This window comes from Parafrankia colletiae (assembly GCF_001854655.1).
Classification (GTDB): domain Bacteria; phylum Actinomycetota; class Actinomycetes; order Frankiales; family Frankiaceae; genus Parafrankia; species Parafrankia colletiae.
Genome location: NZ_MBLM01000002.1, coordinates 288358 through 346028 on the forward strand (window position 1 = coordinate 288358; position 57671 = coordinate 346028).

The following is a 57671-nucleotide window of genomic DNA, read 5'->3' on the forward strand; positions in this document are numbered from 1 at the left end:
TCTCACCGTCACCTACCGGTGAGCCTGACTCATACCCGTATCCGGGCACTGTGCGCTTCGACCCCATCACCTTCCGCGGGYGAGTCCGCGCGCGGGCACGGATACGCTGCGGTCATTCCCTCGTGAGCACGCCGTCACCCACCGAGTTGATCCCGGTTGCGGCATAGGTGTAGGCGAGCCGGCTGTCGGAACGCAGCGCGAGCACCAGCCGGTCCGCGCCCTTGCAGAGGACACCGGGCAGAACCAGCCGTTCCTGCACCGTGATGCTGTCCGGGCCGACCTCCCGCAGGCGCAGCTCCATGCGGCACCCGTCCGTCGGATAGGCACTCCGGCCGACGATCTCGTCGATCCCACCACCGCTGAGCACAAGCTCCACGGGGAACTCGACCGGCCCCTGGGTCACCGAACCGCCCCACGAACCGGCCATGCCGGCCGGCAGCAGGTCCCGAGAACCGGACGACGGACCACCGCCGGATGACGGGCCGCCACCGGGTGTCGGGTCACGATCGGATCCCGGTTCACCGCCCCGCGCCATCCACAGCAGGCCAGTGGTGACCAGGACCAGCACCAGGCTGGTGAGGACTCCGACGATCRGTGGTCGGGGCGGACGCGGGAGGTGAGGGGGCCACGACCCCGGCCCTCCCGGCAGGGATCGGTCGACGCGGTCGACGGGCCGCGTCCGATCCCCTGCCGGCGCCGGCCCCAGCGACGCCACCGGATCCACCGGATCCACCGGGCCGCCCGGGTCCGCGGACGGCACCGGACGTTCCGGCGACGCGGATCCTCTCGTGGCCAGCCGATCGGCGAGAGCGGTCCCGCCGGCTCCGGCACCGGCGAGGCGCAGGGCCCGGCCGAGCAGCGCCTTCGCGGCCTCCGAGCTCAGCCGGGTCTCGGGATTCTTGATCAGGAGGCCGCCGATCACCGGCCACAGCGCGTCCGCCCGCACCAGCGGCGGCGGATCCGCGTGCAGGACCGCGCCGAGAGTCAGCGGCACGGTGTCCCGGGCGAACGGCGGGTTCCCGTCGACGGCGAAGTACAGCGTGGCCCCGAGCGAGAAGAGGTCCGCGGCCAGCGAGGCGGGCCGCTGAGTGATGCGTTCCGGTGCCAGGTAGGCGGGTGTRCCGGCGCTGCCGTCGCTGCCCGGCGCCGTCGTGTCCGCCACGTGGGTCGCGATGCCGAAGTCGGTGAGCAGAACCCGCCCGTCGACGGCAAGCAGGATGTTCGACGGTTTGACGTCCCGGTGCAACAGCCCGATCCGCTGGCCGGCCATGAGGGCGTCGAGCACGGCGAGCCCCACCTCCGCCGCCCGGACGACCGGGAGCGGCCCGGTCTCGCGCACGGCGGTGTCCAGCGAGGTGGCGGCGACCAGCTCCATGACGATCCAGGGCAGGCCGCCGTCCTCGACGACGTCGGTCACCGAGACGACGTGTGGGTTGGAGCGGAGCTGGGCGGCGCTGCGCGCCTCCCGCACCGCGGCGGCGACCCGCGCTCGATCCGCACCGGTCAGGCTCGCGCCGGCGAGCCCGGCCGCGGCCGGGCGGCCGCCGAGCCAGATCGCCTTGACCGCCACCTCGACCCGCAGCAGCAGGTCAACGGCCCGCCACACGACACCCATCGAACCGGCGCCGATGCACTCCACCAGCCGGTACCGGCCGGCCACCACATGGCCGGCCTCGATGGTCCGCACAGCGGGCAGCCGAACGCGGGGTGGTCAGGTCACCGGCGCGCCCCGCAGCTTCGCCAGGGCCTCGGCGAGGATCGCCTCGCCGTCCTTCTCGTTGCGCCGCTCCCGCACATAGGCGAGGTGCGTCTTGTACGGCTCGGTCTTCGGCGGAGCGGGGGTGTTGTCACGGTCCCGCCCGGCCGGAAAGCCGCAACTCGGGCAGTCCCACGTGTCCGGTATGGACGCGTCGGCTGCGAAGGCCGGCTTCGTCTCGTGCTCGTTGGCGCACCAGAAGGAGATGCGCTGCCGGGGGGCGGTGTCGCCCCGCTCGGCCTCCCCCATCGGTCCTGCCCCGACCCGGCTCCCCCGGATGGCGTTGCCACCTGCCACGGCCCGCGTGCTCCTTTGTCTCGTCCCATGGGTGGTAGCTCGGCGGTCGGCCCCCCGCGGCCGGACCACCCACGCCCGAACCGCCACCGTAGATGTGCCGGTGCCRCTCACGGCGGTGCCCAGCATGTCTGTCCGGAGTGTAGGCCGGCAGGCCCACCACGGGTTGCACCGACCACCCTCACCGGGGCTTCCCTACGCGAATGAGGGCCCGTAATGGCCCTCTCACGGGTGTGGGCATCCTCGCCCGGCCGCCGCCACCCGCCGGGCGCACCCCGCGGGTAGTGCGGATCCGGTCAGGACGACAGCGAAACCGCGGTGGGGTCGGCGGTTCCGAGTGAGGGAATGATCGTGAACGCCTGCACCGTCGCGCTGTGCAGGCGGGCGGGGTAGCTGACCGCGAGCGGCAGGACGGCGGCGTCGGCGAGGACGGTCCGCTCCAGCGCCGCCCAGGTCTCGCCGGCCATCGCCGCCGGGCTGGCCTCGGACGCCGCCTCGAAGCGGGCCTGGAGGTCCGGGCGCCGGTAGCCGCCGTCGGCGGGCCGCGGCCCCATCCACATCCCGTCGAGCAGAGGCTGGTAGACGGTGCGCGCGGCGTCCCCGAACCAGCCGGGAGAGATCCTGGTCAGCGCCAGGTCCCAGAACTGCTGCTGCGGGTCGCTCACCGCCTGCCGGTACTGCTCCCTGCTGCGCACGCGGACGTCCAGCCGGATGTCGGCGCGGGCGAACGCGACGCGCAGCGCCTCGGCCACCTGCGCGTCGGCGGCGCTGTCCGTGGTCAGCAGCGACAGCGCCGTCACCCGCCCACCGGGGTTGTTCGCCAGGCCTTCGGCGCAGCGCTGCGGGGCGCCGGTGCCCTCCTCGGCCGGGTAGGGGTCGTACTCCTCGTAGCCGGTCATCGGCTCCTGCAGCAGCTGCGCCGTCGGGGCGGCGAGCGGCGGGCCGCCGAGCGCTCCGGTGACCGCCACCCGGTCGACGCAGTACGCCAGCGCCGTGCGGACCTGCTGCTCGCGCAGCGCCGCCGCAGACGGTCCGTTGAGCCCGACGACGAGCGTGACCACCGTGCCGGTCGGGCCGACCACGAGGCGTTCGTCCGCGTCGCCGGTGAGTGTGTCCAGCTGGTCGCGGGGGACCTCTCCGTCCAGGGCCATGTCGCCCTCGCCGGCCTCGATCCGCTCGGCGATCGTCTCGGCGTCGAGGCCGTCCGTCACCGTGATGTGGTCCGGAAGCGCCCGCCTGATGCCGTCCGAGGAACCGCTCCAGGACGGGTTGCGGGACAGCCGGTAGTCGCCGTCCGGCTCGGACACGAACCGGTAGGGGCCGGCGGAGATCAGGTTGTCCAGGTACTCCGGGGAGTCCGGCGGGTACGCCAGGGCCTCCAACGGCACCGGGGAGCTGGCCGGCAGCGCGAGGACGTCGACGAAGTCGTTGACCGGGCGGACCAGGTGGAACTCGATCGTGTCGTCCCCGACAACCTCGACGCCGGAGATCGAACCGCCCTCGATCAGGGCCGACACGTCCGCGACCGGCGACACGGCGAGCTGCGCGCAGTACTCGGCGAACCCGCGGATGGTCGCGGCGTAGTACCCGCGTAGCGGCGAGGGCACCGGCGGTGCGCACATACGCTTGAAGCCGCGGGCGACGTCGGTCGCGGTGATCCGCCGCTGGCTCGGGGTGTTCCAGCGGGCCGCCGAGCGCAGCCGCACGGTGTAGACGGTGCCGCCCATGGTCACCACCGGCTCGCCGACGGCCAGGTCCGGCCGCGGGATCGTCGCCCGCGTCACGTCGGTGTCGGTCGGGTAGCTGTAGAGCTGCCGGGTGACCAGGCGGGCGAAGGCCTGCTCCCCCGGTTCGTCGGCCCAGCCGGGGTCGCCGCTGGGCATCTGCCCGGTGAGCAGGCGCAGCGTGCCGCCGGGCTTGCCGTCAGGCGGTGCCGTGGTCGGCGCGGTGGACGGGGTCGCCGCCATCGGCCCAGGTGCCGGATCGGGGTCCGGACTGCACCCCGCCGCTGCGAGCAGGGCGGCGGCGAGGGCGCAGATCACCCGGGCGACGCGCGGACGCCGCCCCGAAGCGGTGGCGCTCAATTCTTCAGAAGCAGACCGAGACCGATGATGCAGGTGATCCACAGGAGGGCCACCGCGACAGTGAGGCGGTCGAGGTTCTTCTCGACGACCGAGGACCCGCCCAGAGAGGAGGAGACCCCACCGCCGAACAGGGTCGACAGACCGCCGCCCTTGGCCCGGTGCAACAGCACCAGCAACACGAGCAGCACGCTCGTGGCGATCAGTGCGATCGACAGACCGACCGTCATCCAGACCAGCTCCCGCCGTCGTGTAGGCCTGAGACGCCGTACCCGATCAGGCCCGACGATCGTGTCAACGTACATGACACCGCCCCGGTGCCCGAGCAGGAGCTTCTCAGGCTGACGGCGCAGCGCGGACGATCCCGACGAACTCCTCCRCGACGAGGCTCGCACCGCCGACGAGGCCACCGTCGACGTCCGGCCGGGTGAACAGCTCCGCGGCGTTCGCGGCCTTGACCGAGCCCCCGTAGAGCACACGGATCCCGGCCGCGACCGGCTCGCCGAACAGCTTCCCGAGCTGGCCACGGATCGCGGCGCACATGTCCTGGGCATCCTGGGCGGAGGCGGTCTTCCCGGTGCCGATGGCCCAGACCGGCTCGTAGGCGACGACGAGCGTCGCGGCCTGCTCCGCCGTGACTCCGGCGAGCGAGCCCTCCAGCTGGGCGAGTACGTGCTCGACGTGGGTGCCGGCGGTCCGGATCGCCTCGTGTTCACCCACGCAGACGATGGGCGTGATCCCGTGGGTATAGGCCGCGCGGGCCTTCGAGGCGACCAGCGCATCGTCCTCGTGGTGGTAGGTGCGCCGCTCGGAGTGCCCGACCACCGCGTACGAACAGCCGAGCCGGGCCAGCATCGGCCCACTGATGTCACCCGTGTACGCCCCGGAGCCGTGCGGCGAGAGGTCCTGGCCCCCGTAGCTGACGGCGAGCCTGTCCCCGTCGATCAGGGTCTGGACGCTGCGCAGATCGGTGAACGGCGGCAGGAAGACGACCTCGGCCTTCTCCAGCTCGGCCGGCTTCAGGTCGAAGGCGACCTTCTGCACCAGCGCGATGGCCTCGAGGTGGTTGAGGTTCATCTTCCAGTTGCCGGCGACCAGTGTCCGCCGGCCGGACCCGCCCGATGTACGGGCGGGTGCCCCCTTCGCCACGTTCCTGCATCCCTTCGTCCGGTGCCTGATGGTGTTCCGGGTGTTGTCTCTGGTGCTGTTCTGGTGCTGTTCAGACGTCGAGTGCGGCGAGCCCGGGCAGGGTCTTGCCCTCCAGGTACTCGAGGCTGGCCCCGCCGCCGGTGGAGATGTGGGTGAAGCTCGCCTCGGGAATGCCCAGGGTGCGCACGGCGGCCGCGGAGTCCCCGCCGCCCACGACCGAGAAACCCGGGCCGGCGGCGACGGCCTCGGCGACACCGCGGGTACCGGCGGCGAACGCCGGGAACTCGAACACGCCCATCGGGCCGTTCCAGAAGATCGTCGCGGCACCGCCGGCCACGCCCGCGAACGCCGCGGTCGCCTCCGGGCCGATGTCCAGGCCGAGCCAGCCGTCCGGGATCGCGTCGGCGGCGACCACACGGTGCGCGGCGTCGGCGGCGAACCTGTCGGCGACCACCACGTCGGTGGGCAGCACGAGCCGGTCACCGGCCTCCGCCAGCAGGCTCTTACAGGTGTCGATCATCTCGCTCTCCAGGAGCGAGGCGCCGACCGGGTGGCCCAGCGCGGCCAGGAAGGTGAAGCACATGCCGCCGCCGACCAGGAGCGAGTCGACCCTCGGCAGCAGTGCGCGGATGACTCCCAGCTTGTCCGACACCTTCGACCCGCCGAGCACCACCGCGTACGGCCGGGCCGGCTCGGAGGTGAGCGCGCGCAGCACCTCCAGCTCCGCCAGCACCAGCTGCCCGACGGCGTGCGGCAGGCGCTTGGGCACCTCCGCCACGCTCGCGTGGGCACGGTGCACCGCACCGAACGCGTCGCCGACGTAGAACTCGGCCAGCGCCGAGAGCTCGTCGGCGAAGGCGGCGCGGTCGACGGCGTCCTTGCTGGTCTCCCCCGGGTGGAAACGGAGGTTCTCCAGCAGGGCCACCTGGCCCTCGGCGAGCCCGCCGACGACCTCCCGGGCCCGGTCGCCGGCGATGTCGCCGCCGCCGTCACCGGCGAAGGCGACCGGGACGCCGAGCAGCTCGGACAGCCGCTCGGCGACCGGAGCCAGCGAGTACTTCGCCTCCGGAGCTCCCTTCGGGCGCCCCAGGTGCGAGCAGACGACCACCTTCGCGTTCCGCTCGAGAAGCGCCTGGATGGTCGGCAGGCTGGCCCGCACCCGTCCGTCGTCGGTGATGCGCGGCGCGGACCCGGAATGGTCCAGCGGCACGTTGAGGTCACTGCGGACGAGTACGCGGTGGCCGGTGACCTGCAGGTCGTCGATCGTCCTCACGCTGGGCTGCTCCGGGGTCGGCGAAGGTCAGGTGGACGGGGCGTCTCGCGGGGCCGGGACCGGGCTCAGAGCCGGCCGGCCACCAGGCCGGTCAGGTCGACCAGGCGGTTGGAGTAGCCCCACTCGTTGTCGTACCAGCCGACGACCTTGACCTGGGAGCCGAAGGACATGGTCAGCTGCGAGTCGAAGGTGCAGGACGCCGGGGTGCCCACGATGTCGGAGGAGACAATCGGGTCTTCCGTGTAGACGAGGTAGCCCTTCAGGGGGCCTTCCGCCGCGGCCTTGTAGGCGGCGTTGATCTCGTCCTTCGACGCCTCGCGAGCGAGGTTCACGACGAGGTCGGTAACAGAACCGTCCAGGACCGGAACGCGCATCGCAAGACCGTCCAGCTTGCCCTTCAGGTGGGGCAGAACAAGAGCGGTCGCCTTCGCCGCGCCGGTGGTCGTCGGAATGATGTTCTGCGCGGCGGCCCGGGCCCGACGCAGGTCGGAATGCGGGAAGTCCAGGATGACCTGGTCATTGGTGTAGGCGTGGATCGTCGTCATCAGACCGCGCTCGATACCGAACGCCTCGTCGAGAACCTTGGCCAATGGCGCGACACAGTTCGTCGTGCAGGAGGCGTTCGAGAGGATGTGGTGCTTCGCCGGGTCGTAGACGTCGTCGTTCACGCCCATGACGACCGTCAGGTCCTCACCCTTGGCCGGCGCCGAGATGATCACCTTCTTCGCGCCCGCGGTCAGGTGCTTGCCAGCGGTCTCCGCCGTGGTGAAACGACCGGTCGACTCGATGACGACGTCGACGCCCAGGTCAGACCAGGGCAGTGCCGCCGGGTCACGCTCGGCCAGCACCTTGATCGTGGTGTCGCCGACCCGGATCCCGTCCTCGGCGACCGAGACCGGGGCGGCCAGCGTGCCCAGGGTCGTGTCGTACTTCAGCAGGTGCGCGAGGGTCTTGTTGTCCGTCAGGTCGTTGACGGCGACGATCTCCAGATCGCTGCGGCGGCTCGCCGCAAGCGCCCGCCAGAAGTTACGGCCGATTCGCCCGAAGCCGTTGACACCCACCCGCGTAGCCACGTCCAGGACTCCCTATGCTCGTGTGCCGTCGTGTGTCAGGAGCCTAGCGAGTCGGGACATCATCGGCGGGAATCCGAACCGATTCATGTCGGTCTCCTCACATCGGGGGACCCGGCACCGTCAGCAATTGGTTGAATGCATCGCCTTTCGACAAACACCCTATCCTACGGACCTGCCCCGGCACGGTGCGTGGCCGTGCTCCCGCGGCACGCCCACGGGGCACCTGATTCCGTGCTCAGGCGTTCTCAAAGAGCTCCGGCGAGACACTGGCCTCGGTGTTCGGGATACCGAGCGCGTTGGCACGTTTGTCCGCCAACGCGAGCAGGCGCCGGATTCGCCCGGCGACGGCGTCCTTGGTGAGCGGCGGATCGGCCAGCGCGCCGAGCTCCTCCAACGAGGCCTGGGCGTGTTCGAGCCGCAGCCGGCCCGCGGCGAGCAGGTGCTCGGGGGCGTCGTCGCCGAGGATGCGCATCGCCGCCTGCACCCGCGCCCCGGCGGCGACCGCCGCGCGGGCCGAACGGCGCAGGTTCGCGTCGTCGAAGTTCGCGAGCCGGTTCGCCGTGGCCCGGACCTCGCGGCGCATCCGCCGCTCCTCCCAGGCCATCAGGCTGTCGTGCGCACCGATCCGGGTGAGCAGCGCGCCGATCGCGTCGCCGTCGCGAACCACCACCCGGTCGACTCCGCGGACATCCCGGCTCTTGGCCTGGACGCCCATCCGCCGCGCGGCACCGACGAGCGCCAGCGCCGCCTCCGGCCCGGGCGAGGTCACCTCCATCGAACACGACCGGCCCGGCTCGGTGAGCGAGCCGTGCGCGAGGAACGCGCCGCGCCACGCCGCCGCCGCATCACAGGCCGACCCCGTGACCACCTGCGGGGGGAGGCCCCGCACCGGGCGGCCGCGCTGGTCGAGCAGGCCCGTCGACCGGGCCAGCTGCTCGCCGTCACGCTCCACCCGGACGATGTAGCGCACCGATCGGCGCAGCCCGCCGGCGGCCAGCACGGCGACCGACGAGGGGAATCCGAAGACCTCGGCGATCTCACGCCGCAGCCGGCGCGCGGTGGCGCCGGTGTCGAGCTCGGCCTCCACCACGATCCGCCCGCCGACGATGTGCAGGCCCCCCGCGAACCGCAGAAGCGCCGCCATCTCAGCCCGCCGGCAGCAGGGCTTGGCTACTCGCAGCCTGCTCAGTTCGTCCTTGACGGTGGCCGTCATCGCCGCCACACAGATCACTCCTTGCCTTCACCGGAAGGGATCCGGTGGCCGGGGCCACCGGTGGATGTGCAACCGACACCCGAGGGGTCGGCACAGCCCGCGCCTGGCTGCCGGTCCGGCCAGGTCCGTCCGTCGACCGGACGGGGCGGTGTCGGCACCGCCGGCCGCGGGTCATCGGCCGCGAACACCGCCCGGAACGCCGCAGCGAGCAGCGCGGGATCGTGCAGGGCCGGATCTCTGACGTCCCGCACGGGCGCAAGGTGCAGGCGGGCGCCGAGGTCCATCGCCGCGCGGGCGAGCGGGCCGGGGTCGCCGACCGCCGCGGGATCCGCGATCACGACGTCCAGCCGCAGCCCGGGAACATGGGTGGCCAGCGCGTGCAGGTGCGCCTCGGGCGTGTACCCGGCCGTCTCACCGGGCTGGGCCACGAGGTTGAGCACCATCACGCGGCGAGCCTGGGCACCGGTGATCGCCGCGTGCATGTCGGGCACCAGCAGGTGCGGCAGCACGCTCGTGTAGAGCGATCCGGGGCCGAGGACGATCCAGTCCGCGGCCTCCGCGGCGGTCAGGGCGGCGCCGCACGCGGCCGGCGCGGCCGGCACCAGCCGCACGCCGGCCACCCGGCCGGGTGTGGTGGCGACCGCGGCCTGCCCGCGGACCTCCACCGGTTCCGCCGCCCGGGCCGGGTCGAGGCCGGTCACGTCCGCGACGATGTCGATGCCGTCGCAGGACAGCGGCAGTACCCGACCCTGCGCGCCGAGCAGCGACGCGACGAGGTCGAGGGCGGCGATCGGCGACCCGGCGCGCTCGGCCAGCGCGGTCAGGACGAGGTTGCCGACCGCGTGCCCGGCGAGCGGCCCACCGCCGCCGAACCGGTGCTGGAAGAGCCCGGCCCAGGTCCGCGACCAGTCGTCCGCACCGGCGAGGGCGGCGAGGGCCATCCGCAGATCGCCCATCGGCAGCGCGCCGAGCTCGGTACGCAGCCGGCCGGACGATCCGCCGTCGTCCCCCACGGTGACCACCGCGGTCAGCCTGCGGCTGATCCGCCGCAGCGCCGACAGCGAGGCTGCGAGACCGTGCCCGCCACCGAACGCGGTGATCGCGGGAGCGTCGCCGGTCACTCGCGGCCCAGATCCCGGTGCACCACGCGGACGCCGACCCCGTCGGCGGCCAGCCGTGCCCCCAGCTGCTCCGCGACCGCCACGCTGCGATGCTTGCCGCCCGTACAGCCGACCGCCAGTGTCAGGTACCGCTTGCCCTCCCGCACATAGCCCTCACCGACCAGGCGCAGCAGGGTCGTGTACTGGTCGACGAACTCGGCCGCGCCCGGCTGGGCGAGTACGTAGTCGCGCACCTGCGGGTCCCGGCCGGTGTAGGGCCGCAGCGATTCCACCCAGTGCGGGTTGGGCAGGAAGCGGCAGTCGGCGACGAAGTCCGCGTCCAGCGGGAGCCCGTACTTGTAGCCGAACGAGACCACGGTCGCGTTCAGCCGGTTCGCCCGCGGCTGGCCGAACGCCACATCGATCTTCGCCCGCAGCTCGTGCACGTTGAGGTCGGTGGTGTCGAGCACGAGGTCTGCCTCGCCGCGCAGCTCCGCGAGCAGCGCCCGCTCGCGGTTGATCCCGTCCACCACCCGCTCGTCACCCTGCAGCGGGTGCGGACGCCGCACATGGTCGAACCGGCGCACCAGCGCGTCGTCGGACGCCTCGAGGAACAGCATCCGCGGATGCATACCGCGTGAGTCCAGTGCCTCGACGGCCGCCCGCAGATCGGAGAAGAAGGCCCGGCCACGGACGTCGACGACGACCGCGATCCGGCTCACCGCCCCACCCGAGCGATGGCCGAGCTCCGCCATCGTCGACAACAGCGCCGGCGGCAGATTGTCGACGACGAACCAGCCCAGGTCCTCCAGACACTTCGCGGCCGTACTGCGGCCGGCACCGGAAAGCCCGGTGATGATTGCCAGATCAAGCGTCGCGGTGGTCAACCCGCCACCCCCCGGATCACGCCCGGCTCGCCGGGCCCGGTGCTCTCGCTCGCCGGGCCCACCCCCACCGGGTCGGACATCGTCGCAATGATCTCGCCGGTCAGTGGGTCGACGGCCGGCGGGGGCGCCTCGGCTCCACCGGGAGCCGACCGGGCCAGCGCGGCCACGATCGCCTCCGCCGTCCGCGGGCCGATCCCCGGCACCTGGGCGATCTCCGCCGCACTCGCCGCGCGCACCTTGGCCACCGACCCGAACTGCCGCAGCAGCGCCTTGCGTCGAGTCTCCCCGAGACCGGGCACCCCGTCGAGCACCGAGGCGACCATCGACGCCGACCGCTTCTGCCGGTGATAGGTGATCGCGAAGCGGTGCGCCTCATCCCGGACGCGCTGCAGCAGGTAGAGCGCCTCGCTCGTCCGGGGCAGGATCACGGGCTCATCCTGGCCGGGCAGCCAGACCTCCTCCAGGCGCTTCGCCAGGCCGCACAGCGCGACGCCCCCCGGCCCGGCATCGATCCCGAGCTCGTCGAGCGCCCGTGCAGCGGCGGCCACCTGCGGCGGCCCGCCGTCGACGACGACCAGGTTCGGCGGGTAGGCGAACTTCCGCGGCTGGCCGGTCTCGGGATCACGCCCGGGCACCTCTGGGCCGGCTCCCGATCCCCCGACGGCCAGCCCCTCGGCGACCGGGCTCTCGGCGACCGGGCTCTCTGTGTCCGGTTGGGTGGTCCCGGCTGCCCGGGTGTCGGTCTCCGTGCCCTCGTCGACGCCGGGGAAGCCGGCCAGCTCGCCGGTTCGGGCACGCTCGGCCAGGTAGCGGGAGAACCTGCGGTGGACGGCCTCGTGCATGCTCGCCGTGTCGTCCTGACCGTCGACACCGCGGATGGCGAAGCGGCGGTACTCCGACTTGCGCGCCAGCCCGTCCTCGAAGACGACCATGCTGGCCACGACGTTGGTGCCCTGGATGTTCGACACGTCGAAGCACTCGATGCGCAGCGGGGCGTCCGGCAGCTCCAGTGCCTCCTGCAGGTCGGCGAGGGCCCGGCTGCGGGCCGTGAGATCTCCGGCGCGCTTCGTGCGGTGCAGCGTGAACGCCTGGCCGGCGTTGCGCTCGACAGTCTCCATCAGAGTGCGTTTGTCCCCCCGGCGGGGGACACGCAGATCCACCCGCGCGCCGCGGGCCCGGCTGAGCAGTTCCACGACGGCGTCGGCGTCCGGCGGCAGTTCCGGGACGAGGATCTCGCGGGGGACCTCGCCCGTGTACCCCGGCTCGGCGGCCGGCCCGCGACGGCCGGCGGACGCGGCGCGCGCCCCGGCGGTGGCCTCGGACTGTTCCACGCCGGCCTCTGGCTGTTCCGCGGCGGCCTCGGACTGGTCCACCGGCGACACCGCCAGGCCTGCGGCCGCCTCCGCCTGCACACCCTCGAGGTACTCCTGGGTCAGGAACTGCTCGACGAGATCCCCGGTGGTGACGTCCTCGAGCTTGTCGACGACCCAGCCGCGCTGGCCGCGGACCCGGCCGCCCCGCACATAGAAGATCTGGACCGCCGCCTCCAGCTCGTCCTGGGCGAAGGCGATCACATCCGCGTCGGTGCCGTCCGGCAGGACGACGGCCTGCTTCTCCACCGCACGGCGCAGTGCCCCGATGTCATCGCGCAGCCGGGCCGCGCGCTCGTACTCCTGGGCGTCGGCCGCCGCGCGCATCTCGCGCTCCAGCCGGCGCAGGTAGCGGCCGGTCTGCCCGGACATGAAGTCGCAGAAGTCGTCGACGATCTCCCGATGGGCCTGCGCGTCGACCCGGCCGACGCAGGGCGCCGAGCAGCGGTCGATGTAGCCGAGCAGGCACGGGCGGCCGACCTGGCCGGCCCGCTTGAAGACGCCGGTACTGCAGGTGCGCGCGGGGAAGACGCGCAGCAGCAGATCGAGCGTCTCCCTGATGGCCCAGGCGTGCGCGTAGGGGCCGAAGTAACGCACCCCGCGCCGCTTCGRCCCGCGCATGACCTGCAGCCGCGGAAACTCCTCGTAGAGCGTCACGGCGAGACTCGGGTAACTCTTGTCGTCGCGGTAGCGGACGTTGAACCGCGGGTCGAACTCCTTGATCCAGGTGTACTCGAGCTGAAGCGCCTCGACCTCGGTGGAGACCACCGTCCATTCCACCGAGCTGGCCGTGGTGACCATGTGCTGTGTCCGGGGGTGCAGGGTGTGCACATCGGCGAAGTAGTTGGCCAACCTGGACCGCAGGCTCTTGGCCTTGYCCACGTAGATGACACGGCCATGCTCGTCGCGGAAGCGGTAAACACCCGGGGTCTCGGGGATCGAGCCCGGCGGGGGCCGGTAGGTCGCCGGATCAGCCATGAACCGAGCCTACGGCGGCCATCCTCCGACCTGAGCGGTGCCTGCACGTATCCATTCCATCACGCTCAGCTTCCACGACGTCGAGCACCCCCGAAACTGACCGCGTCGAGCCCCCTCGGATCCCCCGGAACCGGTCAGGCGATCCCGCGAGCAGGACGGCCCGGCCTCCGAAGTACCTCCGAGGGCTGCCGGCGAGCTTTCCGTCCCCCCGCACGCCGATCGGATGTCGCCGGCGGAGATCGCTTGACCGCCGGGCCGGGCGGGGCGGGCCGCTGATGACAAGGTGGCCTCCCGACCGGCACCCCGTCTGCCGGAGAGCCCGGTGTGGCTGGTGTGGCTGACCTGTCGCCCGGACGATCCAGCGTCCGCCCTCGGTCATCGCCGGGTCGCCGTATGCTGTATCGGGCCAGGTCTGTGGCGCCCGGGCTGAACTGCTGCGACGGTGGAGTCCAGCACCACCGGGTCCGCACACGGCAGCGACCGGCACGGTGGCGACGAGCAGGGTGGCGGTCAGCACCGTGGCGACCGACACGGCAGCCATCGGCCACACAGGAGGGCCGGCAGCCACAGCGACAACCGTGTGGTGGCTTGTCACGGCAGGGGCGCCCGGCGCAACGGCAGGGCCGGGGCATTCGGACCAAGGGGGCCGACGCGTGCAGGTGGAGGACGTCACGACGGAGTTTGTCGTCGACGACGCACCTGGGCGCGGCCGGATCACCGTTCTCCAGGTGACCTGGCGCAGCTGCGACCCGCTCGCCGTCGCGCTGGTCCTGGTATCACGACCGGACCATCCGGCGCTGCCACAGGGGCACTGGGTGGCTCCGCGCGACGCCCTGCGGGCCGGRCTCGAGGGCCCGGTGCCGGTCGGTGACGGCGACGTCCGCATCACGCCCGAGCCGGCGCACGGCGGTATCCGCCTGGAACTGTCCGACGGCGAGCGGCGCTCCGTGGTCGTACTCGACGCCGCCCCGGTCCGCAGCTTCCTGGACCGCACCGAGCGGGTGGTCCCCGCCGGCGAGGAACACACCGAGGTCGCGCTGGACGCCGTCCTCGACGATCTTCTGCAGCCCTGAGCCGGCGGCGCCAGCGGCGTCATCCTGCCGAGGAGGCGGCGCCCGCCAGCCTGCCGCGGGGCTTCTTCGCCCTGGCCGTGCTTCCACCGGTGTCGGCGCCCGAGGCCTGCTCCACGGTTGCCGCGCCCCGCCCGCCGAGGATCTCCCGGAGGAACGACCCGGTGTGGCTCGCGGGCACCGCGGCCAGCGTTTCCGGCGTGCCCTCGGCGACGACCGTGCCACCGCCGGTGCCGCCCTCCGGGCCCATGTCGATGATCCAGTCCGCGGTCTTGATGACATCGAGGTTGTGCTCGATCACGATCACCGTGTTGCCGGCGTCGACCAGCCGGCCGAGCACGCCCAGCAGCTTGCGGATGTCCTCGAAGTGCAGGCCGGTGGTCGGCTCGTCCAGTACGTAGACGGTGCGGCCGGTGGAGCGCCGCTGCAGCTCCGAGGCGAGCTTCACCCGCTGCGCCTCGCCGCCGGACAGTGTCGGCGCCGACTGGCCGAGGCGCACGTACCCCAGCCCGACGTCGTTCAGCGTCCGCAGGTGGCGCGCGATCGCCGGGACGGCCGCGAAGAACTCGGCCCCCTCCTCGATCGGCATGTCGAGCACCTCGGCGATGCTCCGGCCCTTGTAGTGCACTTCCAGGGTCTCGCGGTTGTACCGGGCGCCCGCGCAGACCTCGCACGGGACGTAGACGTCCGGGAGGAAGTTCATCTCGATCTTGATGGTGCCGTCGCCGGAGCAGGCCTCACAGCGCCCACCCTTGACGTTGAACGAGAACCGGCCCGGCAGGTACCCGCGTACCTTCGCCTCGGGCGTCTCCGCGAACAGCCGGCGGACATGGTCGAACACGCCGGTGTAGGTCGCCGGGTTGGACCGCGGTGTCCGGCCGATCGGGGACTGGTCGACGCGGACCGCCTTGTCGAGGTGGTCGAGCCCGCTCACCGTGCGGTGCCGGCCGGGGACCTCGCGGGCGCCGTTGAGGTGGTTGGCGAGCACGCTGGCCAGGATGTCGTTGACCAGGGTCGACTTTCCGGACCCGGAGACCCCGGTGACCGCCACCAGGCAGCCGAGTGGGAAGGAGACCGTCACGTCCCGCAGGTTGTGCTCTCGGGCGCCGTGCACGGTCAGCGCGCGCCCACGGACCGGCGGCCGGCGGGCCGCGGGAACCGGAATCTCGCGCCGGCCCGAGAGGTAGGCCCCCGTCATCGACTCCTCGCTGGTCAGCAGGTCGTCGACGGAACCGGAGACGACCACCCGGCCGCCGTGCTCGCCGGCGCCGGGACCGATGTCCACCACCCAGTCGGCGGCGCGGATCGTGTCCTCGTCGTGCTCCACCACGATCAGCGTGTTGCCGAGGTCCCGCAGCCGCAGAAGCGTCTGGATGAGGCGCCGGTTGTCACGCTGGTGCAGGCCGATGGACGGCTCGTCCAGCACGTAGAGCACCCCGACCAGCCCCGAACCGATCTGGGTGGCGAGTCGGATCCGCTGTGCCTCCCCGCCGGCGAGGGTGCCGGCGGCCCGGTCCAGGGACAGGTAGTCCAGGCCGACGTCCAGCAGGAACGCCAGCCGGGCGTCGATCTCCTTGAGGACCCGGCCCGCGATGGTCTGCTCCCGCTCGCTGAGCTCGACGGTGCGCAGGAAGTCGGCACAGTCGCGGATGGACATGCCCGCGACCTCGGCGATCGAGCGGCTGGCCATGGTGACCGCCAGCGACTCCGGCTTCAGTCGGGCCCCCCGGCAGGCCGTGCAGGGCACGTCACGCATGTAGCCCTCGTAGCGCTCCCGGCTGCTGTCCGACTCGGCGTCGGCGTGCCGGCGCCGCAGGAACGGCAGGACGCCCTCGAAGGAGGTGTAGTAGGAGCGCTTCCGGCCGTACCGGTTGGTRTAGCCGACGTGGATCTCGGTCTCCCCGCTGCCGTGCAGGATGGCCTTGCGGGCGCGCTCCGGCAGGCCCTCCCACGGGGTGTCCATCCGGAAGGTGAGGTCCTCCGACAGCGCCGTCAGCAGCCGCTGGAAGTACTCCTTGTTGTGCCCACCGGACCAGGGCTGGACGGCTCCGTCAGCGAGCGACAGGGTCGGGTCGGGCACGACGAGGTCTGGGTCGACCTCCTTGCGGGTACCCAGCCCGGTGCACTCCTGGCAGGCGCCGAACGGCGAGTTGAACGAGAAGGACCTGGGCTCCATCTCCTCGAAGGACAGGTCGTCGTACATGCAGGCCAGGTGCTCGGAGTACATCCGCTCCCGGTCGGGGTCGGCGGCGTCGCGGTCCACGAAGTCGAGCAGCACCAGGCCATTGCCGAGCCGCAGCGCCGTCTCGATCGAGTCGGTGAGGCGCCGCTTGGCCGACGCCTTCGCCGCGAGCCGGTCGACGACGACCTCGATCGTGTGCTTACGCTGCTTCTCCAGCTTCGGGCGGTCGGTGAGAGCGACGACGGTGCCGTCCACCCGGACCCGCGCGAAACCGGACGTCTGCAGCTCGGCGAACAGGTCGATGTACTCGCCCTTGCGACCGCGGACGACCGGAGCCAGTACCTGGAAGCGGGTGCCCTCGGGCAGCTCGAGGAGCCGGTCGACGATCTGCTGCGGAGTCTGGCGTGAGATCGGCCGGCCGCACTTCGGGCAGTGTGGGTGGCCGACCCGTGCGTACAGCAGGCGGAGGTAGTCGTAGACCTCGGTGATCGTGCCGACAGTCGACCGCGGGTTGCGCGACGTCGACTTCTGGTCGATCGACACCGCCGGCGACAGGCCCTCGATGAAGTCGACGTCGGGCTTGTCCATCTGGCCGAGGAACTGGCGCGCGTAGGCCGACAGCGACTCGACATACCGACGCTGACCCTCGGCGAAGATCGTGTCGAAGGCCAGGCTGGACTTGCCCGAGCCCGACAGGCCCGTGAAGACCACAAGGCCGTCCCTGGGCAGGTCGAGATCGACGTCACGCAGGTTGTGCTCGCGTGCTCCGCGTACGACAAGACGGTCGGCCATCGTCAGGTCCCTCGTCGTTCTCGGTCGGCTGCTGTGGTCGGCTGCTGTCGTCGGCCGGTGCCGGCACCGGTGGGGTTCCGTCACCGCGGCCTGCGCGGCGCCCCCGGCCGTCAGCCGGCCGCGAGCCAAACGCGCGTTCGAACACAGCCGACGCTACACGCCTCGGACGAACGGCTCGTAACAGCCGTGCCCCCCGCTCCCGGACGGCAACAACGCAGCCCACACCCCATTCCGGAGGCCCCACCCGGGCGAGCGCAGCCCGCCCCGAACGCCCGGGACGCAGACACGCGCGGACACACGGTTGAGAATGGAGCGGCCGGGCGGGGCCCGCACACGCCCGGCCGCCGGGGTGCCGGGGCCGCGGCCGTGACAGCCCCGGCACCCCGGCGGCCCGCACCCCTTGCTCGACCCTGCAGATCACGGCCCCGATCCGCCGGAACAGGCGACGCACAGACCGAGGAGAAGCGGAATGAACATCGGCGCCGGCTACACGGGCGACGTCACCGTCGGCGGGCCCGCGGACGTCCGCGAGCTACCGGACCTCACGATCACCAAGGTGGCGGTGGGCCCGTTCGACAACAACTGCTACCTCCTGCGCTGTGCGGCCACCGGCGAGCAGCTCCTCGTCGACGCGGCGAACGAGACGGGCACGCTGCTGCGCCTCGTCGGCGACGCCGGTCTGAGCACCGTGGTGACGACGCACCGACACGGAGACCACATCCAGGCACTAGAGGAGGTCGTGGCCGCGACCGGTGCGCGGACCGTCGCCCATCCACTCGACGTTCCCGCGATCCCCGTTCCGACCACCGATCCGGTCGTGGACGGCGACGAGGTGCACGTCGGCGAGGTCACACTGCGGGTCGTGCACATGGTCGGGCACACACCGGGATCGGTCGCGCTGCTGTATGGCCGGGACACCAGCGCTCCGCACCTGTTCACCGGCGACTGTCTCTTCCCCGGCGGCCCTGGCAACACCTTCGGTGACGCGGCGGCCTTCACCACCCTCATGGACGACCTGGAGGCCAAGGTCTTCGGGCCGCTCCCGGACGGGACCTGGATCTACCCGGGCCATGGAAAGGACACAACGCTCGGCGCCGAGCGGCCGCACCTGGCCGAATGGCGCGCCCGCGGCTGGTAGACCTCGGCAGACCGGGAACGACGGCGGCCCCGCGGGCCTCGCCCGGCCCCGCCGGCCATGGCCCCGGGGCCACCGGGGTCAGCGGTCCGCAGTCGCCCACGACGACGCCGGAGGCGCTGAAGGGTCCGACCGGACTGCCGCCGGCACCATCGACCGCGGCAGTGGCACCTGCGCACGGACGTCCGCTCCCAGCACGGCCGCGTCGATCCGGCCCAGGTCCCGACGCGCCTCCGACGGGACCGCGCACCACCGTGACCGCGTGGCCGGCTCCCGGTGCGGTCGGACCAGGCCGGCGACGAGGCCGGCCAGGATGCGCCCGGCGCGCAGGGCGTCATGGCGCCGGCCGGCGACAAGCTTGCGCAGGGTGAGGACGATCAGCTGGCCGGAGTGGACGGCGAGCCAGCCCCGCCCCAGCGCCGCCCGATGGCGCCGCGCGTAGATCGCCGCGGAACGACCGAGCTCGGCGTACATCAGGCCGGCCCGGCCGACCGTCCCTCCGCCCACATGGGAGACCTGGCACCGGTCGTCGGCCCAGTGCACCCGACCACCGGCCGCGTGCAGCCGCGCGAACAGGTCGGTCTCCTCGTAGTACATCCAGTAGGACGGGTCGAATCCGCCCAGGCGGAGGAAACTGGCCGTCCGAATTGCGAAGAAGGCGCCCACCGGGTAGCGGAGGTCCGGCCAGCGGGCCACCGCGGCTGCCTCGCCGCGCACCGCCGTGTACGTGTTCGTGCGGACGTTCGGCAGGACCGCCGTTCCCCGGCCGGGCAGGCCATGYTCGCCGCGCAGCGGGAATCCCACCGCGTCGGCGCCCTCCGGCACGGACGCAAGCAGGTCAGGCAGAGTCGCACAGACCTCGGCCGACACCGTGATGTCGCTGTTGACGACGAGGATCCACTCGGGAACCGGTTCACCCGGCGCCGGCTGCGCCTCACCGTTCGCCAGCGAGCCGCGCACGGCGATGTTCACCGCCGTGCCGTAGCCGACGTTCCCGTGCCCTTCGAACAGTCGGACCCCGGCGGGCAGGTCGTCGTGCACCGTGCCGGTCAGGTTCTCGACCAGCGACACCCGGGATTCGGAAATACCGGACAATGCCGCGAGGAGACAGGCCAACTGGGGCGACCCACCATAGGAGACAACCACTGCCAAAAAGGTGTGCATAGTCCGCCTTGGACGAAGAGGGAGGGATTCCGGGTGCTCGGACGATCCCGGCGGTGCCGAAACACTAACGTGCCCGTCGCGCTGTCACCCACAGGACAATCGGCGCGTCGCCCAATGACTAGTTCGTATAAATCATTGGACCGCTCACCGCCGGTACATGTCCGTCTCCGCACGTTACCTGTTCCCCCGCACCCGTTTCCCGGCGGAATGCAGACGGGGCGGGCAGCCCCCCGGCCCGCCCGCCCCGTCATCCGGATGCTCAGTGGCGTTGGTCGCCGACAGGCGTCACATCGCTCTCCCGACGCTCGCCGTCAGTCGGGCCGGGCTCGCCCCGCGGGGCGCCCGTTCCGGCGGCGGCCGTTCCAGCCACGGGGCCGGCTCCGGCCACGGCGGCCGTTCCGGTGGCGGTCGCCGATCCGGCTGCCGGTCCGCCGGGGCCGCTGTCACCGTCGCCCTCCGCGGGCGGCGCCGTCGCCAGCGACCACACGATCGCACCGGTCAGGACGGCCGCGATAACCACCAGGGACAGCCAGATCGGCATGTGCCAGACGTCGGTGAGCAGCATCTTGACGCCGATGAACGCGAGGATGACGGCCAGACCGGTGGCAAGGTGGTGGAACTTCTCCATCAGCCCGGAAAGCAGGAAGAACAGCGACCGAAGGCCCAGGATCGCCAGCGCGTTCGCGGTGTAGACGAGGAAGGTCTCGTTCGTCACGCCCAGCGCCGCYGGCACCGAGTCGAAGGCGAACAGGACGTCCGCGGTCTCGACCGCGACCAGGACGGCGAGCAGCGGGGTGGCCACCAGCTTGCCCGCGCGCCGCAGGATGAAGTGCTGCCCCTGGTACTCGTCCGTCACCGGGATCACCTTGCGCAGCAGCTTGACCGCCCTGCTGTTCCCCGGGTCCATGTCGACACCGTCGCCCCGGACCATCTTGAACGCGGTGTAAAGAAGGAAGGCGCCGAACAGGTAGATGACGAAGTGGAAGTTGTCCAGCAGCGCGATGCCGGCCGCAATGAACAGGAAACGCAGGACGAGGGCACCCAGAACGCCGTAGAAAAGCACCCGGTGCTGGTACTCACGCGGAACCTTGAAGTACGAGAAGATCAGCGCGAAGACGAACAGGTTGTCAACGGATAGGCTCTTCTCCAGCAGATACGCCGCCGTGTACTCACCGGCCGCACCTGGCCCCTGCCAGGCCCAGATCACGAAAGCGAATCCGACGCCGAGCGACACCCATCCGACGCTCCACCAGGCGGCTTCCCGGAAGCCGATGACGTGGGCCTTGCGATGGGCCAGCAGGTCGATGGTCAGAAGCAGGAGCAGGCCGCCCAGGAAGGCGACCCAGGCCCAGGCTGGTACATCCACGGAATATCCTCCGAACGGGGCTTTTCGTGACGATCACGGCAGCGGTCACGCATGGGTGCCGTGGGTGGAGCGGGAGACAGCGCCCAGTGACGCCTGGGAAGAAGGTGTGGCCCTGGCCGGCCGGGCGCCGTTGCCGGCAGCCGGCCAGAGCAGGAGCGAGTGGGCCTTCCGGCCCGGACGGCGTCTCAGGGCAGGGACTGTGGTCTCGGCGGAACGCGGGAGAAGTCGGGTCAGCGGCGCCGACCAAAGCCCACGGAAGAGACCACACGCCCGCGTAGTGGGGCAGTGCCGAGCGCCCTGGCGATCTCACCCGGGCCCACCGTGCCGACCATCTCGGGGGTGCCGTCCGCACCGGGCGCCACGACCACGATCACCCCGGCAGCCGGTCGCGTGGCAAGACGGGATGTCACGCTCGCCAACGGCTCATCCGGCCGGGCGGTAGCGACATGGTCCATCGGGATGGTGACCCGGGTGACCCGGGCCAGGTTCCGGTCGTCGGCGGGGACCGCGGCCAGATCATGCAGCCGCGCCACGCCGAGGAGCGTGCCGGCGAAGTCACGGACCGCGAAAAGCGAGCGGCCCGACGGCAGCGCGATCTCGTCAAGCGCGGCGGCGACGGTCTTCCAGGCCGGAAGCACCGACGGGGCGGGGACCATCACATCCCGCACGAAGACCCCGTCGAGCGCGGTGGCGGCCTTCTGCTGGGCCTGCGCCAGCCGGGAGCTACCCAGCGCCAGCCAGCCGAGGAGCACCGCCCACAGGCCCACCAGCCCGATCAGGAAGGAGGCCACGATCCCGACGACGATCAGAGTCCAGCCGGTGATGACCCCTGCCCGGGCCACCGCCCAGGCCGCGGCTGCCGCGTCACCGGTACGCCGCATGACCCGTGCCGCGAGCATCCGGCCACCTGCGCTCCGCGGCGCGGGCAACAGGTCGACGACGGTGATGAGCAGGGCGAACGTGCCGACCCACAGCGCAACCTCGCCCATCAGTTCCAGAGTGCCGCCGGGAGCGAGCGCGCCGACGGCGACCAGGATCATCCCGGCGAGAGCCGTGACGCCCAGACCCGCGCGGGCGATGGCACCGTCCGCGGCCACGTCTCCCGTCGCGGGCGTCAGCGGGTCGCGCGCCGCGGCGCCGTCCGCCACGCCGACACCCTCGTCCCGCAGGCCCCCGCCGGCGTCACGCCCGGCAGAGGCCAGGCCCAGCCGGCTCCCGAACGCGCCGACCGTGATCCCGGTGACCCTGACCCCCGCTCGGCGCGCGGCCGCGGCCCGGGCGAGGTCCGCACCCAGGAGGATCCCGACGAGGATTCCGGCGCCGATCACGCCGCCACTGAAGTAGGCGAAACCCGGCCGGTCGGGAACCGTGGCCGGGAGGGTGAACGCAGCCAGTACGACGGTCACGACCGCTACGGACACGAAAAGACCCGGGCGCACCATGATCGGCAGGCGCCGGGCGCCACGCGGGTCGGTCTTCGTGGACATGTCGCGGGTAGGTCCTTTCCCTCTCACGTCTTCACTTCCATCCGGGCTGGTTCGCCTGCAGGGGATCCGGGGCGGGCAGCGGGCGGGCGAGCCGGGCCACAGGGCCGGCCCGCGACAGGCGTCCCGGGGAGGCGGACCGGCGGCGACGAGGCGGGCCGATCCACTCCCGCGGAACGCCTGCCGCGGGCACGTCCAATGCCCCTCACCAGGCTCAACGCTCAGCCTGCCCTTCACCGTCCCGGCAGACACCGTCCGGACTCCGCGACTTTGTCTACGATTTCCTTGCCGATACTCGGCAGCCGAACGGGGGAGGCGCGACGATCAATGACCAACACGGACCGACGACCCGAGTGGCCGATCCAGCACGAGGAGCAGTCCGCGGGACTACCCGGTACGAGCCTGACCCGGCTCCCCCGGGCCGCGGTGCTGGCCGCGGCCGATGCCCGGCTCCATGCCGGTCTGCTCGGCGACTATCTGGACGTGCTCGCCTCCGCCGCGGACAGCGGCCGACGCCTGTCGCGGGCCGAACTCGACCGGTTCCGCGCCCTCGGCCAGGCCGCGGCCGAATCCGGCGCCTCGCTGCCCGCGCTCGTCGATCTGTATCTGTCCGCGACCTGGCGGGTCTGGCCGTCGTTGCCCACGGTTCGGCAGGCAGACCGGGCGGCACGCGACCTGGGCCGGGCCCTGCCGGCGGCACTCGACCGGCGGCCACCCCCCGGCTCGGACTCGGGCTCGGCAGCCACCTGGGGATCGGGTTCCGGCAGCGGCCCTGACTCTGGCGCCGGTTCTGGCGCCGGTCCCGATGCCGACACCGACGCCGGCGGTTCGGCGTCCGGACGGCACACGGCAGGCGTCGACGGGCCCCCGCCGGCCGGCACGCATCTGCGGGAGGCGATCGGCGGTATCACTGTCGGGGCCGTCTCGCGGACCCGCGCGGCGGCGTCCGCGGTGCTGCGGGCCAGCGACGACGCGGTCGCAGCAGTCTGCGAGGGCTACGAGCGGGCCCGGACGGCCCGCGCCCGCTCGGAGGAGGCGATGCGACGTGAGCTGGTCGACGACCTGCTGACCGGAACGTCGGAGCTGGGACCGTTGCTGGAGCGGGCCGTCGCGTTCGGCCTGCGGCTGGAGGCGCCCCACGTTGTGCTCGTCGCGTCGGGGAGCAGGCGGTTCCTGGATGGCCGCGCCGTCGTCCGGGCGGTGGAGGAGTCACTGCGCGAGCACTGCGCCACCGAGCCGCTGGTCGCGACCAAGGACGGGCTGCTCGTCTGCGTCGTGCCGCAGGAGACCAACCTGACGCTGCCCCTCGCCCCGGGCAACCAGGGAGCCGGCCCCGGCGCGGTGACGGACGGTGGACGCGCCCGCGAGGACCCGTCCCAGGATGCAGCCCCGGAGCCCGGCCTGGATCTGACCCAGGATCCGGCATCACCGCCGGATCCTGGAACGACACCGGATCCTGGGACGGCACCGGCCCGGACCCGGGCGGACGGGGAGTCCGGGCACCCCGGCACCGAGCGAGGGGCACCGGACCGGCCGGCACCGCGGGCCCCGGCTCCGCGCGGACGGCGCCGGATGGACCCGCCCGGGCCCGGCGACGTCGGGTTCGCCCCACTACCCGCCTTCGCACCGACCGGCGCCATGCCGACGACCGCGGTCAGAGCCATCACCCGGCGACTCGGGGCCGAACCGGAGCTCGTGTGGCGGCTCGGAGTCAGCCGGGCCCGCAGCGGCGTGGCCGGCGTCCGGATCGGGTACGAGGAGGCCCGCAACGCTGTCGAGCTCGCCGGGCGCATGCGCATGGACGGCCAGGTGGTCCACGCGGACGATCTGCTGATCTACAAGGTGCTGCTGCGTGACCGGGAGCCGCTGGAGGAGCTGGTCGAGACGGTCCTCAGCCCGCTGCGCTCGGCGCGGGGCGGCGCGGGGCCCCTGATCGAGACCCTCGACGCCTACTTCGCGACCGGCGGGGTGGCCCTCGCCGCCGCCCGACGGCTGCACCTGTCGGTGCGGGCGCTGACCTACCGGCTGGACCGGATCCATGCGTTGACCAGGCACGACCCGACCTCCCCCACGGACCGCTACGTGCTCCAGACCGCCGTGCTCGGCGCGCGGCTGCTCGGCTGGGAGCGAGGGCCGCGCTGACGGGCACCGGCGGGAAACTGTCGGAGGTCTGTGGTGTTCTGGATTTCGTGAGCACAACGTTCGAACGCCCCACGACGAACATCCAACGTTCGACGGCGCCGTTCCAGGTCGTCTCGGATTTCGCGCCGTCCGGTGACCAGCCGGCGGCCATCGACGAGCTGGCCCGCCGGGTACGGGCCGGGGAGAAGGACGTCGTGCTCCTCGGCGCGACGGGAACCGGCAAGTCGGCGACGACAGCGTGGCTCATCGAGCGTCTGCAGCGCCCGACCCTCGTCATGGCGCCGAACAAGACACTGGCGGCCCAGCTCGCGAACGAGTTCCGGGAGCTGCTGCCGAACAACGCCGTCGAGTACTTCGTGTCGTACTACGACTACTACCAGCCCGAGGCGTACATCGCGCAGACCGACACCTACATCGAGAAGGACTCCTCGATCAACGAGGAGGTCGAGCGGCTGCGCCACTCGGCGACGATGCGCCTGCTCACCCGCCGCGATGTGGTCGTCGTCGCCAGCGTGAGCTGCATCTACGGCCTGGGCACGCCGCAGGAGTACGTCGATCGGATGGTCCGCCTGCGGGTGGGTGACGAGTTCGAGCACGAGCAGCTGCTGCGCCGCCTCGTCGACGTCCAGTACGCCCGCAACGACCTCGCCTTCACCCGGGGGACGTTCCGGGTTCGGGGCGACACGGTCGAGGTGTTCCCGGTCTACGAGGAGCTCGCGATCCGCATCGAGATGTTCGGTGACGAGGTCGAGCGCCTCACCTACCTGCACCCGCTCACCGGCGACGTCGTGCGGGAGGTGGAGGAGGTCTTCGTCTTCCCCGCCACCCACTACGTCGCCGGGCCCGAGCGCATGGAGCGGGCGATCACCGGCATCGAGGCGGAGCTCACCGGGCGGCTCACCGAGCTGGAGGGTCAGAGCAAGCTGTTGGAGGCCCAGCGGCTGCGGATGCGGACCACCTACGACATCGAGATGATGCGTCAGGTCGGCTTCTGCTCCGGCATCGAGAACTACTCCCGGCATATCGACGGCCGGGCGGCCGGAACGGCGCCGCACACGCTGCTGGACTACTTCCCCGACGACTTCCTCCTGGTCATCGACGAGTCGCATGTCACCGTCCCGCAGATCGGCGGGATGTACGAGGGCGACATGTCACGCAAGCGGAACCTGGTCGACCACGGCTTCCGGCTGCCGAGCGCGGTCGACAACCGCCCGCTGCGCTGGGAGGAGTTCCTGGAGCGGATCGGGCAGACGGTGTACCTGTCCGCCACCCCGGGCCCGTACGAGCTGGGGCGTGGCGACGGCACCGTCGAGCAGATCATCCGGCCGACGGGGCTGCTCGACCCGGAGGTCATTCTCAAACCGACCAAGGGCCAGATCGACGATCTCGTGCACGAGATCCGGATCCGGGCCGAGCGGGACGAGCGGATCCTCGTGACGACGCTGACCAAGAAGATGTCCGAGGATCTCACCGACTACCTGCTGGAGCTCGGYATCCGGGTTCGCTACCTGCACAGTGAGGTCGACACGCTGCGGCGGGTCGAGCTGCTCACCGATCTGCGCCGCGGCGAGTTCGATGTCCTGATCGGGATCAACCTGCTCCGCGAGGGTCTCGACCTGCCGGAGGTCTCACTGGTCGCGATCCTCGACGCGGACAAGGAGGGCTTCCTGCGCTCGGACAAATCCCTGATCCAGACCATCGGGCGGGCCGCCCGCAACGTCTCCGGCCAGGTCCACATGTATGCCGACAAGGTGACCCCGTCGATGCGCCACGCGATCGAGGAGACGAACCGGCGGCGCGAGAAGCAGATCGCCTACAACACCGAGCGCGGGATCGACCCCCAGCCGCTGCGCAAGAAGGTCGTCGACATCCTCGACGACATGGTGCGTGAGACCGCGGGCGCGGAGATGATCGGCGGTGGTGGCCGGGCCCAGTCCCGCGGGAAGGCACCTGTCCCCGGCATGAAGTCGAAGGCGGGCGACGCGGTCGGCCGGTACGCCGCCGAACTCGCCGGCATGCCCCGCCAGGAACTCGCCCAGCTCATCCGCCAGCTCGACGACCAGATGCACGAGGCGGCCAAGGAGCTGCAGTTCGAGCTCGCGGCCCGCCTCCGCGACGAGATCAACGAACTGAAGAAGGAGCTGCGCGGGATGGACGCCGCGGGCATCGGCTGACCGCCTCCGCCCGGCCCCGCTGCCCCCCCCGGCAACGACAGCCGGCCCGGCGTCCGGGCTCAGCCGGCGCGGCGGGCACTCACCTCGAGGCGAACGTAGTCGACGGCGGGCTCGGGCAGGCGCCGCGCCACCTCGTGGACGAGTGCCGCCCTCTCGTCCGGCCCCAGGCGGGCCAGGTGTGCTCCGAGCACGACGGTCTCCAGATAGTCGTGCAGTGCCGCGGGTTCGGCGAAGTACGCCCTGTCCGGGCGCAGGCGTGCGTCGACGTCGACGAAGCCGGCGGCTTCGAGGTGTTCGCGGGTCGCGGCCGGGCCGGCGAACGTCCAGACGTCCGGAAGGTCACCGAGGATCTGACGCAGCACGGCCTCGACGGTGGCGATGTTGCCCTGGCCCCCGCAGTCGACCGACAGCCGCCCCCCGGGCCGCAGCACTGCCGCGAGGTTGCCGAACACCCGCCGGTGGTCGTCGATCCAGTGCAGCGCCGCCACGCTCATCACGGCGTCCACCGGTTCGGTGATGGGCAGCGGGTCGCGCAGGTCGGCGGCGACCACGGTCAGGTGCTCCCCCACGTCGGGCAGCCGAGCGCGGAGGCGCTCCAGCATGGAGGCCGAGGCGTCCACGGCGAACACCCGTCCCCGGGGGAGCGCGTCCAGCAACGCGGCGGTGTCCCGGCCGGTGCCGCAGCCGGCGTCCACGACCGTCTCCCCGCCGGTCAGGGCGAGCCGGGCGACGGTGCGCCGGCCCCACAGCTCGTGCGGCAGCGCAAGGGTGTCGTAGGTCTCCGCGTCCCATTCCCAGGCCATGGTCTGACAGTAGGGCGGACCGACCGGACCCGCTGAAGGCTCAGGCCCCGGGCTGTGAGCCCGTGGCCGTGCCACCGGCGGCCGTGCCACCGGCGGTTGTGTCACCGGCGGTTGTGTCACCGGCGGTTGTGTCACCGGCGGCGGAGCAGCTCCTGCCAGACCTCCGCCACCCGGGCCTGCAGGTCGTCGAGCGTGCCGCTGTTGTCGACGAGGATGTCGGCGACCTCGCGGCGCTGCTCGTCGGTGGCCTGGGCCGCCATCCGGGCCTCGGCCTGGTCCGCGGGAAGGCCGCGTCGGGCCAGCCGCTCGAGGCGGAGCTCCCGCGGCGTCTCGACGACCACGATCAGGTCGTAGCCGGGGCGCCGGCTCGACTCGACGAGCAGCGGCACGTCATGGATGACGACGGCGTCGGCGGGCGCGGCGGCGATCCGCCGGGCCATCTCCGCCCGGATCAACGGGTGTGTGATCGACTCCAGGCGGCGGCGGCTCTCCTCGTCGGCGAAGACCACCCGGCCCAGTGCCTCCCGGTCGAGCGATCCGTCCGGGGTGATCACATCCGGCCCGAACGCCTCCGCGACGGCGGCCAGCCCGCTGCTGCCGGGCTCGACGACCTCGCGGGCGATGCGGTCCGCGTCCACGAGATAGGCGCCGTGCCGCACCAGGCATTCCGACACCGCGCTCTTGCCTGACCCGATTCCGCCCGTAAGGCCCACCATCAGCACGAGCCAGAGTGTGCCAGGACGCCGCCGCAGGAGCGCTCCGGGTTCACGGCGCCCGGCCCGCCGGCGGGCTCAGCGGTGCCGGTCGGGCGGGCAGACTGGACGGGTGGAGGCCACCCGTTGCGGCGCGCGCCGGTCGGTGCTGGCCCGGGTATGGCCGACGCTGCTCACCGGGAGCCTGCTGGGCGCCGGGGCAACGGGCCTGGTGTTCCTGCCCTCGCTCGCGGCGTCCGCACCACTGCTGCTCATCGCGCTGCGGCCGACCATCTCCGTGCTGGTGCTGGTCGGCGGCCAGGTCGCCTTCGTCCCGGCGCTGCTGGTCGCCACGGTGTTCCGGGCCCTGCTGGACGTCGGCTACTTCGGCCTCGCGCGCTACAACGTCCGGTCGCTGCTGCTGCGGCGGGTTGGTACCAGCCGGCTGGTCACGGCACTGTCGCGACGGTCGGCTCAGCGGGGGCTGCTGTGGTTCTGTCTCGTGAACACCAATCTGGCGGTGGACGCGGCACTGGGCGCCGGGGCGGTGCCGATGCGACGGTTCCTGCGGTTCCTGATCCCCGGCTCGGCGCTGTCGTCCGCGCTCTACCTGGCGGCCGGGAGCAGTCTTGCGCCCTGGACGCGCGAGGTGGTCCGCTGGCTCGACGAGCATGYCAGCATGCTGATGCTCGGCGCGATCGGCCTTGCCGCGCTGCAGACCACCGCGCTTCTCGCCGCCCGCCGGGTGCAGGCTGCCCGTCAGGCCCGTCAGGCCCGTCACGCGCAGGCCGCCGTCCACCGCACGGGCCCGGTGCGCGACCTTTCCCCCGGCGGCGGGCAGAAGGCATGCGACGAGCCAGTGGACGCACCCTGACGGATCGGGCGCTGCCGTCATCCGCGGCGATGTTCTCAGTATTCACAAACAGCTGACAATTGCCTCATACAAGTCTCTGAAACACCATAGATCACATTTCCACGAGGTAAATCAGGATTTTCTTTGCGGGTCAACCCGCCGGACTGGGCGTAAACGGTTGTGAACGCCCAGGAACTCCGCCGCCGCTGTGCGCCGGACTCGGAGAGGTGGCTCGCCTGGTGTTTCGGACGCGGTTTGTCGGTGCGGCCCTGACGACGGTCACCGCAGCGCTCGTGGCGCTGGTGGGCGCCTGCGCCGCCGGTGGTTCCGCCCGCGACGGCACCGCGCAGGCCGCGCGCGGCTGCGCCCCGGGTGTCACCGACGACCGCGTGACGGTCGGCGTCCTGTTCCCGGACAGCGGGCCGATGGCGGCGCAGTACACCGGATTCCGGTCCGGCGTGGAGGCGCGGCTCGCGCAGGAGAACACGGGCGGTGGCGTCGGCGGCCGCCTGATCGGGACGGTCTGGCGCGACGACGAGTCCAGTCCCGGCGTGAACCTGCGGGCGGCGAAGGATCTCGTCGCCGACGGAGCGTTCGCGGTGCTCGAGGGCACGATGGTCTCCGAGCGGTCGGCGCCGTGGCTCGACGAGCAGGGCGTTCCCGTGCTGGGGGTGGCCGACCAGCCGCTGTGGGGCGAGCACCCGAACATGTTCGCCGCCGGCTCGGTCGCCGCGGGCGCCGGGACATCGAGCGCGCTGGGCCGGTTCGTCGGTTCCCAGGGCGGCACCCGGGCGGCGCTGCTGGTGACCGGATCCGACCAGGCCTCCCGGCTCTTCGCCGCGAGTGCCCGGTCGAGTCTGGAGGCCGCGGGTGTCCCCGTGGTCTTCGAGTCCGCGGTCGACAGCCTGTCCGCGGAGCGGGTCGGCTCGCGGATCCTGGCGGCCGGTGCGGACACACTGATCGCGGCCACCCCGCTGGACGTCTACACCGGGGTCCTGATCACCGCCGCCGAGCTGGGCCGGCCGTTCACCGTCGCGCTGTCCCCGTTCGGCTACGACATGAGCCGGCTGCCGCCCGGGCTCCGGCAGGCGCTGGCCGGCACCTACGCCGGCGTGCCCTTCACCGCGTTCGAGCGCGATCTGCCCGCGCACCAGGCGTACCTGTCTGCGATGTCCCGGTACGCCCCCCAGCTCGCCGAGCCGCGCCTGCAGAGCGCCATGAACGGCTGGATCAGCGCAGACCTGTTCGTCCGCGGCCTGCGGACCCAGCAGGGCTGCCCGAGCCGAGCCGGCTTCGTCCGCGGGCTGGGCGCGGTCACCGACTACGACGCGGGCGGCCTGCTGGCCCGGAAGATCAACTTCACCGCCGGGCGGGGGCAGGCGGACCTGTGCGTCGACTTCGTCCGGGCGTCCTGGACCGGAGTGGGCTTTGACGTGCTCTCACCGGGCCCGACGTGCGAGGGCACCGCGGCGATGTAGTGACGAGGAGGGCACAAAGAACAGTCTGGACATCAGATCACGCGGCGGCGAAGGTCGGTGGCGGGGGGTCACACCCACCCGGGAGTACCCGAATGTGACGAACAGTCACCGATGAGGAGCCACCGATGAGCGGTCACCGTCGCTGCGCGCCCTGTGCCGTGCCGCCGCACGTGCTGGAGCGCATCGCACGGAACGGGAACGACGACCAGCGCGCGCGGGCCCTGGCCACCCTGGCCCAGGACACGTCCCACCGCACGGTCCGGGTGCACAACGCATTTCTGCGCTCGGCGCAGCGCGCGGCGACGCCGCCTCGGCTGACGCCGACCAGCGGGCCGCGCCGCACGATCGGCGACGCCAAGGGCACGGAGGACCTGCCGGGCACGACGGTCCGCACCGAGGGCGACGAGCCCATCGAGGACGTCACCGTCAACGAGGCGTACGACGGGCTCGGCACCACGTTCGAGTTCTTCCGTTCCGCCTACGGCCGGGACTCCATCGACGACGACGGCATGGCGCTGCTCGCCACCGTCCACTACGGGGAGCATTACGAGAACGCCTTCTGGAACGGGCGGCAGATGGTCTTCGGGGACGGTGACGGCGAGTTGTTCAACCGGTTCACCGTCTCGCTGGATGTCATCGGTCACGAACTCGCCCACGGCGTCACCGAGGACGAGGCGCAGCTGATGTACCTGAACCAGTCCGGGGCCCTCAACGAGTCGATCAGCGACGTCTTCGGCTCACTGGTGAAGCAGCACCTGCGCGGCGAGACGGCCCAGGAGGCTGACTGGCTCATCGGTGCGGGCCTGCTCACCGACGCGGTGCAGGGGGTGGCGCTGCGCTCCCTGAAGGAGCCCGGGACGGCCTACGACGACCCGGTGCTCGGCGACGACATCCAGCCGGCACACATGGACGACTACGTCCGCACCACCACGGACAACGGCGGTGTGCACATCAATTCGGGCATCCCGAACAAGGCGTTCTACAACGCGGCGATCGCGCTCGGCGGGCACGCCTGGGAGCGCGCGGGGCGGATCTGGTACGAGGCGCTGCGGGCCCCCCAGCTGCGGCCGAACGCCACGTTCCGCTCGTTCGCCACCGCCACGGCCCGCCAGGCACAGGTGCTGTTCGGGGCGGAGGAGACCCGGGCCGTGCGGGAGGCGTGGGCCGCGGTCGGCGTGACCGCCTGAGAGCGCTCAGACGCCGGCCGACGTGGCCGTCATCGGGGTGCCCGCGCCGTCGCGGGCGTCCCGGGCGGCCGCCATGGCCAGCGCCTGGTTCTCCGCCTCGATGAGGGCGGTGCTCAACGGCTCGTCGCCCCCGGTGATGGAGATGCCGACGGCAAGGGGGGCGGTCGACTCCTGCCCCCAGGCCCGGCGCACCGCGGCGACGGCGGTCTCGGCGCCTTCACGCCCGCCGGTCGGGATCGCCATCACGAACTGCCGGTCCGCCCAGCGGGCCAGGTGCTCCGGGTCGTCGGCGACGGCCCGCAGATCGGTCGCGAACCGGGTGAGTCCCTGATCGGGTGCCGTGCCGGCGGCGGCGCCCGGCGGCGGCCGGCCCGACCAGGGCAGGTCGAACAGGCAGACGGCGGTGCCGGAGGGCAGATGCCCGAGCGTGGGCAGGAACGCGGAGCGGGTGGCGAGGCCGGTCGCGCTGTCGGTCTCGAACGCCCGACCGGGGCAGTCGACCGCCAGCATGCGCCCGAGGGCGTGGCCGGCCTGGCCGCCGAGCAGGGTCAGCACCTTGTCGAGTGCGGGGTCGATCACCGGAATCGGCCGGGACCAGCGCATGCACAACGCGCCGGCCACCCCGCCGGCGCCCGGAAGCGGCACGATGAGGACCGAGGCGACGTGGCTGCGCCGGGCCAGGTCGGTGTTGAAACCGGTGTAGGAGTAGGCGTCCGGCACGAACAGGGGGCGCAGTGTCCGCAGCACCTGCCCGACGACGGTTCGCTCGTCCTGCCGGAACTTCTGCCCCGGCCGGATGATGGCCTCGGCGCCGGGCGCGACGGACGACTCGACGGCGGTGAACTCGGCCGATCCCGCCCTGTCCGCAACCAGGACGTTGGCGACGTCCGCTCCGGACATGTGCCGCGCCGTGTCCGTGATCAGGGAGGCCGCCGCGTGGACCTCGCCCCGGTGGTCGAGCTGGTCCAGCGCATGGGTGGTGTCCGTCACCAGCTCCAGCAGGACACACTCCCGGCGGGTGTCCATCATGACCATCGCGTGTCGGGCGAGGCTTTCCAGGGCCTCCCGCTGCCCCGGGGTGAGCCGCCTCGGGATGCGGTCGCTGATCGTGATCGCGCCGATCGCRTGCCCGTCGGACGTTCGCACCGGCACGCCCGCGACGAAGCGCACGATCCGGCGCCGGTAGGCCTTGGCGCCGTGCGCGAACCGGGGGTCGAGCGTGGCGTCCGGGACCTCGACCAGCTCACCGGCCGCGACCGAGTGTGAACCGATGCCGACTCGGGCCGGAATGTCCTGCGTCTGGTGGCCGAACCGGCCGAGGTAGATCTCGGAGTCGGCGCTGACGATGATGATCGACCCGACGTCGCAGCCGGTCATCGCGGCCGCGAGCGCCGCGACGTCGTCCAGGAGGTAGCTGTGCGGGCGGAAGGCGATCTCGTAGCGGCGCACCGCGGCGACCCGCGCGGCCTCCTGCTGGGCGAGCGGCGCCAGGATACCGAACCGCTGCGTCTGTGCCAGTGTGAAGAGGGTCCTGTCGGGCTGGCGCGGCTCCGCTGCTCCGCCCGCCGCTGCTCCGCCCGCCGCCTCACCGGGCCCGGCGGCGGTGGTGCCGGGCAGGCCGGCGGTGACCGCCGTCGATCCACCCGGCACCGGCCCGCCTGATCCCGATCCGTTCGGCACCGATCCGTTCGGCACAGATCCGAGGGGAAGCGGCCCGCCGGGAGACGGGTGCGTCGCCGTGGGCTCCGATCCCGCCCGGCGTGCCCCGGCGGAACCGGGCCCGCCCTGTCCGGCGGGACCCGGGCCTGTCGCCGGGCGGTCCGTCCTCGCCGCGCGGACGGCGAGGAGGTCCTCCAGGCGGGACGGCGGCCGTGGCCGCGAGATCACGTCGCCCTGCAGGATGTCGCAGCCGAGCTCGCTCATCATCCGCAGTGTCCGCTCGTCCTCGACGCCCTCGCCGACGACCCGCAGCCCGAGCCGGTGCCCGAGGTCGAGGACGGACCGGACGATGGCGGCGTCCTGCAGGCTCCCGCGGATGTCCGCGACGAACCCGCGGTCGATCTTGACCTCGTCGAACGGGAGCGCCTTGAGGATCTCCATCGAGCTGTAGCCGGTGCCGAAGTCGTCCAGCGCGAGCTTGACGCCCTTGCTGCGCAGTTCCCGCAGCATCGCCGCCGCCCGGCCGGGCTGGGTCACCAGGGCGCTCTCGGTGATCTCCAGGGTGAGCATGTCGGGCGGGAGGTGGTGCCGCGCCAGGCTTGTCGTGACCAGGTCGGGCAGGTCGTCCAGGATGAGCATGCGAGCTGACAGGTTGACCGAGACCGGTACGTGCAGGCCGCGTGCGGCCCAGTCGGCGCACTGGCGCAGCGCCTCGTCCAGCACCCACCGGGTCATGTCGCCGATGAGCGCCGACCGTTCGGCGATCGGCAGGAACGCGCCGGGCGGGAGCAGGCCGCGGGTGGGGTGCCGCCACCGCACCAGCGCCTCGACCCCGACGATCTGACCGGTCGCGGCGRACTGCAGCGGCTGGTAGTAGACGAGGAGCTCGTTGCGGGTGATGGCCGCCCGCAGCTCCGCGTACAGGGAGATCTCCCAGGAGCGCACGCCGGCGATGCCGACGTCCCAGAGCCCGACTCGTTCGCCCTGTCGTTTCGCCCGCGACAGCGCGACGTCGGCGCACGGGAGCAGCGCGGCGGCCGTCTCGCCGTCCCGCGGCGCGAGGGCCAGCCCGGCGCTGGCCTCGACCCCGACGTTGATGCCGCGCACCTCGAAGGGGCCTTCCACCTGCCTCAGCACCGAGCTGCCGAGGTCGCGCAGAAGACGGTCCCGGCCCGGTGGCTGGCGCGCGCCGTCGTCCGGGGCGCCGATGGGATCGCCGGTGCCGGCAGGGCAGGAGATGACCAGCGCGAACTCGTCGCTGCCGAGCCGGCCGACGAAGGCCGGCCGCGGCCGCACCCTGGTCAGCGCACGCGCGAACTGGCGCAGCAGCTCGTCACCACCCTCGTGCCCGAGCGCGTCGTTGACCTCCCGGAAGCGGTTGATGTCGAGCAGGAGGAAGACAACCTCCTCGCCGCGCTCGCGGGCCCGGGCGATCGCCGGATCGGCGACGCTGGCCAGCCCGCTGCGGGCGACCAGCGAGGTCAGCGGGTCGGAGAAGGCCTGCTGATGGCCCCACCGGAACAGACCGGACATGACCAGGCAACCGCAGACGGAGCTGACCACGGCCGCGACCAGCAGCGGCATGGGATCAGCGAGATCCGGGTTCGCCCACGCGGCGAGGATCATGACGAGTGCTATCCACGCGGCCAGGGCTAATGTCGAGCCGAGCCGGAGCATGCCGCAGAATGCCGCGAGCCACGGGAACCAGAGCAGGAACAGCTCGCAGCCCTGGCCCGGCCCGGAGTTCGCCGCGGCCAGACCGAGGCCGGCGGTCATCGACGCTCCGGACAGCAGCGGGAGCCACTCCCACTCGTCCTGGTGCTCGGTGAGCGGTCGCAGCAGGCAGGCATTGACGAGCCCGATGGCCAGCGCGGCCCACGATCCGGGCCGCAGGAAACCCGGCGAAGCCGGGACAAGGAGGGTGACCAGGAAGAACCCCGCCAGGCCGAGAACCAGGACCGTGAGCAGACGGCGGCGGTCGACGATGATCGGGCCGCTGATCACGGGCTGGTTTCCCCTTTCCCTGCCGCGACGGATCACGGTGGTGCTCCCCCCGACGAGCGCCTCCGGCGCTGGGCGGGGCACCGGCCCGCGCAGACGGCACAGACCGCAGCGGCCGCGCCGCGGGCGCCGACAGCCTGAGAATTCCCGCCGGCACCATGCCTGACACGTTGGATGGCCGCGGGAATCCCGGTGTCGTGCACACAGCTCGCGCCGCCCTTTCCGGAAATGGCGGACGAACGCACCGGGACAAACACCCACGGACGGCGCGGGGCAGGATTATCCGGATCGCGGACGGATCCGGTGGGGCCTCAGTGGCCGGCCTCGTCCCAGGTGCGCCCGGCGCCGACACCCACCTCCAGCGGAACGGACATCTCGTACGCGGCACCCATCTCGGACCGCACCAGCGCCTCGACCTCGTCGCGCTCGCCGGGAGCGATCTCAAGGACAAGCTCGTCGTGCACCTGGAGCAGCAGCCGGGAGCGGAGATCCCGGGACCGCAGGGCACGGTCCACCCCCAACATCGCGATCTTGATGATGTCGGCGGCGGAGCCCTGGATGGGCGCGTTCAACGCCATCCGTTCCGCCATCTGCCGGCGCTGGGTGTTGTCGCTGGTCAGGTCGGGCAGGTAGCGGCGGCGCCCCATGATCGTCTCGGTGTAGCCGTCGCGCCGGGCCTGGTCGACGACACCGCGCAGGAAGTCCCGGACGCCGCCGAACCGGGCGAAGTAGGCGTCCATGTGCTCGCGGGCCTCGTCGGGGGCGATACCGAGCTGGCCGGCGAGCCCGTACGCGGACAGCCCGTACGCCAGCCCGTAGGACATCGCCTTGATCCGGCGCCGCAGCTCCGGGTCGACCTCGGAGACCGGGAGCCCGAACGCCTGCGCGGCGACGAACGTGTGCAGGTCCTCCCCGGAGGCGAAGGCCTCGATCAGCCCGGCGTCGCCGGACAGGTGGGCCATCAGCCGCATCTCGATCTGCGAGTAGTCGGCCGTCAGCAGTGTCTCGTAGCCGTGCCCGACGATGAACGCCTGCCGGATCTGCCGGCCCTGCACCGTGCGGATCGGGATGTTCTGCAGGTTCGGGTCCGTGGACGACAGTCGGCCGGTGGCCGCGATCATCTGGTTGAAGGTGGTGTGGATCCGCCCGGCGTCGTCGATCATCGGGATGAGCGAGTCGACCACGGTCTTGAGGCGGGCGACGTCGCGGTGGTGCAGCAGCACCGGGATCAGCGGGTGGTCGGACTGTGTCGCCAGCCAGGCCAGCGCGTCCGCGTCGGTGGTGTAGCCGGTCTTGATGCGCTTCGTCTTGGGCAGCGCCAGCTCCTCGAAGAGGATCTGCTGGAGCTGCTTGGGCGAGCCCAGGTTGAACTGCCGCCCCACGATGCCGTGTGCCTGCGCGGCGACGTCCGTGACCTCGGCGCCGTAGTGCTTCTGCAGCTCGGCGAGATGATCGGAGTCGGCCGCGATCCCGGCCCGCTCCATCCGGGCCAGCACGGTCACCAGGGGCAGCTCCATCTCCCGCAGCAGCCGGGCCGCGGACCTGCGCTCCAGGTCGCCGTCGAGCACGCCGGCAAGCTCGAGGGCGGCACGGGCGCGGATCGCGTCGGCCTCGGCCTCGTCGGCCTCGCCGGAGCCGTCGAGGGTGAGCTGGCCGCTCGTCTCCCCCTCCGACCGCAGCTCGCGCTRCAGGTAGCGCAGCGTCAGGTCGGCCAGGTCGAACGAACGCTGGCCGGGCAGGGCCAGGTAGGCGGCGAGCGCGGTGTCGCTGGTCACGCCGGCGAGGTCGAAGCCCGCCTCGGCCAACGCCAGCATCGGGCCCTTGAGGTCGTGCCCGGCCTTCGACCGGTCCGGATCCGCCAGCCAGGCACCGAGGGCGGCCGAGTCACCGGCGGTGAGCTGGGTCGGGTCGATCCACGCCGCCGCGCCGTCGGTCGACGCCAGCGACAGCGACACGATCACCCCGGTGCCACGGCCCCACGTGCCGCGCAGGTGCAGGCCGGTGCGTCCGGCGCCGGAGGCGTGCTCGGCCAGCCAGGAGGCGACCTCGTCCGGACCGAGCATGGTCAGCTCGATCTCGAAGCCCTCGTCGGCGGACGGCGGTGCCACCGCCAGGGCGGCATACAGCCGCTCCCGCAGCACCCGGAACTGCAGCGTGTCGAACAGCTGGTGGACGGCCTCGCGATCCCACGGGTGCAGACGCAGGTCGACCGGGGTGACCTCCAACGGCACCTCCCGGGCGAGCTCCGTCAGCGACCGGTTGCGGATGACGTTGGCCAGATGGGCCCGCAGCGAGGCACCCGTCTTGCCGCCGATCTCGTCGGCCCGGTCGACCAGGTCGGCCAGCGAGCCGAACTGCTGGATCCACTTGGTGGCGGTCTTCTCCCCCACCCCCGGCACCGACGGCAGGTTGTCGGACGGGTCGCCGCGCAGCGCCGCGAAGTCGGGGTACTGCACCGGCGACAGGCCGTACTTCGCCTGCACCTCGTCCGGAGTGAAGCGGGTCATGTCGCTGATGCCCTTGCGGGTCATCAGCACGGTGACGCGGTCGTCGACGAGCTGCAGCGCGTCACGGTCACCGGTGACGATCAGGACGTCCATACCGTCGGCCGCGGCCTGGGTGGCGAGGGTGGCGATCACGTCGTCGGCCTCGAAGCCGGCGGCGCTGACTCCGGGCACCGCGAGCGCCTCGCAGACCTGGTGGATCAGCGCGACCTGGCCGACGAAGTCCGCCGGGGTCTCGGACCGGCCGGCCTTGTACTCCGCGTACTGGGTGTGCCGGAACGTCGGCGTCGGCAGATCCCACGCGACGGCGACGTGGGTGGGCTTCTCGTCGCGCAGCGCGTTGATCAGCATGGAGGTGAAGCCGTAGACGGCGTTCGTCGGCTGGCCGGTCGTCGTCGAGAAGTTCTCCACCGGCAGGGCGAAGAAGGCACGGTAGGCCAGCGAATGCCCGTCGAGCAACAGCAGCCGGGGGCGGTCCGCCGCGGGAACCGAGGTACTGCCGGACGGGGACGAAGTAGTCGCAGGCACGCGGCGAGTCTAGGACGTGGGTACGACAGCTCCGCGCGCATGCGGCGGAAGGGCGGCAGGACCACGGGCTCCTCCCGGCGAAGAAGATCCACTGATCCAGGCCTCGGCGTGTCGTCGGCGAGCACCCGGCGCGCCGCGCCGTGCACCCGCCGTCGCGCCCCGGCCGGTCCCGGCGTGGGCCTCGCCGCGGCGCTAATGTGCTGGTTGTGCCCTCTACGGCGTCGGATCCGACCGAACTGCTCAACGAGACCGAACTGCTCAACGAGCTGAACGAACACCGCGGTGAGCTCAGCGAGCGCCTCGGGATCGTGCTGACGGAGGCCAGCGCGCAGCGCGTCGTCGCGACGATGCCCGTCGCCGGCAACCGGCAGCCCTACGGCCTCCTGCACGGCGGCGCCTCGGTCGCGCTCGCGGAGACCGTCGGCTCGGTCGCCTCGATGCTCGCCGCCGGCCCGTCCCGCTCGGCGGTCGGTATCGAGATCAACGCGACCCACCACCGCGCGGCCCTCGACGGGGTCGTGACCGCCGTCGCGACCCAGATCCGCGCCGGGGCCACGCTGGCCACCTACGACATCCGGATCACGGACGAGGCCGGCAGGCCGGTGTGCACCTGCCGGCTGAGCTGTCTGCTGCGCGACAACCCACCCGCCGGGGGGAAGGTCCCCTCACGAAACGCCCAGGCCACTTCGGCCAACGCGCCTTAGACCTGCACAGCCGGCTGCCCTGCTACCTTCATCTCAGGCGGGCGCCCGGGGCGGCCGAGTAGAAAACGCCGGGCACGGGGAAGGCTCGGACGGAACCAAAGGCCGTCCCGGGCATCCGCCAACAGGCCGCGGCCATCGGCCGGCGCTGGCCCTGTGCCACCGGCCGCTGGTCGTGCGCCACCCACCCGTCCGCACGGCCTCAGGGAGCCATGGCATCCCGGTCGTTCGTGGTGCTCGTGTCCTGCGCGCCGCGCGGCTCGTCGGAACCGCCCAGGTAGGCATCCCGCACCCGGGCGTCCCGGGCAAGATCGTCCGCGCCGCCCTCCAGGACCACCGTACCGGTGTCAAGGACGTAGCCGCGGTGGGATATCCGCAGGGCGGCTGCGGCGTTCTGCTCCACCAGCAGAACGGTCGTCCCGCCCGCGTTGATCTCCCGGATCACCTCGAAGATCGTCGCCACCAGGAGAGGGGCGAGGCCGAGCGAGGGCTCGTCCAGCAGAATCAGACGGGGTCGCGCCATCAGCGCCCGCCCGATCGCCAGCATCTGCTGCTCCCCGCCGGAGAGCGTCCCCGCCGGCTGCCGGGAGCGCTCCGCGAGCCGGGGAAACAGCGCGTGGACCCGGTCCAGGCCCCGGAGGGTCTCGGCGCGGTCGCGGCGGCGGTCCAGGTAGGCGCCCATCGCCAGGTTCTCCGCGACCGTCATCGCCGGGAAGATCCGCCTGCCCTCCGGGACGTGGCTGATACCGAGCGCGGTGACCCGGTGTACGGGCAGGCCGGGGACGTCCCGCTGCCCAGCGGCGTCCCGCTGCCTGGCTGCGTCCCGGTGCCGACCGCGGGAGACACGGCCCGCCCGCTCCGCCGGTGCGGACCGCACCGGCGGCGCAGCCGGAGCCGGCCCCGACAGGGGTGCCCCCGCGATGCGCGTGCCGTCGAACCAGACGGCACCGCGGGCGGGTGGCAGCAACCCGGAGATCATGCGCAGCGTCGTGGTCTTCCCCGCGCCGTTCGCCCCGAGCAGGGCGACCACCTCGCCGGCCTCGACCCGCAGCGAGATCCCGCGGACGGCCGTCACCGCCCCGTAGGCGACCTCGGCGTCGCGCACCTCCAGCAGCGGGCCGTCGGACGCGCCCCCGTTTCCGGCCGGGTCGCTGCTGCCGGGGCCGGTTCCGGCCGGGCCGGGCCGGGCCGGATCGCTTCTGGCCGGGTCGGTCATGGCCGGCTCCGCTCGTCGTCGGTGTCCCCCAGGTACGCCTCGATGACGGCGGGGTCGGAGCGGATCTGGTCCGGGTGGCCGGCGGCGATCACCCGGCCGAAGTTGAGCACGGAGATCGAGCCGGCGACCGCGGCCACCAACCGGATGTCATGCTCGATGAGCAACACCGAGACGTCCTGTTCCGCGATGGCCCGGATCAGCGTGACCAGGTCACGCCGCTCGGCCGCGGTGGCTCCGGCCRCCGGCTCGTCGAGCAGCAGCAGCGACGGCGCGGTGCCCAGCGCCCGCGCGATCTCCAGCCGCCGCTGCTCCCCGTAGGGCAGGCTGCCGGCCGGCAGTGCGGCCCGACGTCCGAGCCCGACGAAGTCCAGCAGGTGGTGGCAGCGTTCCAGCACCTCCCGTTCCTCCCGCCGCACGGCCGGGGTGGGCAGCAGGCCGCGCAGTGCGCCCGCCCGGGCCCGTACCTCGACGCCGACCTGGACGTTCTCCACCGCCGACATCTCGGGGAAGAGGCGGATGTTCTGGAACGTGCGGGCGATTCCCAGGCGGGCGACCCGGTGCGGGGACCGGCCGACGAGCTCGACCGCGTCCTCCCCCGCCCAGAACCGGGCGCTGCCCTGCTGCGGCCGGTAGGCACCCGTGAGGCAGTTGAACAGCGAGGTCTTGCCGGCCCCGTTCGGACCGATGACGGCGAGGACGCTGCCCCGCTCCTGCCGCAGGGACACCCCGTCCAGGCTGGTCAGCCCGCCGAAACGCAGGGTCACGTCACGCACGTCGAGGATCGGCCCGGCCGCGGTCGACGGCCGCGGGTCGGGAATGACCCGGGCGGTCACAGCGCCGGCTCCGCTCCCGGGCCGACGCCCGGTCCCGTTCCGGCCCCTGGCCCCGGTTCCGGCGCATCGCCGGATCCCAGTGATGCGCCGGATCCCAGTGATGCGCCCGGTGCCGGCAGGGGGGCTGGTCCTGGGGCTGCGCCCGGGGCGAGCGCCGAGTCCTGGCCAGCTCCTGCGGTCGCCCCCACTGCGGCGCCGACCAGCCCAGCGCCCGCGGCGGCGGGGATGGCGGGAGTACCGGGCACGTCCTGACGGGGCAGGGCCCGGTGCCGGCGCGGCGGCAGCAGCCCGCTTGGCCGGAAGATCATCATGAGGACCACCACGGCGCCGAAGTAGATGAACCGGTCCGCGGGCGGAACGGTGTCACGGAGCAGGAACGCGGTTCCCTGCAGGACGAGGGCGCCGAACACCACGCCGAGGCGCGAACCCATCCCGCCGAAGATGACGATGGTCAGGACCAGCAGCGAGGCCTGCAGGCCGAAGGACTGCGGGTTGAAGAACTGCTTGGTCGCGAGCACCACCCCGGCGAAGCCGGAGACGGACGCCCCCACGGCGAACGCCAGCAGCTTCATCCGGATGGTGGCGACCCCGGTGGCCTCGGCAGCGACCTCGTCCTGGCGGATCGCCGTCCAGGCCCGGCCGGTCCGCGAGCGCTCCCAGCGCCCGAACACCACCATCACCAGCACGATCAGCACGACCAGGAGGTAGTAGTACGGCAGCGGGTTCAGACCCCACGAGTAGCGCACGCCGGGCAGGTCGACCGACAGCGGCGGCAGCCCGAAGACACCGCGCGGCCCGCCGGTCACCCCGTCGGCGTTGTTCGCCAGCAGCTGGACGATCTCACCGAAACCGAGGGTGACGATCGCCAGGTAGTCACCGCGCAGCCGCAGGGTCGGCCCGCCGAGGACCACTCCGGCCACCGCCGCCACGACCAGTGCCACCGGCAGCGCGAAGAACGGGTTGATCTGCCAGGGCGCGTGCCAGGGCATCGCCTCCGCGGACGTCACGTAGGCCGTCGTGTAGGCACCGATCGCGAAGAAGGCGATGTAGCCGAGGTCCAGCAGGCCCGCGTACCCGACGACGACGTTCAGGCCGAGCGCGAGCAGGGCGTAGACGCCGATCTCGCCCACCAGCGCCTGCTGGGCCGCCGTGGACAGCACCGGCGGCACGGCGAGGGCCACCGCGAGGAGCGCCAGGTGGCCGAGCCGCGCCCCGTGCCGACCGGTGACCGGCGCCGCGATCCGCCGGAGCGGACCGGCCGGCGCCGGTGGGCCGGCACCGTCCCCGCCCGGCGTGGGAGGCATCGAGGTAGAAGGCATCATCGCGGCGCGGGCCCGGGCGGACAGCGCCCGGACCGGGCTGGCGAGGTGGCCACCGCTGAGCAGCGCGGCCCACAGGCCCAGCGCAGCGACCACGAAGATGATCACCCGTGGCCAGGCGAAGGAGCCGGTGATACCGGCGAGCGGATGGTCCGCATCCCCGGACGGCCCCGTGATCACGGCGGCCAGAGCCGACAGGAAGCAGGCGATACCCAGGCTGCGTACCCGGCGCGACCGCGGCAGCCGCGGCAGCCGGGTCAGCCGCGGCTGGTGCGGCTGCCGCGGCTGGTGCGGGAGACCGCTCACGCCGGCCGGCCCAGCCGCGTCCCGAGCAGACCCGACGGCCGCACCAGCAGCACCGCGACAAGCACCGCGAACGCGATGACGTTCTTGTACGAGGCGTCGAACAGGTACCCGCCGAAGCTCTCGACCAGCCCGAGCAGCAGGCCGCCGATGACCGCCCCGCGGACGTTGCCGATGCCGCCGAGCACCGCCGCGGTGAACGCCTTGATCCCGGGGACGAACCCCATGGTGTAGGACGCGTTGAACGTCATCGCGTACAGGAACCCACCCGCCCCGGCGAGCAGCCCGCCGAGCACGAACGTCGCAACGATGATCTTCTGGACGTCCACGCCCATCAGGCCGGCGCACTCGGCGTCCTGGGCGACGGCACGGATGGACTGCCCGAGCCGGGTGCCGGCGACCAGGTGGTCGACCGCGAGCAGCATCATGAGCGCCGACGCCGCGATCACCAGCGACTGGGTGGAGATCTCGGCGCCGAACACCGTCAGCACCGTGCCGTTGGTGAACAGCTCCGGCACCGGGACGCTCTGCCGGCCGAACTCCTTGCCGGCCAGGTTGAAGGCGAACAGCGACGCCCCGATCGCACTGATCAGGTACGCCAGCCGCGGGGCGCCGCGGCGGCGCAGCGGCCGGTAGGCGCAGCGTTCCAGGGCGTAGGCGGCGGTCGCGCCGGCCAGCGCGCCCACCCCGAGTCCGAACAGCACCAGCCCGGCCGAGGCCAGGCCGGACGGCGTCGCCCCGCCGTCCGGCACCAGCGCCCGGCTGGCGAACAGCCCGCCGAACGCGCCGAGCATGAACACCTCGCTGTGCGCGAAGTTGATGAGCTGCAGGACTCCGTAGACCAGCGTGTACCCGAGGGCGATCACCGCGTAGAGCGCGCCGACCATCAGCCCGTCGATCGTGAGCTGGCTGATCTGCTCAGCCGAGCCCATGGATCTCCCCCCGGACCCGGCCCCGCCCGACGCGCCGGGTCAAGGCTTCACGAGCGTGCTGACCGGCCCGAGCACGGTGCGCTGGCCGTCCTTCACCTGGTACACGTAGACCGTCGAGCCCTCGACGTCGCCGTTGCGTTGGAACCTGATCCGCTTGGTGACGCCGGGCAGGTCGACCTTGCCGAACGCGGAGAGCACCGACTCCCGGCTCGCCCCGGTGCCCTGCTCGCGCAGCACCGAGATGATGGCGTTGGTGGCGTCGTAGGCCTCGCCGGAGTAGGTGCCGGGCTTCAGGCCGCTGTTGACCTTCTTGTAGTCCGCGACGAAGCCGGCGGCGGCCGGGTCGGAGTTGGCGTCCGAGCAGGGGCAGGTGATGAGCGTGCCCTCGGCGTTCGCCGCGCCGGCCTGGCGGATGAACTGGTCGTCGTTCGAGCCGTCGCCGCTGAGGATCACTCCGTCGTAGCCCTTGCCGCGCAGCGCCTTGGTGAGCAGCGCGAACTCGGGGTAGTAGCCCGAGTAGTAGACGGCGTCGGCACCGTCCGCCATGATCTTGGTGGCCTGCGAGGTGTAGTCCTTGGTCGGGTTGATTCCGTCGTGCGTGAACGGCACCCGGGCTCGCTCCAGGCCGCGCTCGATCGCGCCGGACAGGCCCGTCCCGTACTCGCTGCGGTCGTCGAGCGAGTAGACCCGCTTCGCCCTGACCGCCTTCGCCAGGTACTCGGCCGCGCCGGCGCCCTGCACCGTGTCCGGGGCGATCACCCGGTAGAAACTGGTGAAGTTGAGGTCCGTCAGGGTCGGGTTCGTCGCGGACGGGCTCACCGACAGCAGGCCGGCCTGGCTGTAGAGCGGCTCGCTGGCCTTCGTCGCGCCGGAGAAGACCGGGCCGACGACCGCCATCAGGTCGGAGTTGTCGATCAGCTTCTGCGCGGCGGTCGGCCCCTGCTCGGGCTGCCCCTGGTCGTCGGAGGCGACGATACGAAGTGTGAACGGCAGGCTGCTGTCCTGGTTGGCGAGCTCGACGGCGGTCAGCACGCCGTTGTAGGCGTTGATGCCGAGCTGCTGGCTCTCGCCGGAGAGCGGCCCCTGGAAGCCGATCAGATACTCCTTTTTGCCGCCGTCGTCCGAGTCGCCTCCGCAGGCGGCGAGCAGCCCGCCGACCATCGCGAGACCGGCGACCATCGCGGCGACGGGACGCCGCGCAGACGTCCGCGTCGATCGGGGCCTAAGGGTCCGTGGGGTGGCCGTCATGCAACGTCCTTCCGCTGCCTCACCGGCGCGCAGGCGCGCTCCGCGGAGCGGAAACTAGTCGCTCCTCCCCAGCTATGAAAGCTCAAAGTGAGCGTGTCACGACTTCCCGTGGCACTTGAGTGCTTCGGGAATCCATCCGGGGGCGGAGCGTCAGCGCGTCGACTCGACCCGCAACGGGACGAACCGGCCACTCAGGACCGAGTACAGCGCGACCCGGGGACCACGAAGATCGCCCTTCGGATCGAAGGCGACCTGGCCGGTGACTCCGACGAACTCCCCGGCCCCGACGGCACGGACCATCGCCGCGCGCAGGTCCGCGTCCACCACCGAACGCCCTGGCAGCGTGGCCGACGCCGCCCGGATCAGGGCCCGCGCCGCGTCGTGGGCCGACGCCGCCACCGGCGGGATCGCGTCCGCCCACAGGGCGGCCAGCTCCGCGGACCGCGCCCGCTCCAGCTCCCGCTTCCGGGCGTCCTCTTCGTCGACCCCTGCCCCCGTGGCGCCCGAGGTGCCGGCGGCGCGGTCACCGCCGTCACCGCCGTCACCGGGGTTGCCGGGGCGCGCGGCGGCTCCCCCGTCGGGCCGCGTCGTGTCCGGTGAGCCCGACCGGGCCGCGGATGTGTCCGCGCCGGAGGACTCGGCGGCGGGCTCGTCTGTGCGCCCCTCCGGGAGCAGGCTGGCGACGGTCTCAAGCTCACCGAACCGCTTGGCGTAGGCGGTGACGAACGCGCCGGCCGACGGCAGCCGGGACAGCGGAACCGACAGATCCGTGACCAGATCACCCTCGGCGAGGGTGCCCGCACGATCGACGTAGTCATGGTCGAGGAGCCCGTCCGCGCCGAGCACCTGCACCGTGACGCCCTCGTCGGCGAGCGCCTGGCGCAGCTCCCCCGCGACGTCGGCGCCGGTCGCCAGGTAGACCAGGTCCGGAGCCTCGTCCCGGACGGCCCTCGCCGTCTTCTCGATCTGCTCGTCGTCGATCGCGCCGCCGTCCACCCGGTGCACCGTCGGCACAGTGGCACCGGCGTCGCGGACGTCCCGGGCGAAGCGCTCGGCGAGCGTGATCGTGCCATAGTCCGGACCGCCGTCGATCACACTGATGCGCGACCGGCCGAGCGTGTCGAGCGCGTAGTCGGCCGCGACCTCGGCGAGCTGTGCGTCCGTCCCGGACAGCCGGAAGTAGGTGGGGAAGGGGCGGACGTCCGGCGAGGCCGGCGCCGAGGTCAGCGTCGGCTCGGCGTTGGACGGCGAGACCACGGGAAGCCCGGCCTCGCTCAGCCGACCCAGCGACACCATCGCCACACTGGAGCTGAGGGGGCCGACGACCCCGATCATCCGGTCATCATCGGCGAACAGGTCCGCGCCGGCCGCGCCGCCGTCCGGCCGGGACAGGTCGTCGTGTGCCACGACCTGCAACTTCCAGCCGGGGATCATCCCCTGCCGGTTCGCCTCCTCGACGGCGAGCGTGACCGCGTTGCGCACGCTCACACCCGCGTCCGCAGACGCTCCGGAGAGGGGCGCCAGCACCCCGATCGTCGCGACCCTGTCCTCGCCCGGGCCACCGCCGTCACCGCCGAGCGCGGAGGCGAGAAGCAGGCCCAGCCCACTGGGCAGGGCCAGCGCCACCACGACGACCGCCGCGAGCAGCACCCGGCCGCGGGTCGTCAGGACGGACCGGCCGACCCAGCCCCGCACYGCGCGGGCCGCGCGCGCGGCACCGCCGACGAGGCGCGGCACCGCCCGCACACGGACCGGGTCGGTGGCCGCGCCAGGGTCCTGCCCGGTCACGAGCCTGGCAGCGCCTCGCCCGACAGCACAGCCTCGGCGACAGCCCGCATGGTCCGGCGCTGGTTCATCGACGTCCGCTGGATCCAGCGGAAGGCATCCGGCTCGGTCATCGCGTGCTCGGTCTGCAGCACACCCTTCGCCCGCTCGATGATCTTACGGGCCTCCAGGCGACCCTGCAGGTCCTCGACCTCGGCCTCGAGACTCACGATCTCGGTGAACCGGCTCATCGCCATCTCGATGGTCGGCAGCAGGTCCTTCTTCTGGAACGGCTTGACCACGTAGGCCATCGCCCCCGCCTCGCGGGCCCGCTCGACGAGCTCCCGCTGACTGAAGGCGGTGAGGATCACGACCGGCGCGATCCGCTCCTTGGCGATCTTCGCGCCGGCGTCGATACCGTCCATCTTCGGCATCTTGACGTCCAGGATCACCAGGTCGGGGCGCAGCTTGCCGGCGAGTGCGACCGCAGTCTCGCCGTCGCCGGCCTCGCCGACGACCTCGTAGCCCTCCTCCTGGAGCATCTCCCTGAGATCCAGCCGGATCAACGCTTCGTCCTCAGCGATCAACACCCGACGCGGCGTCGAAGAAGGCTGGCTCATCGAGGTGAACTCCTGGTTGTGCGGTCGTCACGATCGGGCGGCGGGCGTGGGTTGCGGCTCGCTCGCCCGTAATCTGTCCGGGTCGAGCGGTCGAATCGCACCCTACCCGGCTAGAGTCGTGCACGAGACGTTCCGCGACGTTCAGCGCCGCGGACCTCGCCGACCAGCCCCGGTACTCCAACGGCAGAGAGACGGTGCTCAAACCACCGACAGTGTGGGTTCGAATCCCACCCGGGGTACACGCTGGCTGCGCGTGTTCGCCGACCCGAGGGGCGGCTTCCCGAGAGCCCTCATACCTGTCGGGGGGCCAAGCCCCCCGAGCCCCCACATCCGCGACTGACCTGCGGGCCAGTGGTGTCCGGGCGAGGTCAGGGCTACGCGTGTTCGCGGCTGCGCGTGTTCGCCGACCCGAGGGGCGGCTTCCCGAGAGCCCTCATACCTGTCGGGGGGCCAAGCCCCCCGAGCCCCCACATCCGCGACTGACCTGCGGGCCAGTGGTGTCCGGGCGAGGTCAGGGCTACGCGTGTTCGCGGCTGCGCGTGTTCGCCGACCCGAGGGGCGGCTTCCCGAGAGCCCTCATACCTGTCGGCGGGCCAAGCCCGGTCAACCGGTTTTCATGCACTACGCCCTGACCTGCGCTTGCAGCCTGCTTGCATCGGGCAGCATGGTCGGGAGGCGGAACCCCGTGACCAGCGCTTGCCTTTCCGCTTGCGCATGCAAGCGCTGGTCAGGCTGTGCGCAGCACTTCGCGCGGTGGGTCGCTCTCTAGTCCGCGTGGGTGGGTGGCGCGGGACAGGCGCGCCGTCGACCCGCCCGCCGGATCCGCGACGGTGGCCGTCGTGTCCGGCGGGTCTCGTTCGAACCTTCCGCCGTAAGCGATACTCTCTGTAGTCAACTGATTAGGTGGGAAATCCTGGTCAGACGAAGTCCGCGTCAGGGTGTGGCGCGGTCACCGTCGGCCCGTGCCACGTGTCGATCTCTTGTGCCAGCACCATCACGTCGGGCGCCGAGTGCCGGTAGGGGCGGAGCGCCTTGACGAGGTTCGCCAGCGGCACCGACAACGACCGGAACGGTGTAGGTGACAGGACGAGGGACTTGCGTGCCTCGGCGACCGCCCGGTCAAGGTCGACCGACACCGACGCGACCGCGATATGAGCCAGGATCACGGAGCGGAAGCCGGCCGGCAGGTGCGGGAGCGCGAGATCCGCGTACCCGTCGGCCCGGAACAGATCACCGGCGACGGCGGACGCGAGCGTGGCGCTGTAGGCGACCTCGGCGGGTGAGCAGGTCCGGGGGTCTTCGTCGCCCGGCGTTCCGTGAACCTGTCCGGGCAGGCCGTAGGCCGCGTTGAGCGCTTCGTCCGCGAGACGGTAGACGTCGTCCGCGCCGACACCCGCGAGTGCGGCGCCTCGGGCCTTCGACGCCATGCAGGCGACCCCGGCCGGTGTTCGCTCGTCTGCCTGGTTGGCGTAGGCCATGGCGAACGCGGGACGCCCTTCGTAGACCTCGATGGCGGCCTGAGTCCGCCGGGCGTTCGCGTAGGTGTGTGGGTCGCCGCTGAGCTTGCCGAGGCTTGCGGAGTGGCCGGAGATCCTCCGCGACAGGCTGACCTCTCCGGCGTTGTAGAGCGCGTCCGCGCGGAGCGCACCGACGCGACTGGTGACCGCGTTCAGCGCGGACCGGTGGGCAGGATGCCCACGACGATGACCAAGGAAAAGCGCGCGCTCGTGGAGCCCCTTCAACGCGGGCACCGTGACGGCAAGAGGCGTGAGTTCGTACGTCGACCGAAGGTCGGTCAGCTCCTGATCGATGCTGACGATGTCGTCCGCCATGGTGGGACTCACGAGCACGCCCCCCAGCGTCGCGAGGCCAGCGAGCGAGAGCGTCTGACGACGTGAGATGAACGGAGCGGCATCCGGCATACCTCGATGGTCCGTCGGGGGCGTGGTTGATGTCCATGGGTCACACAGACAGATCGTGGCTGTCCTGGTCGCGTGCGTCACTACCGCCAAAGCAAGATCACCTGATTTCGTGATCTCGAACAAGGCTGCGCGTAAGCAAGAACCGGGACTTCTCCTGCCGTTCCCGGACGGTGCTCGTCAGCCCGGACCTTTGACATCCGCACTGTCTGACGCTCGCTGCCGTAGCTGTGCGGAGCTGCCGTGYCCGGGACGGCCGGTCCGACGATCGTCACGTGACAGTGAGGATGTGGGTGAGCCCCGCATCGGCCGGTCTGGCCCTTCACGTGATTGACCAGCGTGTCCTGCGATCGATCTGCCGGCCGTGTCGGTGCGGGGCTCGTGTGCGCTCACCGGACGGGCGGGTGACTTTATAGGAGCCTGGCCAGAGGCCCCATCACTGTCTTGTCCGCTGCCCGTCTGGTGCGTGCCGCCCCCTGTCGATCGAGGTGAAGGGACGGCTGTGACAACGATGGCACAGCAGCGGCAGGCAGTCGACGTCGTCGGTGGTGTGGACACCCACCGGGACACCCACACGGCGGCGGTGCTCGACACGGCCGGGTGCCAGCTCGGCTTGGCGGAGTTCCCGGCGACCGAGGCCGGCTACGGCCAGCTGCTGGAGTGGATGCGCGGCTTCGGGACCGTGGTGAAGGTCGGGGTCGAGGGGACCGGTTCCTACGGTGCCAACCTGACCCGGCATCTGACCGCGGCGGGCGTCATGGTGGTCGAGATCGACCGTCCTGACCGCAAGACGCGGCGCTGGCAGGGCAAGTCCGACCCGGTGGACGCGGATGCCGCTGCCCGGGCAGCGCTGGCGGGGCGGCGCACCGGGATCCCGAAGGATCGTGATGGGCAGGTCGAGGCGGTCCGCGCGTTGCGGGTCGCCCGTCGTGGGGCGGTCAGCCATCGCGCTGACGTGGTCAAGCAGATGAAGGCGCTGATCGTGACCGCCCCGGAACCGGTCCGCGCCGCGCTGTCCGCGCTCACCACGGCCCGGCTGATCGCCGTGTGCGCCGAGGTCGAGGTCTCTGCCGTGCAGGCCGGGGACCCGGCGGTCGCGGTCCGCCTGGCGTTGCGCAGCCTCGCGCGCCGATTCCAGTACCTGTCGTCCGAGATCAAGGACCTGGAGAAGGTCCTCAGCCGTCTTGTCGCCATGGTCGCCCCGACGCTGCTTGCCGTGAACGGCGTCGGCGCGGATACCGCCGGACAGCTTCTCGTTAGCGCCGGCGACAATCCCGACCGGCTGCGTTCCGAGGCCGCGTTCGCGATGTTGTGCGGTGTCGCCCCGCTGCCGGCCTCGTCCGGGCGGACGCACCGCTACCGGCTCAACCGCGGCGGAGACCGCCAGGCCAACGCCGCGCTGCACCGCGTCGTGGTCTGCCGGCTGCGCTGGGACCCGGCCACCCAGGCCTACGTCGAGCGTCGCACCGCCGAAGGCAAGACGAAGAAAGAGATCATCCGCTGCCTCAAGCGCTACGTGGCCAGGGAGATCTACCCGATCCTCACCGCCCCCGACACGGCAAAGGATCTTCCCGTGGCCGCGTGACGTTCGGTCAGGTATCGAACGTTTCCGATCAGAGGGCTGGCGGCGGCGGGTTCCCCGGTTCCAGCTGCCTTGCCTGGAGCTGTTTGACCAGGAACCGTGCCGGGTCGGCGACATCGTGGCGGTGGCCGTGGTCATCGAGGTAGTAGTAGCGGTCGAGGTAGAGACAGCCGGTCTCTTGATAGCCGAGCCGCAGGTAGAGCGCTGCAGCGCGGGGGTTGTCGTCCGTGACACCGAGTCCGATCTGGTGGTAGCCGCGGTCGTAGGTGCGGGCTTCCGCGGCACGAATGACGGCTGTTCCGATGCCCTGGGACTGCCGTTCAGCGGGCCAGACGTCCAGGCCGTTCAGCTCGGGGCACCGGGAGTAGATCTGGTGCACCTCAGGTGCGGCGCATCCACTCCACAAGATCTCGCCTGTTCCGGCGGGGAGACCGTCCACCCATGCGGTCAGGTAGGTACTGAGGCCGCGCTGCTGGCGGTCGAACCGTATGGCGTGTCGTCGGGTTCGYCCGGGCGAGGGCTTGCAGGTCTCCAGCAGTTCAAGATCTTGTTCCCGACACTCCCGGATCTTCACTGTTCCGGCCCTTCCGGACGGCGGGGCGAGGTCGGCCGTGAGATCATGATCAACAATGATGTCAGGTGCGTGCGAGCTCCGGAAGAACATCAATGTTCCTGTGACCGCTTGACATCCATAGGAGCATCGACCGTGGCCTGTCCCGGTGCGCGCCTGACCACGGGTGATCTTCGGTGGTGCGGGCTGTCCGGCGGGGGCCGGCCGGGTAGCTGTGCGCGGCCCGGCCGGGCGCCCGACCATGGCTCCGTGTAACAGGCGGTTGCGGGTGCCGCGCGTGTGCGTCTCGCGACCTGGGAGGGGCCCRCAGAGCCGTTCTGGGGGTGTTTCGCGGGTTTGGGCTTCTGCCCGCTTACCCGCTTATGTGCTGGTCACGGCTGGTTCTCGGCGCTTTACGGGGGTGCTTACGCAAGCGGCTGTGTCGCTTGCGTAAGCACCTGTTCGCAGCCGTGACAGGCACCCCATCGGCCACTGTGGGTGACCGATGCTCGGTAAGTGGGGCTCCAGTGGCGGGGCGATCTTCAGCGCGACGCGAGGAACCCCGGCGAGGGGCGTCACTTTCCGTGTACTGTCCCCATAGGTCGCGGCGGACCATGTCTCTCGCGTGGGAGGGGCGCAGACTGCCCGTTCCACCGGTTCCATGCCCTTGACGCGGATGGTCGCTAACACGCCAATGCGCAGGTCAGAAGCGATTTTTGCCGCTATACAGGGGTGCTAACGTTAGCAGGCGCGGCGCTAACACCATACTGTCGCCGCAACACTTTTTTGTTACTTTGAGTGACTGATTTGGTCGGGTGGGATCGTGTGTCGGCGCCCGTCGCGGCTGGTGCAGCGCGGTGTGCGGGTGGAGGCTGTGACGGGCTTGCGGTGCTGCTTGGCCTATCGGCCGGTGCTGCTGGGTCTAGCAGCACCGTTAGCGGCGTTTCGGTGCTCTGACCTGGGTTCTTGCGTCTAGCGAGCCCGTGCGCGGATGGCCCGAAATCGTCCCAGCGGGCGGTTTTTGGGTCTTCGGAACGCTGCTGGGTCGGTCGGTGTCACGGGGTCCGCGGCGGGACCCGAGGGCGCACACGCGGACGGAGTCCGCGCCCGTCCGGCGTGCCCAGCATCCCGATTCCCGGTAGCGCAGGTGTCGCTACCGGTAGCGGCACCGTGCACGCCCCCGATGGCCCGTGCGCGTCCGTGACCTGCGCGATCCGCGCAAGTAGCGGGTAGCGGCGGAACTCCRGCCAAGCCCGGAACGGCCGGCACAGGCCTGGGAAGACCCGTGCTGGCCGCTACCGCTACGCACGCCCCGTCGGCGCCAATCCTGTCATTTGCCACCGTTTACCTTCATTTGGAGGATCTTCCTGGGCCTCTCGTTCGTTATACAGAGTGAGGCACCGATTACCTGCCTCACTCCCGCGGCCGGCCGTAGGCCGGTCGTTCCGTGTCTGGAGGGTGTTTGCCGGAACAGCCCGCCACCGCGTCACCGACCCGCACGCCCCGCCCGAGGAAGAAGAAGACCCGTGCTCGACTGCCACGCGAGACCAACCCCACCACCGCCRCATCCGACCCACACGACACGAGCACATCCGATGGCGCCCTTACCCGCGCACGCCCCGCCCGGCGGTCCGTAGCCCCCAGGCCGCGGCCGCCGGACAGCCTGACCACCGCCCCACCCGGCACGTCCGGCCCGCCCACCGTGCCCGGCCCCAGGCCGGACGACGGTTCCGGTGACGTCGACCGTCGCACCGACCGGGCCTACCACCTGGCACGCGCCATCGCGGGCTTCCACACGACGATCAGCCCGGAGAACGCAGCCCGTCTCGCGGACATCCTCACCATCGACATGAACGCATCCCCCGACCGGTAACCGGCTGGAACACGACAAGGGGCTCCCGGCCGGCACTGCCGGTCGGGGGCCCCTTGCTCGTTGCGGTACTGCTGGTGTCGGCTACGGCCCGCCGATCACCAGCGGCGCGCCCAGCTCGTCATCTTCGCCCGGCCGGTCCAGAGTGAACCCCATGACGGCCAGAACTTCGACCGTGCGTTCGGCCGTCATCGCGATCACCGGCCGGTCCGCCCCGCCGAACACGACCCCGTAGGCCATCCGCGGATGCGTCCGCCACCCCGGBGACACCCCGCAAGAGCGCCGGCAGGGTCGGAGCCAGCGCCACCCCACCGGACGGGTCATCGCCGTGCGGGCGGCCTTCGTGGCCCCTCGGTGGGGGAGAACCCGTTCCTGCCTCATGCCGGCTGACGACGAGTCCTTCCTCGTCGCGACGGTGACTGCGGAGGTGGGCGCCGTCCGGGGTCCCGAATATCCAGACAACATCTCGGTGGGATGTAACCGGGTGGGGGGTGCCGGACATGAACAGGATGACGCCCCGAGGAAGGACTGTCTCTGTGCCTGCCAGTCTGGCCGTTCCCTCGTTCGAGGCGCTGTTCCGGGAACATCACGGAGCGGTCCTGCGGTTCGCGCAGCGACGCCTCGGTGATGACGAGGCCGCCTGGGACGTCGTGTCGGAGACCTTCCTCGCGGCCTGGCGGCATCGGCAGCGCCACCCCGCCGCCCCGGACGAGGTCCGGGCGTGGCTGTACGGCATCGCCGGCAATGTCGTACGTAACCAGCGCCGCGCGGGGATCCGGCGGCTGCGGCTCGAAGCCCGGATGGTCGGGTCCGGGCTGGCCACGGACCCGACCGCCCTGACCGATGAGGACATCGCCGACGAGGCGGTACGCAGGGACCTGGCCTGGCAGGTGTTGGAGCGGCTGTCTCCGGATGACCGGGAGATCCTGCAGCTCGTCGGCTGGGAGGGGCTGGATCTTCACGGGCTGTCGGTGGCTCTGGCGGTGTCCGTCGCCACGGCGAAGGTGCGTCTGCACCGTGCCCGGCGCCGTCTCGAGGCGGCCCTGGCGGAAGCCGCCTCGACACCGACCATCACCGAAGCCCCGGCCTCGCTCACTTTCAAGGAAGGATCATGATGTCCGACAGTGACGACAGCGACGATCTCGTCGTGGTGCGCGCGCTCCTGGGCGCCTCCAACCCGGTGGCGGACGACCCCCTCAGCGCCGTCGAGCAGCGGCGAGGGGAGAGCCTGCTGGCCGTTCTGCTCGCCGATCCGTCCACCCGGTCCGCCCGGTCCTCCCGGCCTGGGCGCGGACGTGGTCGAGTCGTTGTCCGGCGTCGCCGGGGCGTTCTGACGGCGGCGGCCACGGTCCTGGTGCTCGCGGGTGCGCTCCTGGGGTTCACGGTCGTACGGACACACGACCAGGCCACGGCCCTGCCGCTGCTGCCGGAACCTCTCCTCACCGCCACCACGGGTGATCACGACAGTGCGGTGGCGGCGTTGTCGGAGGCGGCTCGCCGGCAGCGGGAGAGCGTGCAGGCCGGGAGTGGTCCTGTCCTCTATGTCCGCACCCAGATCTACGGGCTCGACATCGCCGTCGCCCGGAACAGGGCGACGACCACCGCCCGTACGACGATCGGGGACCTGTGGCGTGACAGCGACGGCGCGCTGCACAGCGACCGGTACATCCAGCAGATCGACCGCGCCGGCGCGGACATCGGCGGTCCGACCCCCGTCGACGACGACCAGTTCGAGGGCAGGTCCGACCGCCCACCGCTGCCCCCCGAGTTCGATCCGGCCCTGACCCCCACCGACCCCGCGCAGATCTCAGCGAGGCTGAAGGCCTATGCCCTGGGGGGCGGTGTCCCCGTCGACATCGACGTCCCGGCCTCGGTCCTGAGTACCCTGCGTACTGGCCTGACGAGCCCGGCACAGAACGCCGCGCTCTACGAGGTCCTCGCGCAGATCCCCACGCTCTTCGACGCCGGGCCGATCCGTGACCGCGCCGGCCGGCCCGGTCATGCGGTGGGCGTGGTGGTCTCCGACAAGTCCAGCCTCAGTCTCGGCATCGCGTATCTGATCTTCTCCGACACCGGTGCGCCCCTGACCATCGAAAATGTCGCCACGCCACCGCCCCCCGGACTACACCTTCCCGATGCTTCGATCATCATGGACTACACCGAGATCATCACGACCCGGCGTGTTCCCACCGTCGGCGCCACCACGTGACGTCCGTTGACGCACCTTGGCTGACGACAATGACAGCACGGAGGGCAGCGAAAGCAGAACCGATCGCGGCTGTCAGGGTAACCGCTCGGTTCACGAGCTCTCACGCCCTCCGTGCCATCAGCCTGCTACCTGTAGCAGTTACGCACGGTCACGCTGTTCTAGCAGCCCGGCGCCGGAGCGTACGACGGGTTCTGCACGTAGACCTGATCCGCCGACCGAGGAGGAAGGAACGTGATCTCGGTGTTCGGAGCTATGTATTCACAAGCTCCACCGGCATAACGGATGTACGCCTTGCAGCCGTTTGGGTGGTTGTCCCAAACTTGGACCTTAAACGGGAGGGGGACCCACTGGTTCAGGTTCTGCCAGTATCCCCAGTCATGAAACTGCAGGTTACGGACCTCGCCGTTGGGTGTGGTGCCGAGCAGTTGGGTCACGCCCGAACAGCTGTACAACACAGCGCTTGCTGAAGCCTCCGCCTCATCGCCTCCCGTGTCGGCGTCGGGTGTGAACGCATCCAGCTCGGCCAAGGTGTCGAAGCAGTAGACGTCAGTTTCCGAAACCACGGCGCAGCTCGTCGCCCCGTTCCAGGTCTCCTTGTCCCAGGGTAGAAGCGTGCCGTTGTAATGCTGAGTGATCTCCGAGGTGGTCGCTGCCGACGCAGGGGAGGCTATGATGCCCCCGCTGAGAAAGACAGTGGCTAGGACGGAGATGCCCAGGGTCAAGATGATGCGTGCAGCCTTCTTGATCAAGTCTGGGGCCTTTCCTTTCTGGCGCGTGGAACCCTGACAGGAATAAGACTCTGAATCAGGGAAAGGTCGTCGGGTAGCAACACAGAGTAGATAGGACCTAGGTCCTATCTACTAGTAAAGGCGTCACCTGGGACGAGTTCTCCGTATACATCCTAGCGCTCTGTGGCCATGCTCACATTCCGAGTTGATCTTTCCGTGATCGTCAGGTTTAGCAAGCCGCCTGGGTTGTCATGGGAAGCCGTGAAGATCGAGTACGACACCGGTTCAGGCCCTGGTGTGGCGTTGGCACGTCGTACCGGGGTCGCCATAGGCACCGCGCCCCGCGGGACGGTGCAGTCTTCAGAGCGGGTTTTCCTCGAAACGGATACGGCTGTAGTCGAACTTTCCCACCGGCGTGGTCGACTCACCGATGATCACGGCGCCGAAAAGAAACTGCAGAACCGCGTTCATCCGCTCTTTCTCGCCGTTCTCGGCCATCCGGTCCCACGCGGCACGCGCGTTCGGACCGGTCAGACCGGCCAGAATCTCCAACGCCGGGCGTGGCGTGGCGGTCTGCTGCTGCAACTCCTGTATGCGATCGTTGATGACTTTCCGGTCCTCCCGGTACTCCCGCGCGGAGAACTCACCCTTTTTCCAGCCCTCCCGCAACTCCTCCAATTCCTCGCGGAGCCCGTCGATCTTCTCCTGTAGTGCGACAGGAACCCCGGCCTCGGTAGCGGCCTCGCCGGTCACGTCAAGTTTTTCCAGTTTGCCGACCGCCGCGTCCGAAACAAAATCTTCCACGATCTTTGCGTTAATGCGGCGCACGCACCGGCGCGGGTCTGCGCTGGAATAGCTCGCCCGAGTACACACGTAGTAGGCGCCCTTGTTGGTGCCGGCCATCCGCAGTTCGCACCGGTCACACATGATCAGGCCGCGCAGGAGATAGAAATGTCTCCCGCTGCTGGTGTGCTGCGTCGACCGGTAGGACAGCCGCTCCTGCGCCTCATCCCACACGCCCCGATCGATGATCGGTGGCCAGAGTCCGGGGATGGTCTCACCGYGAAAACTGCGGAGCGCGGCAAGGGCCGGGTTCTTCAGAACGTCACGCACGGTACGGGCGATCCATGGCGTCCCGTTGCGAGTCCGCCCATGYCGGCACAGGACGTCCGCGATCTGATACGGCGACATTCCCGCGAGAAACAGACGGAAAATCACCCGGACTATGYGCGCTTCCTCGGGAACAACGTGCCAACCGGTCTTGTCGTAGCCGTACACGCGCTTGCCGCCGGAGTGAGGATTTCCCTCGCTGGCATCCTCCAGCATCTTGTCCTTCAGGCGCCGTGACGTGTCATCCGACGAACGGCAGGCGTGCGCAACCTCAATCCGCAGAAAAAACCGATCATCCGGGTCGGACAGATCGCGACGGTTCGCCTGACCATGCAACGTGATGTTCTGGTCATCCGCGATGCTCAACAGTTCTTCAAGA

Annotated in this window: 43 protein-coding genes and 1 tRNA gene (1 of these 44 running past the window's edge); 13 read left to right on the forward strand and 31 right to left on the reverse strand. The window is 71.5% G+C overall.

Annotation, left to right across the window (positions count from 1 at the left end):
* Positions 1-112: 112 nt before the first annotated feature.
* The 11 genes from CC117_RS01330 to uvrC form a co-directional block, all read right to left on the reverse strand.
* Positions 113-1687: a serine/threonine-protein kinase gene (locus CC117_RS01330; RefSeq protein ID WP_071081861.1), complete on the reverse strand. Its 1575-nt coding sequence runs from the start codon at positions 1685-1687 to the stop codon at positions 113-115.
* A 24-nt stretch (positions 1688-1711) separates the two neighbouring features.
* Positions 1712-2053 carry an RNA polymerase-binding protein RbpA gene (locus CC117_RS01335; RefSeq protein WP_006538993.1) on the reverse strand — a complete coding sequence of 114 codons (342 nt, stop codon included), beginning with the start codon at positions 2051-2053 and terminating at the stop codon, positions 1712-1714.
* A 293-nt stretch (positions 2054-2346) separates the two neighbouring features.
* Positions 2347-4017: an ABC transporter substrate-binding protein gene (locus CC117_RS01340; protein ID WP_084131218.1), complete on the reverse strand. Its 1671-nt coding sequence runs from the start codon at positions 4015-4017 to the stop codon at positions 2347-2349.
* Between the two features lie 113 nt (positions 4018-4130).
* On the reverse strand, positions 4131-4361 hold the full coding sequence (secG, locus tag CC117_RS01345) for a preprotein translocase subunit SecG (protein ID WP_018640359.1): 231 nt from the start codon (positions 4359-4361) through the stop codon (positions 4131-4133).
* 106 nt (positions 4362-4467) lie between these two features.
* Complete coding sequence (gene tpiA, locus CC117_RS01350) at positions 4468-5280, reverse strand: triose-phosphate isomerase (protein WP_084131221.1); 813 nt, start codon at positions 5278-5280, stop codon at positions 4468-4470.
* Positions 5281-5350: 70 nt separating this feature from the next.
* Entirely contained in the window at positions 5351-6553 is a 1203-nt protein-coding gene (locus CC117_RS01355; RefSeq protein WP_071081863.1) for a phosphoglycerate kinase, read from the reverse strand.
* 65 nt (positions 6554-6618) lie between these two features.
* Positions 6619-7626, reverse strand: a complete 1008-nt coding sequence (gene gap, locus CC117_RS01360) for a type I glyceraldehyde-3-phosphate dehydrogenase (RefSeq protein ID WP_071081864.1) — start codon at positions 7624-7626, stop codon at positions 6619-6621.
* A gap of 235 nt (positions 7627-7861) precedes the next feature.
* Complete coding sequence (gene whiA, locus CC117_RS01365) at positions 7862-8839, reverse strand: DNA-binding protein WhiA (protein ID WP_195905378.1); 978 nt, start codon at positions 8837-8839, stop codon at positions 7862-7864.
* A 14-nt stretch (positions 8840-8853) separates the two neighbouring features.
* Positions 8854-9960 carry a gluconeogenesis factor YvcK family protein gene (locus CC117_RS01370; protein ID WP_071081865.1) on the reverse strand — a complete coding sequence of 369 codons (1107 nt, stop codon included), beginning with the start codon at positions 9958-9960 and terminating at the stop codon, positions 8854-8856.
* Positions 9957-10826, reverse strand: a complete 870-nt coding sequence (gene rapZ, locus CC117_RS01375) for an RNase adapter RapZ (protein WP_071081866.1) — start codon at positions 10824-10826, stop codon at positions 9957-9959. Before rapZ ends, CC117_RS01370 begins: the two co-directional genes overlap by 4 nt.
* The gene (gene uvrC / locus CC117_RS01380; RefSeq protein WP_071081867.1) at positions 10823-13174 is read right to left on the reverse strand and encodes an excinuclease ABC subunit UvrC; all 2352 of its coding nucleotides are present in this window, start codon (positions 13172-13174) and stop codon (positions 10823-10825) included. The genes rapZ and uvrC overlap by 4 nt, the downstream gene beginning before the upstream one ends.
* A 653-nt stretch (positions 13175-13827) precedes the next feature.
* Here uvrC and CC117_RS01385 point away from each other — a divergent pair.
* Positions 13828-14247, forward strand: a complete 420-nt coding sequence (locus CC117_RS01385) for an SsgA family sporulation/cell division regulator (RefSeq protein ID WP_071081868.1) — start codon at positions 13828-13830, stop codon at positions 14245-14247.
* Positions 14248-14266: 19 nt separating this feature from the next.
* Here the strand turns inward: CC117_RS01385 and uvrA are convergent, their stop codons facing one another.
* Positions 14267-17218, reverse strand: a complete 2952-nt coding sequence (gene uvrA, locus CC117_RS01390; RefSeq protein WP_071081869.1) for an excinuclease ABC subunit UvrA — start codon at positions 17216-17218, stop codon at positions 14267-14269.
* A 469-nt stretch (positions 17219-17687) separates the two neighbouring features.
* Between uvrA and CC117_RS01395 the strand changes: the two genes are divergently transcribed.
* Positions 17688-18356: an MBL fold metallo-hydrolase gene (locus CC117_RS01395; protein WP_071081870.1), complete on the forward strand. Its 669-nt coding sequence runs from the start codon at positions 17688-17690 to the stop codon at positions 18354-18356.
* Positions 18357-18434: 78 nt separating this feature from the next.
* Here the strand turns inward: CC117_RS01395 and CC117_RS01400 are convergent, their stop codons facing one another.
* From CC117_RS01400 to CC117_RS01410, 3 genes are all read right to left on the reverse strand, one after another.
* The gene (locus CC117_RS01400; protein ID WP_071081871.1) at positions 18435-19517 is read right to left on the reverse strand and encodes a glycosyltransferase family 2 protein; all 1083 of its coding nucleotides are present in this window, start codon (positions 19515-19517) and stop codon (positions 18435-18437) included.
* Between the two features lie 259 nt (positions 19518-19776).
* Positions 19777-20883, reverse strand: a complete 1107-nt coding sequence (locus tag CC117_RS01405) for a TerC family protein (protein ID WP_071081872.1) — start codon at positions 20881-20883, stop codon at positions 19777-19779.
* Positions 20884-21113: 230 nt separating this feature from the next.
* Positions 21114-22370 carry a zinc metalloprotease gene (locus CC117_RS01410; RefSeq protein WP_071081873.1) on the reverse strand — a complete coding sequence of 419 codons (1257 nt, stop codon included), beginning with the start codon at positions 22368-22370 and terminating at the stop codon, positions 21114-21116.
* A gap of 324 nt (positions 22371-22694) precedes the next feature.
* On the opposite strand from CC117_RS01410, the gene CC117_RS01415 reads away from it, so the two are divergent.
* Together CC117_RS01415 and uvrB are read left to right on the forward strand one after the other, a co-directional pair.
* On the forward strand, positions 22695-24509 hold the full coding sequence (locus CC117_RS01415) for a PucR family transcriptional regulator (RefSeq protein ID WP_071081874.1): 1815 nt from the start codon (positions 22695-22697) through the stop codon (positions 24507-24509).
* 47 nt (positions 24510-24556) lie between these two features.
* Positions 24557-26683 carry an excinuclease ABC subunit UvrB gene (uvrB, locus tag CC117_RS01420; RefSeq protein WP_071081875.1) on the forward strand — a complete coding sequence of 709 codons (2127 nt, stop codon included), beginning with the start codon at positions 24557-24559 and terminating at the stop codon, positions 26681-26683.
* A 59-nt stretch (positions 26684-26742) separates the two neighbouring features.
* On the opposite strand, the gene CC117_RS01425 is transcribed toward uvrB, so the two are convergent.
* Together CC117_RS01425 and coaE are read right to left on the reverse strand one after the other, a co-directional pair.
* Positions 26743-27486 (reverse strand): class I SAM-dependent methyltransferase, encoded by a 744-nt coding sequence (locus tag CC117_RS01425; RefSeq protein WP_071081876.1) that lies wholly within the window; start codon positions 27484-27486, stop codon positions 26743-26745.
* Positions 27487-27617: 131 nt separating this feature from the next.
* A complete protein-coding gene (coaE, locus tag CC117_RS01430) occupies positions 27618-28202 on the reverse strand; it encodes a dephospho-CoA kinase (RefSeq protein ID WP_084131227.1) in 585 nt (194 codons plus the stop codon).
* 109 nt (positions 28203-28311) lie between these two features.
* Here coaE and CC117_RS01435 point away from each other — a divergent pair, with 109 nt between their 5' ends.
* The 3 genes from CC117_RS01435 to CC117_RS01445 all read left to right on the forward strand — a co-directional run bounded on the left by CC117_RS01435 (position 28312) and on the right by CC117_RS01445 (position 31696).
* Positions 28312-29052, forward strand: a complete 741-nt coding sequence (locus CC117_RS01435) for a hypothetical protein (protein ID WP_241829722.1) — start codon at positions 28312-28314, stop codon at positions 29050-29052.
* 218 nt (positions 29053-29270) lie between these two features.
* Positions 29271-30509 carry an ABC transporter substrate-binding protein gene (locus CC117_RS01440; RefSeq protein WP_241829723.1) on the forward strand — a complete coding sequence of 413 codons (1239 nt, stop codon included), beginning with the start codon at positions 29271-29273 and terminating at the stop codon, positions 30507-30509.
* Between the two features lie 125 nt (positions 30510-30634).
* Positions 30635-31696: a M4 family metallopeptidase gene (locus tag CC117_RS01445; protein WP_071081879.1), complete on the forward strand. Its 1062-nt coding sequence runs from the start codon at positions 30635-30637 to the stop codon at positions 31694-31696.
* A gap of 6 nt (positions 31697-31702) precedes the next feature.
* On the opposite strand, the gene CC117_RS01450 is transcribed toward CC117_RS01445, so the two are convergent.
* Both CC117_RS01450 and polA read right to left on the reverse strand, forming a co-directional pair.
* Positions 31703-35359 carry an EAL domain-containing protein gene (locus tag CC117_RS01450; RefSeq protein ID WP_071081880.1) on the reverse strand — a complete coding sequence of 1219 codons (3657 nt, stop codon included), beginning with the start codon at positions 35357-35359 and terminating at the stop codon, positions 31703-31705.
* A 308-nt stretch (positions 35360-35667) separates the two neighbouring features.
* Positions 35668-38388, reverse strand: coding sequence for a DNA polymerase I (gene polA / locus CC117_RS01455; RefSeq protein WP_071081881.1), 2721 nt, complete (start codon positions 38386-38388; stop codon positions 35668-35670).
* A gap of 197 nt (positions 38389-38585) precedes the next feature.
* Here polA and CC117_RS01460 point away from each other — a divergent pair, with 197 nt between their 5' ends.
* Positions 38586-39092, forward strand: coding sequence for a PaaI family thioesterase (locus CC117_RS01460; RefSeq protein WP_071081882.1), 507 nt, complete (start codon positions 38586-38588; stop codon positions 39090-39092).
* Positions 39093-39291: 199 nt separating this feature from the next.
* On the opposite strand, the gene CC117_RS01465 is transcribed toward CC117_RS01460, so the two are convergent.
* The 7 genes from CC117_RS01465 to CC117_RS01495 form a co-directional block, all read right to left on the reverse strand.
* Positions 39292-40305, reverse strand: a complete 1014-nt coding sequence (locus tag CC117_RS01465; RefSeq protein ID WP_071081883.1) for an ABC transporter ATP-binding protein — start codon at positions 40303-40305, stop codon at positions 39292-39294.
* Positions 40302-41138 (reverse strand): ABC transporter ATP-binding protein, encoded by an 837-nt coding sequence (locus tag CC117_RS01470; RefSeq protein ID WP_071081884.1) that lies wholly within the window; start codon positions 41136-41138, stop codon positions 40302-40304. Before CC117_RS01470 ends, CC117_RS01465 begins: the two co-directional genes overlap by 4 nt.
* The gene (locus CC117_RS01475; protein ID WP_071082049.1) at positions 41135-42709 is read right to left on the reverse strand and encodes a branched-chain amino acid ABC transporter permease; all 1575 of its coding nucleotides are present in this window, start codon (positions 42707-42709) and stop codon (positions 41135-41137) included. The genes CC117_RS01470 and CC117_RS01475 overlap by 4 nt, the downstream gene beginning before the upstream one ends.
* Before the next feature lie 50 nt (positions 42710-42759).
* On the reverse strand, positions 42760-43692 hold the full coding sequence (locus CC117_RS01480) for a branched-chain amino acid ABC transporter permease (protein ID WP_018640332.1): 933 nt from the start codon (positions 43690-43692) through the stop codon (positions 42760-42762).
* A 39-nt stretch (positions 43693-43731) separates the two neighbouring features.
* A complete protein-coding gene (locus tag CC117_RS01485) occupies positions 43732-44871 on the reverse strand; it encodes a branched-chain amino acid ABC transporter substrate-binding protein (protein WP_071081885.1) in 1140 nt (379 codons plus the stop codon).
* A gap of 219 nt (positions 44872-45090) precedes the next feature.
* On the reverse strand, positions 45091-46728 hold the full coding sequence (locus CC117_RS01490) for a branched-chain amino acid ABC transporter substrate-binding protein (RefSeq protein WP_084131230.1): 1638 nt from the start codon (positions 46726-46728) through the stop codon (positions 45091-45093).
* The gene (locus CC117_RS01495) at positions 46725-47324 is read right to left on the reverse strand and encodes an ANTAR domain-containing response regulator (protein WP_026311575.1); all 600 of its coding nucleotides are present in this window, start codon (positions 47322-47324) and stop codon (positions 46725-46727) included. The genes CC117_RS01490 and CC117_RS01495 overlap by 4 nt, the downstream gene beginning before the upstream one ends.
* A 166-nt stretch (positions 47325-47490) precedes the next feature.
* Here CC117_RS01495 and CC117_RS01500 point away from each other — a divergent pair.
* Positions 47491-47563: transfer RNA gene (locus tag CC117_RS01500), tRNA-Leu, on the forward strand.
* 678 nt (positions 47564-48241) lie between these two features.
* Here CC117_RS01500 and CC117_RS01505 read toward each other — a convergent pair.
* Positions 48242-49174: a hypothetical protein gene (locus tag CC117_RS01505; RefSeq protein WP_131802992.1), complete on the reverse strand. Its 933-nt coding sequence runs from the start codon at positions 49172-49174 to the stop codon at positions 48242-48244.
* 580 nt (positions 49175-49754) lie between these two features.
* On the opposite strand from CC117_RS01505, the gene CC117_RS01510 reads away from it, so the two are divergent.
* Positions 49755-50828, forward strand: a complete 1074-nt coding sequence (locus CC117_RS01510; RefSeq protein ID WP_071081887.1) for an IS110 family RNA-guided transposase — start codon at positions 49755-49757, stop codon at positions 50826-50828.
* A 28-nt stretch (positions 50829-50856) separates the two neighbouring features.
* On the opposite strand, the gene CC117_RS01515 is transcribed toward CC117_RS01510, so the two are convergent.
* Positions 50857-51399, reverse strand: a complete 543-nt coding sequence (locus CC117_RS01515; RefSeq protein ID WP_071082051.1) for a GNAT family N-acetyltransferase — start codon at positions 51397-51399, stop codon at positions 50857-50859.
* A gap of 1678 nt (positions 51400-53077) precedes the next feature.
* Between CC117_RS01515 and CC117_RS37205 the strand changes: the two genes are divergently transcribed.
* Entirely contained in the window at positions 53078-53248 is a 171-nt protein-coding gene (locus CC117_RS37205) for a hypothetical protein (RefSeq protein WP_157905333.1), read from the forward strand.
* Between the two features lie 81 nt (positions 53249-53329).
* On the opposite strand, the gene CC117_RS37210 is transcribed toward CC117_RS37205, so the two are convergent.
* Complete coding sequence (locus CC117_RS37210; RefSeq protein ID WP_018634878.1) at positions 53330-53485, reverse strand: hypothetical protein; 156 nt, start codon at positions 53483-53485, stop codon at positions 53330-53332.
* A gap of 296 nt (positions 53486-53781) precedes the next feature.
* On the opposite strand from CC117_RS37210, the gene CC117_RS01520 reads away from it, so the two are divergent.
* On the forward strand, positions 53782-54360 hold the full coding sequence (locus CC117_RS01520; RefSeq protein ID WP_071081888.1) for an RNA polymerase sigma factor: 579 nt from the start codon (positions 53782-53784) through the stop codon (positions 54358-54360).
* Positions 54357-55454, forward strand: coding sequence for a CU044_5270 family protein (locus tag CC117_RS01525; RefSeq protein ID WP_241829725.1), 1098 nt, complete (start codon positions 54357-54359; stop codon positions 55452-55454). The genes CC117_RS01520 and CC117_RS01525 overlap by 4 nt, the downstream gene beginning before the upstream one ends.
* 158 nt (positions 55455-55612) lie before the next feature.
* Here CC117_RS01525 and CC117_RS01530 read toward each other — a convergent pair whose 3' ends face one another.
* Together CC117_RS01530 and CC117_RS01535 are read right to left on the reverse strand one after the other, a co-directional pair.
* Complete coding sequence (locus CC117_RS01530; protein WP_071081890.1) at positions 55613-56203, reverse strand: hypothetical protein; 591 nt, start codon at positions 56201-56203, stop codon at positions 55613-55615.
* 339 nt (positions 56204-56542) lie between these two features.
* Positions 56543-57671 carry the 3' portion of a recombinase family protein gene (locus CC117_RS01535; protein WP_084131232.1) on the reverse strand. Its footprint extends 275 nt past the window's final position, so only the last 1129 of its 1404 coding nucleotides appear in the window; the start codon falls outside the window, past its right edge — the gene reads right to left on this strand; its stop codon occupies positions 56543-56545.

Coding starts and splice junctions, on each gene's coding strand:
- CC117_RS01340 (WP_084131218.1), bottom strand. CDS start 4,017: ATGGCGGCGACCCCGTCCACCGCGCCGACCACGGCACCGCCTGACGGC.
- secG (WP_018640359.1), bottom strand. CDS start 4,361: ATGACGGTCGGTCTGTCGATCGCACTGATCGCCACGAGCGTGCTGCTC.
- whiA (WP_195905378.1), bottom strand. CDS start 8,839: ATGACGGCCACCGTCAAGGACGAACTGAGCAGGCTGCGAGTAGCCAAG.
- CC117_RS01395 (WP_071081870.1), top strand. CDS start 17,688: ATGAACATCGGCGCCGGCTACACGGGCGACGTCACCGTCGGCGGGCCC.
- CC117_RS01410 (WP_071081873.1), bottom strand. CDS start 22,370: ATGTCCACGAAGACCGACCCGCGTGGCGCCCGGCGCCTGCCGATCATG.
- CC117_RS01415 (WP_071081874.1), top strand. CDS start 22,695: ATGACCAACACGGACCGACGACCCGAGTGGCCGATCCAGCACGAGGAG.
- CC117_RS01425 (WP_071081876.1), bottom strand. CDS start 27,486: ATGGCCTGGGAATGGGACGCGGAGACCTACGACACCCTTGCGCTGCCG.
- coaE (WP_084131227.1), bottom strand. CDS start 28,202: ATGGTGGGCCTTACGGGCGGAATCGGGTCAGGCAAGAGCGCGGTGTCG.
- CC117_RS01445 (WP_071081879.1), top strand. CDS start 30,635: ATGAGCGGTCACCGTCGCTGCGCGCCCTGTGCCGTGCCGCCGCACGTG.
- CC117_RS01465 (WP_071081883.1), bottom strand. CDS start 40,305: ATGACCGACCCGGCCAGAAGCGATCCGGCCCGGCCCGGCCCGGCCGGA.
- CC117_RS01480 (WP_018640332.1), bottom strand. CDS start 43,692: ATGGGCTCGGCTGAGCAGATCAGCCAGCTCACGATCGACGGGCTGATG.
- CC117_RS01485 (WP_071081885.1), bottom strand. CDS start 44,871: ATGGTCGCCGGTCTCGCGATGGTCGGCGGGCTGCTCGCCGCCTGCGGA.
- CC117_RS01495 (WP_026311575.1), bottom strand. CDS start 47,324: ATGAGCCAGCCTTCTTCGACGCCGCGTCGGGTGTTGATCGCTGAGGAC.
- CC117_RS01510 (WP_071081887.1), top strand. CDS start 49,755: ATGGCACAGCAGCGGCAGGCAGTCGACGTCGTCGGTGGTGTGGACACC.
- CC117_RS37210 (WP_018634878.1), bottom strand. CDS start 53,485: ATGGCCTACGGGGTCGTGTTCGGCGGGGCGGACCGGCCGGTGATCGCG.
- CC117_RS01525 (WP_241829725.1), top strand. CDS start 54,357: ATGATGTCCGACAGTGACGACAGCGACGATCTCGTCGTGGTGCGCGCG.